Genomic DNA, 48,854 nt, shown 5'->3' on the forward strand with positions numbered 1-48,854 from the left:
GGCGCGGGGATTTTTCGAAGGAACATCCTGTTCCTCGAAAAACGGCGCGCGTCCTGCGCGCCGCCCTTCGGGTCTGAGTGGGGTTGGGCGAGTGCGGGGCATTGGATTTCAATGCCGCGGCAACGGCAACGGCAGCGGCAGCGCAACTGCAACTGCAACTGCAACTGCAACTGCAACTGCAACTGCAACTGCAACTGCAACTGCAACTGCAACTGCAACTGCAACAAAGCGCCGGCCTCAGAAACTCATGAACAATCCGCCGTTCACCGGGATGTTCGCGCCGGTGATGAAGCCGGCGTCGTCGGCGGTGAGGAATTCGACGGTGCGTGCGATCTCGCTGGGCTTGCCGAGGCGGCCGACCGGGACGCTGTCGACGATGCGGGCGCGGATGTCGTCGGGCACCGCCAGCACCATCGCGGTTTCGCAGTAGCCAGGCGAGACCGAATTCACGGTCACGCCCTTGCGGGCGACTTCGCGCGCCAGCGCCATGGTGAAACCGTGCATGCCGGCCTTGGCCGCGGAGTAGTTGGTCTGGCCGAACTGGCCGGTCTGGCCGTTGACCGAGCTGATGTTGACGATGCGGCCGAAGCCGCGTTCGGCCATGCCGTCGACCGCGTGCCGGCACAGGTTGAACACGCCGTCGAGGTTGACGCCCATGACGTCGTCCCACTGGCGCTTGTCCATCTTGCGCAGGCTGGTGTCGCGGGTGATGCCGGCGGCGTTGACCAGGATGTCGATGGCGCCTTCGTCGCGGCGGATGCGCTCGATGGCGTCGGCGCAGTCGTCGTAGTCGGCGACGTTGGCCGCTTCGAAGCGCACGTCCATGCCCTGGACTTCGTGCCGGAACGCGGCGATGCGCTCCTCGCGCGAGGCCAGGTCGATCGCGATCACGCGCCGGCCGGCGCGCGCCAGCGATTTGCAGATCTCGCTGCCGAGACCGCCGATGCCGCCGCTGACCACGGCGATACGCTTGTTCATGTGGCTTCCCCCGTGCGCCGGCGCGGGCCGGCTACGCGCACGCGCCGGCGCCGCGCGCGGGTGCGCGCGAGCCGTCGCGGTGCTGATCGATGCGCGGCTCAACGCTCGCGCTTGGTGTCGCCCTTGGGCTTGCCGGTGCCGGTGCCGGACGCCGGGCTCTGGCCGACGCTGCCCGACAGGTTCTGCTGGAATTCCTTCCACAGGGTCAGGTTGCGCTCGGTGAGCTGGTTCATCATCGCCCACGGCGTCTGGCCGAGCATGCCGCCGACCTGGTTGCGGAACTGAGCCTGCTGATCCAGGAACGTCTGCATCGAGCGTTCCAGATAGTTGCCCATGAAGCCCTGGAGCGAATCGCCGTAGAAACGGATGATCTGGCTCAGCAGCTGGGTCGAGAGCACCGGTTCGCCGTCCTGTTCGTGCTCGGCGATGATCTGCAGCAGCACCTGGCGGGTCAGGTCGTCGCCCGAGCGGGCATCGCGTACCTCGAACTCCTCGCCGTCGACGATCAGCTGGCGCACGTCTTCGATGGTGATGTAGCTGGAGATCTCGGTGTCGTACAGCCGACGGTTCGGGTACTTCTTGATGACTCGGGTCGAGGCCATGGAGCTTTGGCTCTAAAATCGTGGTGCCTTGCAGCATGGCTCAGGCCGAGGGGGCTTGCAACAGGTAGGGCCGGGCGGCCGCCCGGCTCGCGGCGCAGGGCGTGCGCACTGTGCAGGCCGTGCACCACCGGCGGGGCGGCGGTCGGCGCTGGGCGAGATGGGCGTCGCGACCCGGCCGGGCGCGCAGCGCGCCCGTACCGGTCGGCGCCGCGCCCGCAGGCGCGACGCGCGGGCTTTACCAGCCCATGTACTGGCCGCCGTTGGCGGACAGGTTGGCGCCGGTGATCCAGCCGGCCTCGTCGGGGATGAAGAAGCCGACCGCGTAGGCGATCTCCTCGGGATTGCCCAGGCGCCCGGTCGGGATCTGCGCGACGATCTTGTTGCGCACCTCCTCGGGCACCGCCATGACCATGTCGGTGGCGATGTAGCCCGGCGAGACCGTGTTGACGGTGATGCCGAACTTCGCGTTCTCCTGCGCCAGCGAGATCGTGAAGCCGTGCATGCCGGCCTTGGCCGCGGCGTAGTTGGCCTGGCCGTACTGGCCCTTCTGGCCGTTGATCGAGCTGATCTGCACGATCCGGCCCCACTTGCGCTCGCGCATGCCCTCGATCACCGGGCGGGTGACGTTGAAGCAGGAATTGAGGTTGGTGCCGATCACGTCGGTCCACTGCTGCGGGCTCATCCGATGGAAGGTCGAGTCGCGGGTGATGCCGGCGTTGTTGACCAGGATGTCGACCGGGCCGAGCTGGCGCTCGACGTCGCGGATCAGCGCTTCGGCCTGTTCGGGGGAAGAGACGTCGCCCTGCGCGATCGCCACGTCGATGCCGAGTCCTTTCATTTGCGCCTGCCAGGCGCGTCCTTTGGCCTCGTCGCGGTAATTGGTCGCGACTTTATGGCCCATCTGGGCCAGGCGTTGGACGATCGAGGTGCCGATGCCACCGGTACCGCCGGTGACCAGTGCGACGCGTGACTGCATGTCTTCCTCTCCACGGCCGCGACGTGCGGCCCTAAGCCGATTCTAGTCAGCAAATATGAAATCGCCGTTGTGCATCGCGGCGAGCGAAACCGTCGGTGTGGAGGCGATGCGCCCGGGCTCGAATTCGGCCTGCGCACGCGCGAGCAGGGCCGGCACCGAGCCCGCGCCCGCCAGCGCGGCCGGCGCCTGCCCGAGCGCGCGCCAGGCCGCGCGCAGCGCCGGCAGCGGTTGCCGCGGATCGACCGCCAGGGCGGCGTCGGACTTGGAGAGCTTGCGGCCGTCGCTGCCCAGCACCAGCGGCAGGTGGGCGTAGCTCGGCGTGGTCAGGCCCAGGGCGCGTTGCAGCAGGATCTGGCGCGGCGTCGAGTCGAGCAGGTCGGCGCCGCGGACCACGTCGCTGATGCCCTGGGCCGCGTCGTCGACCACCACCGCGAGCTGGTAGGCCCAGTAGCCGTCGGCGCGGCGCAGGACCACGTCGCCGACCTCGCGGGCGACGTCCTGCGACTGCGCGCCGCGGATGCGGTCCTGGAACGCGACCACGCTGCCGTCGGCCACGCGCAGGCGGATCGCCGGCGCGCGGCCGGGGCGGTCCGGCGCGGCCACGCAGCGGCGGTGGATGCCGCCGACCGCGGCCAGATCGCTGCGGCTGCAATGGCAGGGGAAGGCCAGGCCCTGCGCCAGCAAGCGTTCGATCGCGGTGCGGTAGACCTCGCCGCGCTCGCTCTGGCGCAGCACCGGTTCGTCGGACTCCAGGCCGAACGCGTTCAAGGCCTGCAACTGGCGCTCGGCGGCGCCGGCGACTTCGCGCGGCGGGTCCAGGTCCTCGACGCGTATCAGCCACGCGCCCTGCGCATGCCGGGCCAGCAGCCAGCTGCCGAACGCGGCCAGCAGCGATCCGAAGTGCAGGTCGCCGGTGGGCGAGGGCGCGAAGCGGCCGCGGTAGCTCGGGGCGTGGGATGCGGACAAGGGCGTGTGGCCGGGCATGGTTTTGGGGTGCGCGAGGCGGGCCGAATGCGCATCCGGCCAACCCGAATGCGTCGATTCGGCTTGCGTATCGTCAACCGACTCGTCGAGCAAAGCCGCGACGGTGCCGGTTTCACTTGAATTCACGCCGAGCCTGCCACATTTTCTACCTGACCGCGCACGGTGCGCGGGTACGGTTCATCCCTAGACCATGTTCAAACGCATCGCTCTTTTCCTTGCCACCAACCTGGCCGTCCTCGCCTTGCTCAGCATCGTCATGGCGGTACTGCGGCAGTTCGGCATCGATACCGGCCGCAACGGTTCGCTGCTGATCATGGCCACGCTGTTCGGCTTCGGCGGCGCCTTCGTTTCGCTGTTGCTGTCCAAATGGATGGCCAAGCGCAGCACCGGCGCGCACGTGATCGAACAGCCGCGCAACGAAGCCGAACAGTGGCTGGTGAACACGGTGCGCCGTCAGGCCGAGGCGGCGGGCATCGGCATGCCCGAGGTCGCGATCTACGACGCGCCCGAGATCAACGCCTTCGCCACCGGCGCCAACCGCAACAACGCGCTGGTCGCGGTGTCCACCGGCCTGCTGCGCTCGATGAGCCGCGACGAGGCCGAAGCGGTGCTCGGTCACGAGGTCAGCCACGTCGCCAACGGCGACATGGTGACCATGGCCCTGGTCCAGGGCGTGCTCAACACCTTCGTGATCGTGCTGGCGCGCCTGGTCGGCCGCGTGATCGACGGTTACCTGGGCGGCAGTCGCGACGGCAGCCCGGGTCTGGGCTACTACGCGATCGTGTTCGTGCTCGACATGGTGTTCGGCCTGTTCGCGAGCATGATCGCGATGTGGTTCTCGCGTTACCGCGAGTTCCGCGCCGATGCCGGCGGTGCGCGCCTGGCCGGCCGCGACAAGATGATCGGCGCCCTGGAGCGCCTGGGCCAGACCTACGGCGAAAGCACGCTGCCCAAGCAGGTGCAGGCCTTCGGCATCAGCGGCGCGGTCGGCCACGGCCTGTCCAAGCTGATGCGCAGCCATCCGCCGCTGGAAGAGCGCATCACCGCGCTGCGCAACGCTCCGGCCGAGACGGTGCGCGCTCCGGTGGTCGCGCGCTGATCGCGCACCGCAAGCGCCAGAAAAAAGCCCGCCATCCGGCGGGCTTTTTCTTTTCGGGGATGAGGCGACTGCCCGAATCCCGCGCTTACTGGAAGTCGTAATCCATTTCCGGCCCGGCCGCGGCCAGGAAGTGGCCCTGGGCGTAGTCGATGCCGGCTGCGAACAGGAACGACATGCTGGCCGCGTCCTGGACGAATTCGGAGATGGTCTGCTTGCCCAGCTCGCGGGCCTTGGCGGCGATCTCGCGGATGCGCTGCTGGTGGTCGGCGTTGCTGGTCAGGTCTTCCATGAAGGCGCGGTCGATCTTGAGGAAGGCCGCGTCGAAATGGCTGAGCATCTGGAACGAGTTCAGGCCCGAGCCGAACTGCTCCAGGCCGACGCGTACGCCGAAGCGGGCGACGCGGGCCTGGAATTCCTGCGCCGCGCGCAGGTGGGTGAAGACCTTGGATTCGGGCAGCTGCAGCACCAGCAGGCGGCCTTCGGCGTTCTGCCGGGCCAGCTGCTCTTCGATGTGCTGGAGCAGGCTTTCGTCCTGCAGCGAGGCCTGGGTGATCTTGACCAGCAGGGTGGTGCGCTTGCCGGCGCGCAGGCGCTCGCCGATGACCTGGATCGCCTTGCCGACGACCCAGCGGTCGATTTCCCACAGCAGGCCGTGTTCCTCGGCGATCTGCAGGAAGGTCAGCGGCTGCACCAGTTCGCCCGGCTCGCCCTGCATGCGCAGGTAGGCCTCGTACATCTCCATCGGCTCGCCGTGCAGATTGATCAGCGGCTGGTAGTTCATCAGGAAGCGGTCGGCGTCGAGCGCGTCGCGGATGCGGGTGACCCAGGCCTCGACGCGTTCGGACTCGGCGCGGTCGGCCGCGCCCGGGTCGAACAGTTCGGAGCGGTTGCCGCCGACGCCGATGCTGGACTGCACGCACTGGCTGGCCTTGCCCAGCACCGCGGTGACGCTGGCGATCTTTTCGCCGATCTGTACGCCGCCGATGCTGACGGTGGTGTTGAGCGAACGGCTGGCGGTTTCCAGCACGTGGTCGGCGAAGGCGGCGCGCAGGCGCTCGGCCAGGGCCGAGGTCGCGTGGTAGTCGCAGTTCGGCGTGAGCACCGCGAACTGGTGCTCGGAGAAGCGCGCGGCGACGTCGTCGGGACCGATCACGGTGCGCAGGCGCTCGCCGAACGCGGCGATCAGTTCGTCCGATGCGTCCAGGCCGATTTCCTGCAGCAGCCGCGCGTAATGGTCGGGCTCGATCAGCAGCAGGCCGTGGTGGGCGTTGTTCTGGGCGGTGTCGGAGACCGCGTCTTCGAGCGCGCGCAGGAAGGTGGCGCGGTTGAGCAGGCCGGTGACCTGGTCGCGCTGGCGCAGGGCCTCGACCTCGCGCGCGAGTTCGGGATCGAACTCCTGGCGGCGCAGGACCACCTGCAGGCATTGCTCGCCTTCGTAGGTGGCGGGGGTGAATTCCATGACCGCGGCGAAGTGGCTGCCGTCCAGCGTGCGCGCTTCGGTTTCGTAGCGCGGCGGCGGGGCTTCGCCCTTGGACAACTGCTTGAGCAGCTGCTTGAAGCCGTCGACCTGGCCCGGTGCGACCATGTCCAGCAGCGACATGCCCTCGATTTCCTCGAACGACTCGAAGCCGAAGATCTCCAGGTAGGCCGTGTTGGCGCGGATATGCATGCCTTCGTGGATGTAGGCGATGGGCTCGCGCGAGGAGTCGATCAGGCTGTCGCAGCGGCGCTCGGTCTCGCGCACCTGGGATTCCAGGCGGCGCAGCGAGCGGCGCGCCTCCAGGTCGGCCCATTCGGCGCGGACCACGTTCTGCACGTGGTCGGTGTGGCCGCGCAGGATCACGCTGCGCGCGCCCATAGACAGCACTTCCAGCAGGCGGGCGTCGTCGACCGTGTCCAGCAGCACGACCACCGGCAGGTCCTTGCCGGTGCTGTCGACCTGCTGCATGACCTTGGGCAGGGGCACGTTGCGCGCTTCGCGCGCGGCCAGCACCAGGTCCGGCTGCTGCTGGCCGATCAGCGCGGCCAGCTCGGTTTCGTTCTCAGGACGCGACGGGCGCACGGCGATGCCGCTGTTGCGCAGGCCGCTGACGATGGCTTCCGCCGCCTCGACGCTGTCGTCGACGATCAGCAGGCGCAGCACCATGTCTTTGCCGAATTGCATTCACCACCTCCGTGGCCCGGGTTTATGACACGAAGGCCGGGCCAGAGTCCATGCGAACTGCGTTACAGCGGTCGCTTTCCGGGATCTCCGGCGATCTCGCGCACCAGTTTTGGAACCAGATAACCAGAAAGCCGCGCGGCCAGTGCGCGATGCAGCGCACGGGCGCGTTCGTCGTCGATTTCGAAGTGCGCAGCCCCCTGCACACGATCGAGTTGATGCAGATAGTACGGCAGGACGCCGGCGCGGAAACCACGTTCGCTCAAATCTGCGAGCGCCTCCACGCTGTCGTTGACACCGCGCAGCAGCACGGCCTGGTTGAGCAGGGTCGCGCCGGCGCTGCGCAGGCGGGCCAGGGCGGCATCGACGGTCTCGTCGAACTCCTGGGCATGGTTGGCGTGCAGGACCACGGTGACCGGCCAGGGCAGGGCGCGCAGCCAGGCCAGCAGCGGCGCGTCGACGCGCTCGGGCAGGACCACCGGCAGGCGGGTGTGGATGCGCAGGCGCTTGAGGTGCGGGACCCGGGCCAGGGCGTCGCTGAGCTCGGCCAGCTTGGGCGTGGCCAGCGACCAGGGGTCGCCGCCGGACAGGATGACCTCGTCGATCCCCGGGTCGGCCGCGATCAGTTCGACCGCGCCGCGCCAGCCGGAGGCGGCCGCGGTTTCCTCGGCGTAGGGGAAATGGCGGCGGAAGCAGTAGCGGCAATGAATCGCGCAGCTGCCGGTGGCGACCAGCAGGGCGCGGCCGCGGTATTTGCGGATCACCCCGTCGGCGGCCTTGGCGGCGCCGTCGCCGACCGCGTCCAGGGCATAGCCGGGCATCGGCCGCAGTTCCTCGTCCAGCGGCAGGACCTGGCGCAGCAGCGGGTCGTGCGGGTCGCCGGCGCGCATGCGGGCGACGAAGCCGCGCGGCACCCGCAGCGGGAATTGGGCCGCGGCCGCGTCCGAGACCCCGGCGGCGAGCCCGTCCAGCCCCAGCAGGGCCAGCAGTTCGCGCGGATCGCGCACGGCGTCGCGCCACAGCGCCTGCCAGCGCGCGGGCGCGGCCGGGCGCGGGAGGGGGTGCGGCTGCAAGGAGGCCGGGGCTGCGGGTATCATGCGGGGCTAGCTTGTATGGATCCGGTTTCGTGGGTCCGGGGCCCAGGGGATGTCTCCCGGTTCCGGTCCCGTTCGCGTCCCGCCCGGCCTTTCGGCGGCGGTGGGCGGCGCAGCCCGACATTCTAGCCTTCCGCCGCCGGCGCGGCGCTCCCTCGGGGCCTTGCGGTCCGGTGGGCGCTACCGCCCCATCATTTCATAGTTAGGAGTTCCAGCATGGCCAGCTTGGGCATGAACGACGTCAAGACCGGACAGAAGATCCTGGTCAATAACGACCCGTGCATCATCACCGAGACCGAATACGTCAAGCCGGGCAAGGGCCAGGCCTTCACCCGCATCAAGTACCGCAGCATCAAGTCCGGCCGCGTGGTCGAAATGACCATGAAGGCCACCGACAGCGTCGAACAGGCCGACGTGGTCGACACCGACATGCAGTACCTGTACTCCGACGGCGAGTACTGGCACTTCATGAACCAGGAGTCGTTCGAGCAGGTCCAGTCCGACAAGGCCGGCATGGGCGGTTCGGAGAAGTGGCTCAAGGGCGAGGAAGAGTGCGTGGTGACGCTGTGGAACGGCGTGCCGATCGCGGTCCAGCCGCCGAACTTCGTCGAGCTCAAGATCACCGAGACCGACCCGGGCGTGCGCGGCGATACCTCGGGCGGCGGCGGCAAGCCGGCGACCCTGGAAACCGGCGCGGTGGTGCGCGTGCCGCTGTTCGTGGGCCAGGACGAAATCATCAAGGTCGACACGCGTTCGGGCGAGTACGTCAGCCGCGTGAAGTGACGCATCGGCCCGTAGCCGCTTGCGGCTGCGGGCTTGCCGATGGGTCGTCCCCGCGCAGGCGGGGCAGGGCGTGCCGGCGCTAGCGCCGGGATGCCTGCAGGGCCCTCGCATCGTCTCCACGAAGCGGGGAGCCAGCGGGGAACCATGGAGTCCGGCGATGGCCGGATGCTTCGGTTCCCCACCCGCCAACGCTCTGGCGCCCACGCCCGAGCCGGGCGGTCCGGACGCGACGCCGCGCCAGCGGGCCGTCCGCGCGTAACCGCAAGCGGCGTCCGACCCGCTACGCTGTCGATATGCGCCGCCGTTGCGCGGTAACGAAGAGCCGAAAACGCGAATGACGACCGATACCCCAGCCCAGCCCTGCGACCTGTTGATCGAAGCGGGCTGGGTGGTCCCGGTCGAGCCGCACGCGGTCGTGCTGGAAGACCACGCGGTCGCGGTGCGCGACGGCGCGATCGTCGACATCCTGCCGATCGCCGACGCGCGCATCCGCTACCGCGCCGCCGAAACCGTGGCGCGGCCCGAGGCGGCGCTGATCCCGGGCATGGTCAACGCCCATACCCATAACCCGATGACCCTGCTGCGCGGGATCGCCGACGATCTGCCGCTGATGGAATGGCTGCAGGGCCATATCTGGCCGGTCGAGGCGGCGGTGATCGGGCCGCAATTCGTCGAGGACGGCATCACCCTGGCGATCGCCGAGATGCTGCGCGGCGGCACCACCTGCGCCAACGAGAACTACTTCTTCCCCGACGTCCAGGCTGCGGTCTACAAGCGCCACGGCTTCCGCGCCCGGGTCGGCCTGCCGGTGATCGATTTCCCGACCGCCTGGGCCCAGAGCTCGGACGAATACTTCGACCGCGCCGGCGAGGTCCACGACCTGTGGCGCGACGATCCGCTGGTCGCGACCGCGTTCGCGCCGCACGCGCCGTACACGGTCAGCGATGCCAATTTCGAACGCATCCGCATGCTCGCCGACCAGCTCGACCTGCCGGTGCACCTGCACACCCACGAGACCGCGCAGGAAGTCGCCGACTCGATCAAGCTGCACGGCCAGCGCCCGCTGGCGCGGCTGGACCGGCTGGGCCTGGTCACCGACCGCCTGATCGCCGTCCACATGACCCAGCTCACCGACGCCGAGATCGCGCTGTGCGCCGAGCGCGGCGTGAGCGTGGTGCATTGCCCCGAATCCAATCTCAAGCTGGCCTCGGGCTTCTGCCCGGCCTGCAAGCTGCACCAGGCCGGCGTCAATCTGGCGATCGGCACCGACGGCTGCGCCAGCAACAACGATCTCGACATGTTCGGCGAAACCCGCACCGCGGCCCTGCTGGCCAAGGCCGTGGCCGACGACGCCTCGGCGCTGGACGCGTTCAGCGCGCTGCGCGCGGCGACCCTGGGCGGCGCGCGCGCGCTGGGTTACGAAACCAGGATCGGCTCGATCGAAGTCGGCAAGCAGGCCGACCTGGTCTGCGTCGACCTGGGCCAGCTCGAAACCCAGCCGCTGCACCACGTGGTCTCGCAGCTGATCTACGCCAGCGGCCGCCATCAGGTCAGCGACGTCTGGATCGCCGGCGCGGCCAAGCTGCGCGAGCGCGTGCTGGTCGACCTCGATGTGCAGGCCCTGATCGCCAACGCGCGCCAGTGGCGCGGCCGGATCGCCGCGCTCGGACGCTGAGTCCGGCCTCCCCCTTTCACGCAACGTTGCACAGGCAGAGTCCATGAGCGCACACGGCAACGCGTCCGAACCGGCCCAGGCCGGCGCCGACGACAACTTCAGCCAGGCCGAACTCGACAAGTTCGGCGCCCTGGCCAACCGCTGGTGGGACCCGCAGGGCCCGCAGAAGGCGCTGCACGCGCTGAACCCGGCGCGGCTGGGCTATGTCGCGCAACGCGCGACCCTGACCGGCGCGCGCGTGCTCGACGTCGGCTGCGGCGGCGGTCTGCTCAGCGAGGCCCTGGCCGGCGCGGGCGCCGAGGTGGTCGCGATCGATCTGGCCCCGGAACTGATCAAGGTCGCGCGCCTGCACAAGCTGGAAACCGGCGTGCGCGTGGACTACCGCCAGCAGTCGGTGGAATCGCTGGCGGCGGAGCAGCCGGCCAGCTTCGACGCGATCACCTGCATGGAGATGCTCGAGCACGTGCCCGATCCGGCGGCGATCGTGAGCGCTTGCGCGAAGTTGCTGAAGCCGGGCGGGCGGCTGTTCCTGTCCACGCTCAACCGCACCCCGGCCGCGTTCGCGCTGGCGATCGTCGGCGCCGAGTACGTCGCCCGCGTGCTGCCCAGGGGCACCCACCAGTACCGCGACTTCATCAAGCCCTCGGAACTGGCGGCGTGGCTGCGCGCGGTCGAGCTGCAGCTGGAAGACGTCAGCGGCCTGATGTACGAACCCTGGCGCAACGCCGCGCGGGTGATCGCGCGCACCGACATCAATTATCTGGCCTGCGCCCGCAAGCCGGAGGCGGCATGAACCGCGAAGCCGCTGCGATGGGCTTTCCGAAAGCCGCGTTGTTCGATCTGGACGGTACCCTGCTCGACAGCGCGCCGGACATGCTGGCGGCGCTGAACCTCATGCGCGCGCAGCGCGGCGAGGCGCCGATGCCGCTGTCGCAATTGCGCCCGCACGTGTCGCGCGGCGGCCAAGCCATGCTCGCGGCGGCGTTTCCGGACGTGGCCGCGGAGCTGCGCAGCACCTGGCTGCAGGAATTTCTCGATCACTACCAGAACGAACTCGGCCGCCACGGCGGGCCGTTCGACGGCATCGAGGCGATGCTGGCCGAACTGGAAGCCGCCGGCTGCGTCTGGGGCATCGTCACCAACAAGCCCGAGTACCTGGCGCAGTTGCTGCTGCCGCTGCTGGGCTGGGAATCGCGCTGCGCGGTGCTGATCGGCGGCGACACCCTGCCCAGGCGCAAGCCCGATCCGCTGCAGCTGACGGTCGCCGCCGAACGCATCGGCGTGGACCCGGCCGACTGCGTCTACGTCGGCGACGACGAGCGCGACATCATCGCCGCGCGTGCGGCCGGCATGGCCTCGGTGGTCGCGCTGTGGGGCTACCGCCTGGCCGAGGACGATCCGCAGGCCTGGCAGGGCGATCGCCTGGTCGAACTGCCGCACACCCTGTGCGCGGCCGCGGCCTGGCCGGTCCGGCGATGAGCGAGCCGCACGCCGGCGACGCGCACACGCCGACCGGCAGCGCAGCGCCGGACGATGCGCTGGCGAGCTTCATCGGCAAATGGCGCGCGCGCTGGCCCGAGTGGGCGCTGGCCGAAACCTTCGTGCCGCCCGCGCAGCGCGAAACCGCGCTGGCCTGGGCCGCGTTGCAGCAGGAGCTCGGCGACGCCGCCTGGGGCGGACGCGACGCGCGTCCCGGCGAACTCAAGCTGGGCTGGTGGCTGGAAGAGCTGCAGGGCTGGTCGCAGGGCCGGCGCCGGCACCCGCTGGGCCAGGCGCTGCAACGCCGGCCGGCGCCCTGGGCCGCGCTCGCGGCCGCGCTGCCGGGCCTGGCCGAGACCCGCGAACGCCCGCTCGACCGCGCCGAGGCCGGCGCGCAACTGAACGGATTCGCCGCCGCGATCGCCGCCATCGACGCCGCACTGTTCGGCGCCGAGCCGGGATCCGGCGATGCGGCCGTCGTCGCCGCCTACCTGTTGCATGCGCGTTTGGCGCTGGAGGGCGAGCGCGCGGCGCCGCTGGGCGTGCTCGCGCGCAGCGGCGAGGCCGGCGCGGCCGCCGCCTGGGCCGAGGAACTGCGCGCGCACTGGCCGGCAGAGGCCGCCGCGACCGTGCCGCGGCGGCTGTGGGCCGGGCTCGCGCTGGCCCGCCTGCGCGCCGACGATGCCGCGCGCCCGCTGTCGCCGTGGCGTGCCCTGTGGAGCGCCTGGCGTGCCGCACGCCGGCGCAGCGGCACGTAAGGTGTGACTTCAGGCAGCCCAACCGCGGCCGTGCAGACACAGCGTTTCAGCCCCGGACAGGGGCGGGCAGGGCGCGACCGCTAGAATGACGGCCATTGCGGCCCCCCACGCCGCCCCAACGAAGCCGTCGTGACCACCAGCTCCCGCCCCCCTCGTCGCCTACCCGATGTCGCCTTCGACGCCGCCGCCGCGGCGCGTCCGCTGGACTGGGTCGGCATGTCGAACATCGCCTTGCCGCTGCGCGTGGCCACGGGCCACGGCGACGCCATCCAGGTCGCCGCCTCGGTCGACGTTTCGGTCGACCTGCGCGACGCCGACGCGCGCGGCATCCACATGTCGCGCATGTATCTGCAACTGCAGGATGCGTTCGCCAGCGAGACCCTGACTCCGGCCGGCCTGCGTCGCGTGCTGCAGGCGCTGATCGAGGGCCAGGGCGGCATTTCCAGCGCCGCGCGCCTGGTCCTGCGCTACGAACAGCTGTTGCTGCGTCCGGCCCTGGCCAGCGCCAACGCCGGTTGGAAGCGCTACCCGGTCGAGATCGACGCCACCCTGCGCGACGGCCATCTGCACCTGGGCCTGGGTTTTTCGGTCGAGTATTCCAGCACCTGCCCGGCTTCGGCCGCGCTGTCGCGCCAGCTCAACGCCGAGCGCTTCGTCGCCGATTTCGCCGCCGCGCATCCGCTCTCGACCGCGGTGGTCGGCGAGTGGCTGGCGTCGGAGCGCGGCCTGGCCGCGACCCCGCACGCGCAGCGCAGCCGCGCCGGCATTCGGGTCGAACTGCGCCCGGCCTTCGACGAGCTGCCGCTGACCGCGCTGATCGACGCCGTCGAACAGGCCCTGGGCACGCCGGTGCAGACCGCGGTCAAGCGCGAGGACGAGCAGGCGTTCGCCCGCCTCAACGCCGAGAACCTGATGTTCTGCGAGGACGCCGCGCGCCGCGTCGCCGCCGCGCTCTCGGCCGATCCGCGCATCGACCGCTTCGACGCCCAGGTCGCGCATTTCGAAAGCCTGCACGCCCATGACGCGGTCGCGCGAGTGACCGGGCAGGGCGGCCGCGACTGAGGCCGCGCGCCGGCCGCGACTAATCCGCGCGCCGGCCGCCTCGGCGGGGCCGGGCCGGGCGCATCGGGCGTGCCGATGGCGCGCCGGAACTGCAAACGCTTCCATCGCCTTCGTGCGCTCCCGCCGGCCGTTCCGGCCGACCGAGCGGCACCTGAAGTGTGCGCGCCATCACGTCCGGTGGGCTATGCTCAAGTAGTACAGAGTGCCGGGACGGGTAATGGGGAAACCCTCGCGTCGTAGGTGGCAGGCCGTAGCGGTCTGGTTGGGCATGCTAGTGGCGGCCGCCGCGCCGGCGCAGTCGCTGCAACTGTCGCGCCTGGATGCCGACCCCTTGCCGGTGCAGGTGCTCGCCGGCGATTTCGACGGACGCTTCGTTGCCGTTTCCGATTTGTCCATGCGCGAACTCAGCCGCGCCCCGCGCTGGTGGCGCCTGACCGCGAAACGCGACTATCCCGCCGGCGCACAACCGCAGCTGGTGCTGCGCTCGCCGCATCTGAACAAGGTCGAAGTCTGGCTGCCGGGCTCGCCGCTGCCGCTGCGGCGCGAACTGCTCGACGCCGACCGCAGCAACTCGACCCGGGCCCTGGTGGTGCCGCTGGACCACGGCCTGGCCGCCGGCGAATCGCTGTACCTGCGCGTGCAATCGCTGACGCCGCTGCCGATGACCGCGGCGATCGAGCCGCTGGCGATGGTCCATCGCAAGGACATGGCCCACGTCGCCTGGCGCACCGCGGTGCTGACCACGATGAGCGTGCTGGCGATTCTCGCGTTCGGCTTCTGGGCCGGGATCGGCGAGCGCAGTTATCTGATGTTGAGCCTGACCCTGCTGGCGCAGCTGCTGTACCTGGTCAGCTACGGCGGCGAGGCCCGGTCGATCCCCTGGCTGTCGATCCTGGTCAGCGACGATCCGCGCGTCGGGCGCATGTTCGGACTGATCGCGGTGCTCGCCAGCAACGCCTTCCTGGCCTATTACCTCAGCCTGCGCCAGACCCAGCCGGCGCTGATGCGGGTGTTGACCGCATGCAATGTCGCGATCGGCCTGCTGATGCTGGTGACCCTGACCACGGTCGCGCCGCTGGTCGCGGTGGCGGCCAACCTGGTGCTGCTGACCGGGTTCGGGATCGTGCTGACGGCCGGCGCGATCGGCGCCTGGCGGCGCCAGCGCGAAGCCTATTTCCTGCTGCTGTCGTGGTCGCCGGTGTTCGTCCTGACCGCGCTGCGCTTCGCCGCCGTGCTGGGCTGGTGGGGCAATCCGGAATGGATGGACTACGCGTTCCCGGTCGGCTTCGCCCTGGGCGGCCTGGTGCTGATGATCGGCCTGTCCGACAAGCTCCAGCAGCTGCGCCGCGACCGCGACCAGGCCAGCCGCCAGGCCACCTACGACGCGCTGACCGGCGCGATGACGCGGCCGGCGATCGAGGCCCGGCTCAAGACCGCGGTCGAGTCCGCACACAAGAGCCGGCGGCCGCTGTCGGTGGTGTTCTTCGACGTCGATCATTTCAAGCGCATCAACGACGAGCACGGCCACCGCGTCGGCGACCAGACCCTGCGCATCATCTCGCTGCGCACCCGCAACCGTTTGCGCACCTACGACCTGTTCGGCCGCTACGGCGGCGACGAGATCCTGGTGGTGCTGCCCGACACCCAGTTGCGCGAAGCGCTGGGCGTGGCCGAAAACCTGCGCTCGTCGGTGAATTGCCGGCCGCTGTCGATCGACGGCAAGCTGCTCGCTGCCAGCCTCAGCGTGGGCGTGGCCGAGCTGTTGCACGAGGAAACCGCCGAGCACCTGCTCGAGCGCGCCGACGCGGCCTTGTATGCCAGCAAGTCGGCCGGACGCGATCGCGTGACCGGCCACAACGCCACGCGGGTGCAGGAACTGGTGAGCTGAGCCGACGCCGGGCGGCGCCGTGCTTCAGGGGCGAATGGGCGGCTGCGTCGCGGCGCGCGCGGCGTCGCCGCGTTCCAGCACCAGTAACGGATCGATCCGCACGTCGAACCAGTTCATGCCCCAGTGCAGGTGCGGCCCGGTCGCGCGGCCGGTCGCGCCGACCGCGCCCAGGACCTGGCCCTGGGCGATGCGGTCGCCGACCTTCACGTCGATGCGCGACAGGTGCAGGAAGTTCGAGCTGACGCCGTGGCCGTGGTCGAGCAGCAGGGTGCCGCCGGTGAGGTACAGGTCCGGCGCGGCGAAGCTGACCACGCCCGCGGCCGGCGCCAGCACCGGCGTGCCCGAGGCGGCGGCGATGTCCATGCCCGAGTGCGCCGAGCCGGGCTGGCCGTTGTACACGCGCTGGTTGCCGAAGCGGCCGCTGATGCGGCCCTGCACCGGCCAGACGAAGGCCTGGGCGAAATCGGCGCGTTCGTCGTCGCGATCGCGCGCGGCGGTGACCAGGGCCTGCTCGCGGCGGATGCGCTCGGCGATTTCGGGCGGCGGGTTCACGGTCTTGGGCGGCACGCCGTTGATCTGTTCGATCGGCCAGTCGCGCGGCGTCACCGCGATGCTCACGCGCTGGCTGCGGCCGTCGGCGCTCAGCACTTCGACCTCGACCGGCGCGCTCTGCTCGCGGCCGACGCCGAAGGCCACCGAACCGTAGGGCGTGACCCGCAGCGTGCGTTCGCCGTAGCGCACCGTGCTGCCGGCCGGCACCTTGCCGATCACCAGCGCGCCTTGCTGTACCGAAGCGGGGAACACCACCCGCGAGTCGGCGGCGGGCGCCGCGGGCGCCGGGACCTGCACGGCTTGCTGCGCGCCGGCGACCGGCAACGCGGCGCAGGCCGCCAGCGCCAGCGTCGCCAGCGCGGCCGCGGCCTGTCTCATCGTGCGAACGCCAGACGCTGCCCGTTGGGCGCGCCGACCAGGCGCGTTCCGTCCCAGGCCAGCACGCCGTTGACCCAGGTCGAGGCGATCCGCGAATGGAACGTGCGGCCTTCGAACGGCGACCAGCCGCACTTGGACAGCACGTCCTCGCGCCGCACCGTGAACGGCGTGTCGTCGATCAGGACCAGGTCGGCGGCGTAGCCCTCGCGCAGGAAGCCGCGGTTCTCGACGTCGAACAGCTTGGCCGGCGCGTGGGCGAACTTGTCGACCACCTGGGCGGTGCTCAGGCGGCCTTCGTGAACCAGCTCCAACGCGGCGTTGAGCGCGTACTGCACCAGCGGCAGGCCGCTGGGCGCGGACGTGTAGGGGCGCGCTTTTTCCTCCAGCGTGTGCGGCGCGTGGTCGGTAGCGAGCACATCTATTACATCTTCGGCGACCGCGCGGATCAGGGCTTCACGATCGCTGGCGTCCTTGATCGCCGGATTGCACTTGATCAGGTGGCCGAGCGCGGCGTAATCGGCGCGGTCGAAACGCAGGAAGTGGATGCAGGTCTCGGCGGTGATGCGCTTGCCTTCGATCGGGCCGGCCTCGAACAGCGCCAACTCGTCGGCGGTGCTGATGTGCAGCACGTGCAGGCGGGTGTTGTGCCTGCGCGCCAGCGCGATCGCCAGTTCGGTGGATTTCTTGCAGGCCTGGCGCGAGCGGATGTCGGGATGGCACTCGGCCGGGATGTCGTCGCCGTACTTGGCCTTGTAGCGCGCCAGTTCGGCGTCGATCATCGGCGTGTCTTCGCAATGGGTGATGATCGGCGTCGGCACGTCGCGGAAGATCGCGTCGAGGGTGACCGGATCGTCGACCAGCATGTTGCCGGTGGACGCGCCCATGAACACTTTCACGCCCGGCGCGGTGCGCGGGTCCAGGCGCTGGATCGCGGCCAGGTTGTCGTTGCTGGCGCCCAGGTAGAAGCCGTAGTTGCCCCAGGCGCGGCCGGCGGCGCGGCGGTACTTGTCCTCCAGCGCGTCGGCGTCCAGGGTCGGCGGGTTGGTGTTGGGCATGTCCATGAACGTGGTCAGCCCGCCGGCCACCGCCGCGGCCGACTCGGTGGCCATGTCGGCCTTGTACTCCAGGCCGGGTTCGCGGAAGTGGACCTGGTCGTCGATCATGCCCGGCAGCAGGCGGCGGCCGCCGGCATCGACCACGGTTTCGCCGTCGCGCGCGGACAGGCCGGCGCCGATCCGGGCGATGCGGCCGTCCTCGATGCGCAGGTCGCCGTCGTATTCGCGGCCTTCGTTGACCAGGCGGGCGTTGACGATCAGTGTCGATGACATGAGTGCTTTCCGGGGTTCGGGGGCGGCACCGGGTCGTGGCCGCCGGGGTGCAGGGGATGGCAGCGCAGGATCCGCCGCAGGGCGAGCCAACTGCCTTTGAAGGCGCCGAAACGGGCGATCGCCTGCATCGCGTATTCCGAGCAGGTCGGATAGAAGCGGCAGCGCGGTCCCAGCAATGGACTGATCCAGCGCTTGTAACCGCGAAGCAGGACGATGAGGAGGCGGTCGATCACGTTTCCTTAATGCGGGCGACCGTCGTCGGATTGCGGTTGCCGCAGTAGTCGGGGCAGGGTATAACAGCGCGCTTTCCTCTCACAAGGCAAGCGCGAGGCAAGGCCGGGCGAACCGCAGTGACGGATTGCCTGACGAGGCGGAAAATGCCGGATATGGCGGATTTCGCTTGCGGCGGTCGCGCATTTGTGTATTTGATCGCCGAGCGGACCCCGCGGTCCGCGAAGCTTCCGGAACGGTCCGGGAGTTCCCTCAGGGAATAGAAGGACAAGCCGCTCGTGGCAGTGAAAAAACCTGCGAAGAAGGCCGCCAAAGCGGCCAAGAAGACCGTCAAGCCGGCCGTAAAGAAGGCCGCTTCGTCCAAGACTGCGGCCAGCAAAGCCGCGACCAAGAAGCCGGCGGCGAAGAAGCCCGCGGCCAAGGTCGCCGTCAAGAAGCCCGTCGCCAAGCCGTCCGCGGCCAAGAAACCCGCAGCCAAGAAGGCCGCGCCGGTCAAAAAACCGGCGCCGAAGCCCGCTGCCAAGAAATCGCCGGTCGTCGCCAAGAAGGCGGCGCCCGTGAAGAAGCCCGCGGCCAAGCCCGCCGCGCCGGCGAAGAAGGCCGTCGCAGCCAGCAAGACCCCGGCCAAGAAACCCGTGGTGGCTCAGGCACCCGCGGCAAGGAAGCCAGAGCCCAAGCCCACCGTCGTCAAGAAACCCGCCGCGCGCCCGCCGACCAAGACCGCACCGGTGGCGGAGCCCGCGAGCAAGAACGAACCCGCAAAGAGCACAGTGACCCAACCAGTCCCCAGCAAATCCCCCGCCGCTGCGACCCCGTCCGCCGCCAAGCCTGCCGCCCGTCCGTTGGGCAAGGTCGCCGTCGCCGTCGCAGCCAAGCCGCAGGCGCCCGCGCCCAAGGCCAAAGTCAAGGTCGTCCCGTACAAGAACGACGAGACCACCGGTCGTCCGATCGTGCCGCAGGGCTACCGCCCGGCCGTGGACGAGGAATACATGAGCCCGCTGCAGCTGGAGTACTTCCGCCAGCGTCTGTTGAGCTGGCGCGGCGATCTGGTCGAGGAATCCAAGCAGACCATCGAGAACCTCAAGGACGAAGTCCGCGACGTCGGCGACGAAGCCGAGCGCGCGACCCGCGAAACCGAGAACTCGCTGGAACTGCGCACCCGCGACCGTTACCGCAAGCTGATCAGCAAGATCGACAGCACGCTCAAGCGCGTCGATTCGGGCGACTACGGTTTCTGCGTCGATACCGGCGAAGAGATCGGCCTGGAGCGTCTGGAAGCCCGTCTCACCGCCGAGCGCACGATCGACGCGCAGGAGCGCTGGGAGCACCTGCAGAAGCAGATGGGCGACTAGTCCGGCCGGTTCGCACGGTTCTTCGCGCAGGTCATCGCGCAGTTCAAGAAAAAGCCCCGCGCGAGCGGGGCTTTTTGCCGGCGCCCTTGGCTGTTACTGCAGGTCGCGCAGGTTCAGGCGACGCAGTTTCGGCGCCAGCCGGGCCGTGGCCGCCACCACCGCCAGGGTCATGCAGCCGCCGAACACCACCGACGGCACCAGCCCCAGCAGCCGCGCCGCCACGCCCGACTCGAACGCGCCCAGCTCGTTCGACGAGCCGATGAAGATGCCGTTGATCGACGACACCCGTCCGCGCATTTCGTCCGGCGTCGACAGCTGCAGGATGGTCGAGCGCAGCACCACCGATACCCCATCGCACATGCCCGACAGCAGCAGCATCGCCGCCGACAGCCAGAACAGGCGCGACAGCGCGAAGCCGATGATGCACAGCCCGAAGCCGGCGACCGCGTACAGCAGCAGGCGCCCCGCGTTCTTCTGCGGCGGATGCCTGGCCAGCCACAGCCCGACCAGCACCGCGCCGGCCGCCGGCGCCGCGCGCAGCACGCCCAGCGCCTCCGGACCGTAGTGCAGCACGTCGTGGATGAAGGCCGGCAGCAGCGCGATCGCGCCGCCGAACAGCACCGAGAACATGTCCAGCGCCTGCGCACCGAGCACGACCTGGTTGTTGAACACGAAGCGCAGGCCTTCGCCGATGCTCTTGAACACCGGCGCGCGTTCGGCCGCCGGCGCCGGCTCGGTTACCTGCAGCGACACGATCGCGATCGCCGCGGCCAGGGCGAAACCGGCCGCGACCAGGTAGGCGGAGGTCACGCCGCCCCAGGCGATCAGCCCGCCGCCCAGGGCCGGGCCGACCACCAGCCCGGTCTGCATCACCACGCTGCCGACGCCGGCGCCGCGCGCGAACTGCTCGCGCTTGAGCACGCGCGCGAACAGCGACATGTAGACCGGCGACAGGAACGCGCGCACCACGCCGTTGATCGCGATCGCCGCGTAGATGGTCAGGGTGCCGATGCCGAACGCGCCCGCGGGCAGGCGGCCGCTGGCCACGCCGGCCAGCATCAGCGTGGTCAGCAGCAGGCCCAGGCAGGCGAACATGCCCAGCTTGCGCCGCGGCAGATGATCGACCGCGTAGCCGGCGAACAGGGCGAAGCAGAAGTAGGGCACGACCTCGGTCAGGCCGATCAGGCCCAGCGCCAGGGTGTCGTTGGTGAGCTTGTAGATGTGCCAGCCGACCGTGACCGCGACGATCTGGTAGGACAGCATCGCCAGCAGGCGATACACCAGCAGGCCGACGAAACCGCGGTTATGCAGCAGCGACGGCTCGGGCGCGGTCGCCGCTTCGCTCACAGCCGGCGACGGGCCTGGTCGCGGATGAAGGCCAGCAGGGCGGCCAGGCCGTTGCTGCGGGTCGGCGAGAGATGCTTGGCCAGGCCGATGTCGGCGATGTAGTCGGCCGGCGTGGCCTCGATCTCGACCGCGCTGCGCCCGGAATACACCCGCAGCGCCAGAAAGATCAGGCCCGACACGATCGCCGAGTCGCTGATCGCGTGGAAATCCAGGCGCTCGGCGTCGCCCTCGACCACGATCCAGACCAGCGACTGGCAGCCGTGCAGGCGGTGTTCCTCGGTCTTCCATTCCTCCGGCAGCGCCGGCAGCTTGCGGCCGAGGTCGATCAGGTACTGGTAGCGCTCGGACCAGTCGCCGAAGAACGCGAACTCCTCGCGGATCGCGGCCTGGGCCTGCGCGGCGGTGGGTTCGAGCGGGAAGGGACTGGTCGGGGCGGCGATGGCATTCATTACGGGAAGATTTTACGCCTGGCGGTCCGCCTTGGGCAGAATCGGGCTGCGGCCGGGAGCCGGACGGACCGAACGGCCTCAGGCGGCACACCGGCAGCGGGCGCTGCTTCACACCGTCATCCCTGGCGCGGCCCGCTCGCTGCGGACCGCCCGGCCCGGCCATGCCCGGCCGGGCGCTCGTAGGCGCAGCCGCTGCCCGAAGCAGCGGCTAAACGCGCTTCCTCGTCCAGCGCACGCCCTGCGGCGTGTCCTCCAGCAGCACGCCTTCGCCGGCGAGCTGATCGCGGATCGCATCGGAACGGGCGAAGTCGCGGTTCTGCTTGGCCACGCTGCGTTCGTCGATCAGGGCCTGGATACGGGCGTCGTCGCTGCCGTCGGCGCCGCGCGCGAACCAGGCCGCCGGATCCTGCTGCAGCAGGCCCAGGGCCAGGCCGGCGCCGAGCAGTTCGCGCTTGCGCGCCGCACGCTCGGCGCCTTCGCTCTTGCGCGCCTCGGTCGCGATGCGTGCGATTTCGGCCAGCGCGTTGGGCGTGTTGAGGTCGTCGTCCAGCGCGGCCTCGATCGCCGCCGGAATCGCGATGCCGTCGACCGTGTCGACGTCGGCCAGATCGCGCAAGGTCCCGTACAGACGGTCCAGCGTGCGCACGCTCTGCTCGATCAGCGCATCCGACCAGTCCAGCGGCTGGCGGTAATGCGCCGAGAGCAGGGCATAGCGCAGCGCTTCGGGCGGATGCGCGCGCACCAGGTCGTGGATCTTCTCGATATTGCCCAGCGACTTCGACATCTTGGCGCCGCCGAAGTTGAGCATGCCGTTGTGCAGCCAGTAACGCGCGAAGGTCTTGCCGCCGTGCGCGCATTCGCTCTGCGCGATCTCGTTCTCGTGGTGCGGGAACTGCAGATCGACGCCGCCGGCATGGATGTCGATGGTCTCGCCCAGGTGGGCGGCGGCCATCGCTGAGCATTCGATGTGCCAACCCGGGCGGCCGCGGCCCCAGGGCGAGTCCCAGCCGGGCAGATCGTCGCTGGACGGCTTCCACAGCACGAAATCGCCCGGGTCGCGCTTGTAGGGCGCCACCTCGACGCGCGCGCCGGCCAGCATTTCCTCCGGATCGCGGCGCGAGAGCTTGCCGTAGCGGTCGAAGCTGCCGATCGCGAACAGGGCGTGGCCTTCGGCCGCATAGGCGTGGCCGTTGGCGATCAGGCGCTCGATCATGGTCACGATTTCGCCGATATGCGCGGTCGCGGCCGGCTCCAGGTCCGGCGCACGCACGCCCAGGGCGGCCATGTCTTCGCGGTAGGCGGCGGCGTAGCGGTCGGTGATGGCCGAGATCGGCACCCGCTGTTCGGCCGCGGCGGTATTGATCTTGTCGTCCACGTCGGTGATGTTGCGGGCGTAGAGCAGGCCGCCGTGGCGGCGCCGCAGCAGGTCGGCGAGCACGCCGAACACCACCGGGCCGCGCGCATTGCCGATATGGACGTAGTTGTAGACGGTCGGCCCGCACACATACATGGTCGGGCGGGCGGGATCGATCGGTACGAACGGCTCGACCCGTCGCGTCAGGCTGTTGAAAAGATGCAGGCTCATGAGGACACGCTATGGTTCGGGCCATTCTAGCGGCAGGCCGCGCGCGCGCGCAGCCGCCGGCCCGCGGCGCGCGCGAGGCCGCGCCTGGAAGCCGGCCGGCCGCGCCGGCGGAATGAGAATCGATGCGGCCGGGCAGGGCTGAAGGGTTCAGGGGCTGGAGGGTTGATTCAGGTCGTGGCTACACTCGGGTCCTTACAATTTGTTCACGGAACCGATGCGAGCGCGATGAACCGTTCTTACCTGGCAGTCTCACTGTTGCTGACTGGCGCCCTGGCGGCCTCTTGGGCCGGCGCCGCGTCCGCGCAGAGCACGACGGTGATCCAGGCCGAGAACGTGCGCTACGAATACGCCCAGGTGCTGCGCGTGACCCCGGTCTACCAGACCCTCAACGCGACCCGTTACGAACAGCGCTGCGACCAGACCCCGAAGCCGGCCGCCGAGGATTCGCGCCTGTCGCGCATGGTCGGCGCGGTCAAGGACGTGCTGACCCGCGACCGCCGCGAGCGCGAACGCCAGGCCGCTACGGCCACGAATTGCCGCTCGGTGCCGGTCGAACTGGAGTTCCGCCAGCCGATCGCCTACGACGTGGATTACGTCTACAAGGGTTCCAAGTACCGCTCGCGGCTGCCCGAGGACCCCGGCAACCGGCTGCGGATCCGGATTGCCGTGACCCCGGTGGTGGCCCCCGTCAGCTCCCGCTGATGCCGATCCGGCATAAGCCGCGGCCCCTTTCGACTTGCGCCGGCCAGGGCCGCATGCGAGCATTCGCCCCCTAATGAGCCACCTGCGCGCCGACGCCGACGTCCTCACCTCCGCCTACATGGCGGCGGGTATGACCTCGCGCGCGCGCCGACCGTTGCCCTGCCAATCCGCTGGGTGACGGTGCTCGCCGTCGTTCGTGTAACAAGCTACACACACGATAAAGCCCAGCCTTAGCGCTGGGCTTTTTTGCTTTCTGCGTCCGCAAACCCCGCACCGGCTTCCGGCCTCCCTCCACGCACTCCACCGATCCCGACCGACACCCGCCCATGATCAAGCACTTCCTCAACACCCAGGACTGGTCGCGCGCCGACCTCGACGCGCTGTTGGCGCAGGCCGCCGCGTTCAAGCGCAGCAAGCTCGGCGACCAGCTCCGCGGCAAGTCGATCGCGCTGGTGTTCTTCAACCCGTCGATGCGCACCCGCACCAGCTTCGAGCTGGGCGCGTTCCAGCTCGGCGGCCACGCCGTGGTCCTGCAGCCGGGCAAGGACGCCTGGCCGATCGAGTTCGAACTGGGCACCGTCATGGACGGCGACACCGAGGAGCACATCGCCGAAGTGGCCAGGGTCCTGGGCCGCTACGTCGACCTGATCGGCGTGCGCGCGTTCCCGAAGTTCGTCGACTGGGCCAACGACCGCCAGGACAAGGTGCTGGCCAGCTTCGCCAAATATTCGCCGGTGCCGGTCATCAACATGGAGACCATCACCCATCCCTGCCAGGAGCTCGCCCACGCGCTGGCCCTGCAGGAGCACTTCGGCACCTCCGACCTGCGCGGCAAGAAGTACGTGCTGACCTGGACCTATCACCCCAAGCCGCTCAACACCGCGGTCGCCAACTCGGCCCTGACCATCGCCACGCGCATGGGCATGGACGTGACCCTGCTGTGCCCGACCCCGGAATACGTGCTCGACGAGCGCTACATGGGCTGGGCCGAGCAGAACGTCGCCGAGAGCGGCGGCTCGCTCAAGGTCAGCCACGATATCGAAAGCGCCTACCGCGGCGCCGACGTGGTCTACGCCAAGAGCTGGGGCGCGCTGCCGTACTTCGGCAACTGGGGCCCGGAAAAGCCCATCCGCGACGAGTATCAGCACTTCATCGTCGACGAAGCCAAGATGGCGCTGACCAACAACGGCGTCTTCAGCCACTGCCTGCCGCTGCGCCGCAACGTCAAGGCCACCGATGCGGTGATGGACTCGCCGCAGTGCATCGCCATCGACGAGGCCGAGAACCGTCTGCATGTGCAGAAGGCGATCATGGCCGCCCTGATTTGAGGAACGAGTGCGGAGGAAAGAGGAACGAGCACTTGTCCTCTGCAATCCCGCACGATTTCCGCGCCTTCACTCGTTCCTCTTTCCTTTCCACTCGTTTCCAGCGCTAAGGCTTCCCCCATGACTGATCGAAATATAGTCCTCGCCTTCTCCGGCGGCCTCGACACCAGCTTCTGCGTGCCCTACCTGCAGGAGCGCGGCTGGGCCGTGCACACCGTGTTCGCCGACACCGGCGGCGTCGATGCCGAAGAGCGCGCCTTCATCGAGCAGCGCGCGGCCGAACTGGGCGTGGCCAGCCACGTCACCGTCGACGGCGGCCCGGCGATCTGGTCGGGCTTCGTCAAGCCGTTCGTGTGGGCCGGCGAGGGCTACCAGGGTCAGTACCCGCTGCTGGTCTCCGACCGCTACCTGATCGTCGAAGCCGCGCTCGCGCGCGCCGCCGAGCTGGGCACCAAGGCGATCGCGCACGGCTGCACCGGCATGGGCAACGACCAGGTGCGTTTCGATCTGGCGGTGAAGGCGCTGGGCGACTACGAGATCGTCGCGCCGATCCGCGAAATCCAGAAGGAACACACCGAAGTCCGCGCTTACGAACAAAAGTACCTGGAAGAGCGCGGCTTCGGCGTGCGCGCCAAGCAGAAGGCCTACACCATCAACGAGAACCTGCTCGGCCTGACCATGTCCGGCGGCGAAATCGATCGCTGGCAGGCGCCGGGCGAGGGCGCACGCGGCTGGTGCAAGCCGCGTGCGGAATGGCCGGCCGAGGCGCTGAAGGTCACGATCCGGTTCGAGAACGGCGAAGCGGTGGCGCTGGACGGCGAGAAGATCGCCGGTCACCAACTGCTGGCCAAGCTCAACGGTCTGTTCGCCGAGTACGGCGTGGGTCGCGGCCTGTACACCGGCGACACCACGATCGGCCTCAAGGGCCGCATCATCTTCGAAGCCCCGGGCCTGATCGCGCTGCTGACCGCGCATCGCGCGCTCGAGGAAGCGGTGCTGACCAAGCAGCAGAACCGCTTCAAGCCGGACGTGGCGCGCAAGTGGGTCGAGCTGGTCTACGAAGGCTTCTTCCACGACCCGCTCAAGACCGACCTGGAGGCCTTCCTGGCCAGCTCGCAGTCCACCGTCAACGGCGAAGTGGTGCTGGAGACTTCCGGCGGCGTGGTCAACGCGGTCGCGATCGATTCGCCGCACATTCTCAACGCCAAGGGCGCGACCTACGCCCAGGCGGCGGACTGGGGCGTGGCCGAGGCCGAGGGCTTCATCAAGCTATTCGGCATGAGCAGCACGCTGTGGGCCGAGATCAACCGCAAGCCGTGACATAAGCCCCTCTCCCGCAACGCGGGAGAGGGGTTGGGGTGAGGGCAGCGAGCGCCGAAGGCGCAAGCCGCTTTTGCTGTTGCTACTCCGGTAGAGCAATAGCAAAAGCCCCTCACCCTAACCCTCTCCCGCAACGCGGGAGAGGGGATCCAAACCGCAATCGAAGCCGCTGCCAGATTCGCCACCGAACCATCGCCCAGACACGACGAGCCACGAACTCCATGCTCCCCGAAGTACTGAAGCACCTCGAAGCCCTGGTGTCCCACGACACCCGCAATCCGCCGCGCCTGATCGGCACTGGCGGCATCTTCGACTACCTGCGCAGCCAGCTGGCCGGCTTCCGCATCGAGATCGTCGACCACGGCGAAGGCGCGGTGTCGATGCTGGCCGTACGCGGAAACCCGTGCCGGCTGTTCAACGTCCACCTCGATACCGTGCCGTCCTCGGATGCGTGGAGCGCCGACCCGCACACCCTGCGCGTCGACGGCGATCGCGCGATCGGCCTGGGCGCCTGCGACATCAAGGGCGCGGCCGCCGGCCTGCTGGCCGCGGCCGCGGTCACCTCAGGCGACGCCGCGTTCCTGTTCAGCACCGACGAGGAAGCCAACGACCCGCGCTGCATCGCCGGCTTCCTCGGCGGCCAGCACGGTTTCAACGAAGCCATCGTCGCCGAGCCGACGATGTGCGAAGCGGTGCTCGCGCATCGCGGCATCAGCTCGGTGCTGCTGAAGTTCCGCGGCGTCGCCGGCCATGCCTCGGGCGCGAATGCCATGCAGACCAGCGCGCTGCACCAGACCATGCGCTGGGGCGGCAAGGCCCTGGACTACGTCGAGTCGCAAGCGCACCAGCGCTTCGGCGGCCTCACCGGCCTGCGCTTCAACATCGGCCGGGTCGAGGGCGGCATCAAGGCCAACATGATCGCGCCCAGCGCCGAGCTGCGTTTCGGCTTCCGTCCCTTGCCCTCGCAGTCGATCGACGGCCTGCACGAGACCTTCGGCACCCTGATCGATGCCGGCGCGATCGAGCGCTACCAGGAAACCTTCCGCGGCCCCTCGCTGCCCGCCGGCGACGTCGCCAGCGCCGAACAGCGGCGCCTGGAAGCGCGCGACCTGGCCGATGCGCTGGACCTGCCGATCGGCAACGCGGTCGATTTCTGGACCGAGGCTTCGCTGTTCTCGGCCGCCGGCCTGACCGCGATCGTGTACGGCCCCGGCGACATCGCCCAGGCCCACACCGCCGACGAATGGGTGGCCTTGGAACAACTGGAGCGCTACGCCCAAAGCGTCGCCCGCATCATGGGAGGCAACGCCTGATGGCCGTGTCGATGGATAACCACCTGCAGACCCGCCAGACCATCGTGCGCCTGCTGTCCAGCATGGCCAGCGCGAAGGAGATCTCGCAGTATCTCAAGCGTTTTTCCCAGCTCGACTCCAAGCGCTTCGCCGTGGTCAAGGTCGGCGGCGCGGTGCTGCGCGACGATCTGGAAGCGCTGACCTCGTCGCTGGCGTTCCTGCAGGACGTGGGCCTGACCCCGATCGTGATCCACGGCGCCGGTCCGCAGTTGGACGAAGAGCTGTCCGCCGCCGGCATCGTCAAGCAGACCGTCAACGGCCTGCGCGTGACCTCGCCCGAAGCGCTGGCGATCGTGCGCCGCGTGTTCCAGTCGCAGAACCTGAAGCTGGTCGAAGCGCTGCAGTCCGGCGACGGCCGCGCGACCTCGATCATCTCCGGCGTGTTCGAGGCCGACTATCTCGACCGCGATACCTACGGCCTGGTCGGCGAAGTGAAGAAGGTCAACCTGGCGCCGATCGAGGCCAGCCTGCAGGCCGGTTCGATCCCGGTGATCGCCAGCCTCGGCGAAACCGCGGGCGGGCAGATCCTCAACGTCAACGCCGATTTCGCCGCCAACGAACTGGTGCAGGTGCTGCAGCCGTACAAGATCGTGTTCCTGACCGGCACCGGCGGCCTGCTCGACGACAACGGCCGCGTGATCGATTCGATCAACCTGTCCACCGAGTACGAACACCTGATCGAGCAGCCGTGGATCAACGGCGGCATGCGGGTCAAGATCGAACAGATCAAGGACCTGCTCGACAAGCTGCCGCTGACCTCGTCGGTGTCGATCACCAAGCCGGCCGAGCTGGCCAAGGAACTGTTCACCCACAAGGGCTCCGGCACCCTGGTGCGGCGCGGCGAGCGCGTGCTGCAGACGCAGCGTTGGGACGAGCTCGATCTGTCGCGGCTGCGTTCGCTGATCGAATCCGCGTTCGGCCGCAAGCTGGTCGACGATTATTTCGAGCGCACCACGCTCAAGCGCGCCTACGTCAGCGAGAACTACCGCGCCGCGGTGATCCTGATCGAAGCCGAAGGCCGCACCTACCTGGACAAGTTCGCGGTGCTGGACGACGCCCAGGGCGAAGGCCTGGGGCGGGCGGTGTGGCAGGTGATGCGCGAACAGAATCCCAGCGTGTTCTGGCGCTCGCGCCACGGCAATCCGGTCAATCCGTTCTATTACTCCGAGTCCGACGGCTGCCTGAAGCAGGAGAAGTGGAAGGTGTTCTGGTACGGCATGCAGGGCTTCGACGAGATCGCCGCCTGCGTCGACTATTCCGGCCGGCGCGCGCCGACCCTGGAAGACGCCGCATGAACGCCGCCGCTTTCCTCGCGCCGCCGACCCTGGAAGGCCGGCACGTGCGGCTGCAGCCGATGCAGGCCGAGCACGCGCCCGCGCTGGCGCGTGCTGCGGCCGACGGCGAACTGTGGTCGCTTTGGTACACCGGCGTGCCGCATCCGGAGGCGATGGACGCGCACGTCGCGAACCTGATCGCACGCCGTGCCCAGGGCACGTTCCTGCCGTTCGTGGTGAGTCGGGTCGACGGCGGTGAAGTGGTGGGGCAAACCAGTTACTGCAACGCCGACGCCGACAACCGCCGGCTCGAGATCGGCTACACCTGGTACGCGCACAGCGCCCAGCGCAGCGCGATCAACACCGAGGCCAAGCTGTTGCTGCTCAGCCACGCCTTCGAGACCTTGGGCTGCATCGCGGTCGAGTTCCGCACCCACTGGTTCAACCAGCGTTCGCGCGCGGCGATCGCGCGCCTGGGCGCCAAGCAGGACGGCGTGCTGCGCAATCACCAACGCCTGCCCGACGGCAGTTTCCGCGATACCGTGGTGTTCTCGATCATCGAATCGGAATGGCCGGCGGTAAAGCGTCATCTGGTCTACAGCCTGGAGCAGCACGCGGCGGAGCAGGGAGGACGGCAGCATGGCTAAGTCGGTAGGCATCGTCGGCGCGCGCGGCCACGTCGGCGCGGAACTGATCCGGCTGATCGCCGGACACCCCGAATTCGAACTGGGCTTCGTGTCCTCGCGCGAGCGCGAAGGCCAGCGCGTGGCCGAGCACTTCCCGGAAGTCGGCGGCGAATTGCGCTACAGCGCGCCCAGCCACGAACAGCTGCCCGGCTACGGCGCCGACGCGGTGATCCTGGCCCTGCCCAACGGCAAGGCCGCCGATTGCGTGGCCGCGTTCGACCAAGCCGGCTCCGACCCGGTGATCGTCGATCTGTCGGCCGACTATCGCTTCGACGACGGCTGGTACTACGGCCTGCCGGAGCTGACCCGCGCGCGCTACGCCGGCCAGCGCCGGATCAGCAACCCCGGCTGCTACGCGACCGCGATGCAGCTGGCGGTGGCGCCGCTGCTGGATCTGCTGGACGGCCCGGTGCAGTGCTTCGGCGTGTCCGGTTACTCCGGCGCCGGCACCACGCCGTCGGACAAGAACGACCCCGACAAACTGCGCGACAACCTGATGCCGTACGCGCTGACCGGCCACGTCCACGAGCGCGAGGTCACCCGTCAGCTCGGCCACGCGGTCGAATTCCTGCCGCACGTGGCGCCGCATTTCCGTGGCCTGACCATCACCGCCAATCTGCATCTGAGCCAGGCGCTCAGCCGCGACGCACTGCTCGCGCGCTACCGCGAGCGCTACGCCGGCGAAGCGCTGGTACGGGTGTCGGACGAGGCGCCGTGGGTCAGCGCGATCGCCAATCGCCACCACGTCGAGCTCGGCGGTTTCGCGCTCGCCGACGACGGCCGCCGCGCGGTCGTGGTCGCGACCGAGGACAACCTGCTCAAGGGCGCCGCGACCCAGGCGCTGCAGAATCTCAACCTGGCGTTCGGTTTCGACGAGACCGCCGGCATCCCCCTTTGAAGGAACGTTCCATGTCCGATCTGCTCTGGCAAAAACCCGGCGTCAAGGTCGACGCGCGCATCCAGCGCTTCCTCGCCGGCGAGGACGTGATCCTGGACCGCGAGTTCTTCCTGTTCGACATCCAGGCCAGCCGCGCCCACGCGCAGGGCCTGCAGCAGATCGGCATCCTGTCGGCCGACGAACTGGCCGGACTGTCGCGCGAACTCGACGCGCTGGCCGCGGATTTCTCCGCCGGCGACTTCGTGCTCGACGAGCGCTTCGAGGACGGCCACTCGGCGATCGAGTCGCGCCTGATCGAACGCCTCGGCGATGCCGGCCGCAAGATCCACACCGGCCGCAGCCGCAACGACCAGATCCTGGTCGCGACCCGCCTGTGGCTGAAGGACCGCCTGGCGCGCCTGCTCGCGCTGTGCCGCGAGAGCGCGCAGGTCGCGCTGGACCGCGCTCAGGCCGAGGCCTCGTTGCCGCTACCGGGCTACACCCATCTGCAACGCGCGATGGTGTCCTCGGCCGGCATGTGGTGGGCGGCCTGGGCCGAGGGCTACATCGACGACGCGCTGCGCGCGCGCCAGACCCTGGACTGGGTCGACGCCAATCCGCTCGGCAGCGCCGCCGGCTACGGCATCAACCTGCCGCTGGCGCGCGACCACACCACCCAGGCGCTGGGCTTCGGCCGCCTGCAGGTGTCGGCCGCGTACGCGCAGCTGTCGCGCGGCAAGTTCGAGATGGGCGCGATCGAAGCGTTGTCCTCGGCCTTGCTGGACCTGCGCCGGCTGGCCTGGGACCTGAGCCTGTTCACCAGCGCCGAATTCGGTTTCGTCGCCCTGCCGGCCGAATACACCACCGGCAGCTCGATCATGCCGAACAAGCGCAATCCCGACGTGATCGAGCTGATGCGCGCCAGCTACTCCGCCGCCGCCGCCGCGCGCACCGAGATCGAACAGCTGCTGTCGCTGCCCTCGGGCTACCACCGCGACCTGCAGTTCTCCAAGGGCGCGATCTTCCACGCCTTCGGCCGCGGCCTGGCCGCGCTGGAATTGCTGCCCGACCTGCTGCGCAACCTGGAATGGAAACCCGAGCGCCTGCGCGCCGCGCTGGACCCGTCGATGTACGCGACCGATCTGGCCGTCGATCTGGCGCGCGCAGGCCTGCCGTTCCGCGAGGCCTACAAGCAGGCCGCCGACCCGGCGCGATGGGCCGAAGGCGATCCCGAGGCCAGCCTGGCCGCGCGCGTTTCGCCCGGCGCCGCCGCCGACCTGCGCCTGGACACGCTGCGGCAACGATTGCAGGCACTGACATGAGCGCGACGGCCTTCACCGCGCAGCCTTTGCCGTCCTGGCGGCGCGCCGTGTTGAAAGTCGGCAGCAGCCTGCTGGCCGGCGCGCCGGACCGCCCGTCCGACAACGGGCTGGACCCGCGCTACGCCGCCGAACTGGCGCAGTTCATCGCCCGCGCCCGCGCCGAAGGCCGCGAAGTGGTGCTGGTGTCCTCCGGCGCGGTCGCCGCCGGACGCGGCCGCATCCAGGCCGGCGGCGACGGCCTGGTGCTGCGCCAGGCCCTGGCCGCGCTCGGCCAGGCCTCGCTGGTGTCGTTCTGGCAGTCGCTGTCGCCGGCGCCGGTGGCGCAGGTGCTGCTGACCCACGACGATCTGCGCCACCGCCGCCGTTACCTCAATGCGCGCGCCGCCCTGCGCGAACTGCTGCGCCTGGGCGCGCTGCCGGTAATCAACGAGAACGACACCGTCGCCGTCGACGAACTCAAGCTCGGAGACAACGACAACCTCGCCGCCGCGGTCGCCTCGCTGGTCGACGCCGACCTGCTGCTGATCGCGACCGACATCGGCGGCCTCTACAGCGGCCATCCGCAGCGCGATCCGGCCGCGCGGCCGATCGCACGGGTGAGTGCGGTGACGCCGGAGCTGCTCGCCGCCGCCAGCGGCGGTGCCGGCGAGCTCGGTACCGGCGGCATGCGCACCAAGCTCGAAGCCGGCGCCAAGGCTGCGATGGCCGGCATCGCCACCGCGCTGTTCTGCGGCCGCGACGCCGAGGTCGTGCGCGCGCTCGGCGAAGGCAAACTGCACGGCACACTGATCGCCGCGCGTCGCGACCGTGCGCGGGCGCGCAAGCAATGGCTGCGGCATGCGCCGGCCAGCGGATCGCTGCGCATCGACGCCGGCGCCGTGGCCGCGCTTCATGCGCGCGGTGCGTCGCTGCTGCCGGGCGGTGTGGTCGCGGTCGAAGGCGAGTTCCGTCGCGGCGACGTGATCGAGCTGCGTCCGCACGACGATCCCGCCGCGCCGCCGCTGGCGCGCGGGCTGGCCCAGTACAACGCCGCCGAGACCCGCCGCATCGCCGGCCGCCACAGCCGCGAGATCGAGACCTTGCTCGGCTTCCGCTACGGCGAGGAAGTCGTGCACCGCGACGACCTGGTGCTGTTGGACACCCAGTCCACGGACACGCACTCCACCGACACGGAGAACGCGGCATGAGCGGCTACGTGCGCACACTGGCGCAGCGCGCGCGCGAGGCCGCGACGGTGCTCGCGGCCAGCGACGGCGCGACCCGGCGCCGCCTGATCGAAAGCATGGCCGCGCAGATCGACGCGCAGGCCGCGCAAGTGCTTGCGGCCAACGCCGCCGACCTCGCGCGCGGCCGCGATGCCGGCCTGTCGCCGGCGATGCTGGACCGCCTGCGCCTGGACCCGGCGCGCCTGGGCGCGATCGCCGAGGCCCTGCGCGAAGTCGCCGCGCAGGCCGACCCGCTGGGCGAGGTCACGCGTCGCGAGCAACGCCCGAACGGACTGACGATAGAACGCCAGCGCGTGCCGCTGGGTTTGATCGCGATGATCTACGAAGCGCGCCCGAACGTGACCGCCGACGCCGCTGCGCTGTGCCTGAAGGCCGGCAATGCGGTGCTGCTGCGCGGCGGCTCGGAAGCGCGCGACAGCAACCGCGCCATCGCCGCATGCCTGCACGCGGCCTTGCGCGAGCAGGGCCTGCCCGAAGCCGCGGCGACCCTGATCGAGGACACCGCGCGCGAGCACGTGCTGGAACTGCTGCAACTGTCGGACCTGATCGACCTGGCGATCCCGCGCGGCGGCGAAGGCCTGATCCGTTTCGTCGCCGAACACGCGCGCGTGCCGGTGATCAAGCACTACAAGGGCGTGTGCCACCTCTATGTGGACCGCGCCGCCGACCCGCAACGCGCACTGGCCCTGCTGATCGACGGCAAGACCTCGCGGCCGGGCGTGTGCAATGCGCTGGAAACCCTGCTGGTGCATGCGCAGATCGCGCCGGACTTCCTACCGCGTGCGCTCGCCGCCCTGGCCGCGCGCGGGGTCGAAGTGCGCGGCTGCGAGCGCACCCAGGCGCTGTCGGCGGCCGTGCTGCCGGCAAGCGAAGCCGATTACGACGCCGAATACCTGGACCTGATCCTGAGCGTGCGCGTGGTCGACGACATCGACGCCGCGCTCGCCCATATCGCCCGCCACGGCTCCGACCACACCGAAGTGATCGTGACCGATGACGCGGCCGCGGCCGACGCCTTCGTGCGCCGCACGCGCAGCTCGGCGGTGATGGTCAACGCGTCCTCGCGCTTCAACGACGGCGGCCAGCTCGGCCTGGGCGCCGAGATCGGCATCTCGACCACGCGTCTGCACGCCTACGGTCCGATGGGCGTGGAGTCGCTGACCATCGAGCGCTACGTGGTGCGCGGCGACGGCCAGGTGCGGCACCCGGAATCGTTGGGCGGCTGAACGATTCGGCAATTGCGTCGTCAGAGTGTGCGACGATTCGTCGCCCTGAGCGCATCCAGCACAGGAGTTCGATACGCCCTGGAGGGCAAATGCTCCGATCGATAGTCTGGCTGTGCCTCTGGCTCGCCGCCGCGCCCGCGTTCGCCGCGGCCCCTTACGATTTCCCGGCCGCCGCCATCGACGACCGCGCCGCGCTGGACGCGGCGATGCCCGCGCTGGCGCAGCGCGTGCTCGCCGACTACCGCGACGACGACCGCGCCCGCTACTTCAACAGCCGCTTCCGCCTGCAACTGGTCGCCGGCCAATACGCGCAGGCTGAAGCCACGCTGGCCGAGATCCGTACCGCATCGCCCGCGACCGGGCCGGTCCCGGTGCGTCCCAACTTCGCCCAATACGAGCTCTACGCGCGCGCCAAGGCGCTGCAGGCGAGCGAAGGCCTGAGCTTCCAGGCCGCGGTCGAGCGCGCCTTCGCGCAGATCGTCGCGCCCATGGACGACCGCGCCTCGGGCGTGGCGATGCGGGTGCTGAACCTGGACACCGCCGATCCTGCGCGCCAGCGTCGCGCTTTGACCGATGCGCTGGTCGCGCACAAGGGCAAAGCCACGCTCGACAGCGACGCCGCCCTGGCGCTGGTGCGCGCGTATCAGATCGAACAGGTCTACACCGGCTTCGAGACCTTGCTGCCGACTTTGGTCGCCGCCGACGACCGCCGTCGCTACACCATCGATCGCGACATCGCCGTGCGCACGCCCGACGGCGCGACCGTGTGCGCGCTGGTCGTGCGCCAGCGCAGCGCGCCGGCGAAGCTGCCGACCTTGCTCAACTTCACCATCTACGCCGACCCGGTGTCCCTGCTCAACGAGGCCCGGCGCTCGGCCTCCAACGGTTACGTCGGCGTCGGCGGCACCAGCCGCGGCAAGGCCTGCAGCCCCGATAAGCCGGTGCCGTACGAACACGACGGCCGCGATTCGGCGGCGCTGATCGACTGGATCGCGGCCCAGCCCTGGAGCGACGGCCGCGTCGGCATGTACGGCGGCAGCTACGAAGGCTTCACCCAATGGGCCACGGCCAAGCACCGGCCCAAGGCGCTCAAGGCGTTGATGCCCTCCGTCACCGGCGCGCCCGGCATCGACGTGCCGATGGAAGGCGGCATCACCTACGGCTTCCAGTACTACTGGCCGTTCTACGTGTCCAACAACCGCAGCGTCGACAACGCGCCCATGGATGACGACGCGCGCTGGCAGCGCATGTATCGCCAGTGGTATGTCAGCGGGCGCGCCTACCGCGATCTGGAAAAGATCGACGGCGTGCCCAACCCGTTCTACATGCGCTGGTTGGACCACCCCGACTACGACCGTTACTGGCAGGACATGATCCCGTACCGCGAGGAGTTCGCCGACCTCGACCTGAAGGTGCTCACCACCACCGGCTACTACGACGGCGCCCAGATCGGCGCCCTGTATTACCTGCGCGAGCACTACCGCTACCGCCCGCAGGCCGAGCACTACCTGGTCGTCGGCCCCTACAACCACCTCAGCGGCCAGCGCGGCACCGTCGCCACCGGCGACTGGCTGCGCGGCTACAAGCTGGATCCGGTCGCGCAACTGGACGTCGGCGAACTGCGCTACCAGTGGTTCAATTACGTGTTCAAGGGCGCACCCAAGCCCGCGCTGCTGCAGGACCGGATCAACTACCAGGTGATGGGCAGCAATACCTGGAAGCACGCCCCGTCGCTCGCCGCGATGGGCGAACGCCGCCAGCGTTTCCACTTCGGCCCGGCAGGCGAGGGCGGCCGCTACCGATTCCTGGCGCAATCGCCCGGCCACGACGCCTACGTCACCCAGACCCTGGACATGCGCGTCCGCAGCGACGCCGACCGCATCGTGCCCGGCGGCGGTATCGTCGATAAAGTCATCGACACCGCCGACAGCCTGGTGTTCGTCAGCGAACCCTTCGCCCAGGCCGGCGAGTTCAGCGGCCTGTTCTCCGGCCGCCTCGACCTGGCCGTCAACAAGCGCGACTTCGACCTCAACATCGGCCTGTACGAACTCTCGGCCCAGGGCGAGTATTTCGAACTGTCGCGCTACCAGTCGCGCGCCAGCTACATCGCCGACCTCTCGCAGCGCGCCTTGCTCACGCCGGACCGGCGCACGCAGCTGGATTTCAGCAGCGGCCGCCTGACCAGCCGCCGCTTCCAGGCCGGCAGCCGCCTGGTCGCCGTGGTCAGCGTGCTGCGCAACCCGCAGCAGCAGATCAACTACGGCAGCGGCAAAGCCGTGTCCGACGAGACCGTGGCCGATGCCGGCGAACCGGTGCGGGTGAAGTGGTACGGAGATGGCTACCTGGAGATACCGCTCAGTCGTTGAGCGGACTGTTTGTGTTGTGGCGCCGGCCCTGCAGGCGGGGCCGTGCGCCGCGGCATCTCAGCCCTTCAATCCGACGACCGAAGCAATCACGCAGTCCCTGCGTTCGCCCTCAAGGACGCGACCAGCGCTTCGAGCAGAGGGCGTCCATCGCGCCGGCGAATCCGTCCAGATCGGCCTTGCGGCCGGACGCTGCCTTGCCCTTCAGCAGCAAGGCGTGCAGCGCGGGCAATCCCCGCGCCTGCGCGGCCTCGTTCAAGGCGAACGCGCCCTGGGGCGTGGCGATCGTGTTCGCATACCCTTTCGGGCGGCAGGTCAGCGTCGCCCGGTCGAAGGGCAGGGGCCACGTGCCTTTGAACGTGGACTTGCTGACGACCACGTTCGTTTCCGGCACGCTCTCGGTCGCGAACGCCGCATTCGGCGGGAGCATGCTCGCCAGGGCGAGTGCTGCGGCAAGGGCAGGGCGACGGTCCATCGTTATCCCTCAAGCGGGTCCGGCTCGATCCTAGGAGCCCATGAGGCGCCCAACAAGACGAGCGTCGGCGGCGCCGTATTCCGACGATAGGGCCGCGTGCCGTCTGCATTCCGCCTCGGCGAATACGTCCGACAGCCGTCGCTCGGCCTGGTCGCGGCCCACAGCCGCAAAGTCCGGCCAGTCGACCGGCCCAGCGCCATGGTGCGAAGCGTCGTGGCCTCGCACGGGTTGCGATGCTAGGGTTTCACCGCGGCCAACCCAGGGCCGATAGCGAGCGGAGGAGCCATGAAGTTTCCCGAAACCTCGTCGCCGGACGGGCGCCCGAAGACGGGCGCCGTCGACTTCGACGCCGAGCTCCACCTGCACAACCGCGCGTTCCACCGCGCCTGCGCCATCGCCAGCCACGAGCGCGTGCTGGACATCGGCTGCGGCGCCGGCCAGACCACCCGCGACGCGGCGCGCACCGCCGCGGCTGGCAGCGCGCTGGGCATCGACCCGCTGGCGCCGGCGATCGCCAGCGCGCGCGAACTCGCCGCAGCGCAAGGCCTGGGCAACGTGCGCTTCGAGCAGGGCGACGCGCAAACGTATCCGTTCCCCGCCCGGGGCTTCGACGTCGCGATCAGCCGCTTCGGCACCATGTTCTTCGCCAGCCCCATCGCCGCGTTCCGCAACATCCGCAGCGCGCTGACCGATGACGGCCGTCTGGTCATGATGGTCTGGCAAGCGCGCGAGGCCAACGAGTGGTCCACCGCGGTCCATGGCGCCCAGGCGCAATCCACCGCCGCGTTTTCGCTCGCAGATCCGGCCACCGCGGAGCGCATTCTCGATGCGGCCGGGTTCGCCGATGCGAGCTTCCAGGACGTGCACGAGCCCGTCTACTACGGCGACAGCGTCGGGGCCGCGTTGGAATGGATCGGGCAATTCCAGGCCACGAAGCAGGTCTTGCAGTCGCTGGACGCTGAGGCTGCCGAACGCGAGCGTGCGCGGCTGCGCGAGATCGTCGCCGGGCACTACCGGGATGGAGGCGTGTGGTTCGACTCGCGGGCGTGGATCGTCAGTGCCCGATGCCGGTGATGCCGTAGATTTGCGTGGCAGCTACAAATCATAGCGCTCCAAACACTTCGCTCCTTGAGGGGCCTCGGGTCTTTCCGCCCAGCCCTCCGGCCGCCGTGTCCCATCCGCGAGTCTCTAAGTCCCAGGCGCCACTTCGCGCATCCCGGCCTTCGAGCACGTTCTTTCGTTCGTACAGTGCCGACTTTCGATTGCTGCAATTCGCACCCAGAATTCGCTGAGCTCAGAGCCCAACATTCGGGCCTTCGCGTGGTCGCGTCGGGCAAAAAGTTTTGCGCTTGATTCAAAAGGGTTTGCGAGCCGGCCTGCGTGCCTGGCGAGTGCAAGGCACTGCGCGTTGCGGTCGGGCAAAAAAGTGTCGCGACTGAGTTCTTTTGGGCGTAGCTTTGGTGCGGTGAGTCACGCGCGGGGTGCAAACTTTCGCGATTGCACCAAAACGCTTCGCGATCCGCACAGCAAGGCACGCGAGCGCCGTCCTAATCTGCGCTGGCCGGTCGTTGAGCCGGCGTGATTCCACAGACAGCTAAGGACGGGACATGAGCCAGAACCTGATCGATCTGCAATTGCCGGCCGAGTCGCTCGCCGCCATTGACGAGGCATTGAATCAGTTGGAACTCCACTTGAAGGGATTGGTCGCGCTGACGCCGGACCAGCGCCGGCAGCTGACCAAGATGGGCGACAAGTCCGAAGCGTTCTGCCGCCAGGCGGTGCACGTGCTGAGCGAGAACCCGGGCATCATGCCGCGTAACTTCGAGGTCGCCAACCTGCACCGGGACCTGACCGCGTTGGACGCCCTGCGGCCGCGAGCGCAGCGCCTGATGCGCCTGAGCGAACGCATGCAGGATTCCGAGATGGCCCTGGGGAGCGACCTGATGACCAACGCGCTGGAGGGTTATGCCTTCCTGAAGATCGCCGGCAAGGGCGAGGGCTTGGACGGCCCGCGCCAGATGCTGTCGGCACGTTTCAACCGCAGCCCCAGCAAGGCAGCGTCGCCGGTGGACATACCGCTGTAAGGCCGGCACCCGCCGCGAACGAGAACAGCCCCGCTCAGGCGGGGCTGTTTGCTTGTGGGGTAGGGCGATGGAGCGCTTCCGACCTCACGCGGACATCGCGCGCGGTGCGGTAGTGATGCCGAAGAGACCATGTCGGCTGCTTGGACGCAGTGAAGGGATCGGTACGGCTTTCCTCGCAGATGAATAGGGAGAGTCGAAGGCCTCTGTGACAATCGGTCGGCGCAAAAACGGTTCGCTTCTTGCGATCTACTGTTCACCTTGGGTGTGACCAAGCTGCGCATCAAGTTGTGATGGCCGATCAAATGCTGCGAATTTTCCCGGTGATTGCTGTGTCAAGCTCATTGGTTGTCGCATCTTCACAGTCCCTCCATGTACCAAAACGTTAGCTGAAGGCGGCTGGTGACGCCGGCGAAAAGGCCGCTATATTCCGGTAACCCAGACGAAGGAGGATTGGCATGTTTATGAACAAACAACATCTGATGACGGCGCGTACGCTCGGCTTGGCGCTCGTTGCAACCCTCGGCCTTGCCAGCTGCGCCACCTACAAAGAAGAGTTCGCCGGCATCAACTCACGCCTCGATTCACTCGACTCGAAGGTGCAGGGCGCAGCCCAGAGCGCCGAATCCGCCAATCAGTCCGCGCAGCAGGCCAACCAGCGGCTGGATCAGATGGAAGGCCGCATCCAGCGGCTCGAAAGCGCGCCGCGCCGCTCGCCGCGCGGTTAATTGCGCTCGCGCAATTGTGACGAACGTTTTGAACCCAGGACCCGGTGGCCTTTGCTGGCCGCCGGTTTCCTTTCTTCACACAGTCTTTCGTTCTAAGGAATCGTCCCATCCGTACGTGTAAACACTCTGCGATCCGGGCCGCTTGTGGCGCGCTGGTACTGGCGATGGCGTTCGCGAACGTCGGCGTGGCCAGTGCCGAGGAGGCCGCCGCGCAACGGGTGGCCGCCGTCGACCAACTTCCGCCAGGACAAGAAGTGTCCGACACGGTGATTGCGCTAGCGGGCTGGGCTGTCGCAACCAAGGACAGCCATGGCTATCCGTTCGCGATCTTGGACAAGGCCGCTGCGCAGATCCTGGTGTTCGGCGGTGATGGCCGGCTTCGCGGCGCGGCGCCTGCGCTGATTGGCTCGGCGGTCGGCGATCATACGGCCCCGGGCATCGCCGGTCTGGCGCTTCGCGAAATTCCGGGCCGGGATCGCACGACGCCTGCAGGTCGCTTTGTGGGCGGTTTCGGCCCGTCGATCGACGCTGGGCGCGTGCTGTGGGTGGACTACGATTCCGCGATCTCCCTTCACCCTACCGCTACCGGCGTCCCGGCCGAGCGGCGCCCCGAACGCCTTGCATCGCCTGAGCCGGACGACAACCGCGTCACGCACGGCTGCATCAACGTCTCGCCCGAGTTTTACGAGCAGATCATCCAGCCGACGTTCGAGCGCGGCGGGGTGTTCTACGTCTTGCCGGACACGGCGCCGCTAGCGGAGACCTTCCCGGAGTTCGTGCAAAGTCGCGCGACCGCGAATCGCAGCGAGGGAAGACGCTCGCGGCGCACCCGTCGGTAAAACGACGCGCCGGCGTGCTGCTTTGGTGTGCGAGGCAGTGCGGCGGCTGTCCTAAAGGCTGCAGCGGAAAACAAGGGCGGAATGCCCTTCCACAGCTCAAGCAGTTAGATGCTTCTTGAGGAGCGGAACAAGGGTCAGCGAAACTCGGATCAGAGTGTCTTCTGACAAGCGACCTGACGGCCCTGGACGCTCTGCGTCCCGCCTGTTGCGCCTAAGCCGCCTGCATGAGTGCATGCGAGATTGCGAAATGCCCCTGGGCAGCGATCCGATGAGCAACGCCTTGAAGGAGGGCTATGCCTTCCTGAAGATCGCTGGCAAAGGCGCGGGCCTGGACGCACTGCGGCAGATGCTGTCGGCGTAGTTCAACCGTGGGTCGACCCAGTCAACGGCGCCGCCGGAGCCAAGGTTGAACTGAATGCTAGCTGGCACCGAAAAGCCCCGCCATTGCCGGGGCTTTTTTGTTTGTCGCAACCGGCGTCGGTCGGGCCGTGGGGACTGAAGTGAACGTCCGATGGCACATCCTATCCCTACGAAGGATTGACCATGGATTCAGTAATTGCACTCGAACTGTGTCTTTAAGAGGAATGTAAAAAGAACGGCATTGCACCGGCCATTTTCCATGCAGTACCGTCGGCGAAAGCGCCGCATCGCGCGTCGAACGATAGGCGCTTGAATGTCCCGGCAGGTGCCGAACGTTCAGAGTGGCGAAAAGGCTTTCAAGGCCGCGTGACCAGGGAACAGGGATGAAGCATCGCAGCAGAGTGGGTCGTCGCTCCATCAGGAAGGCTGCCGTCGTCGCGACCTTGCTGACGGTGCTTTGGGCAGGCCAGGCCAGCGCCCAAATGATCGTCAGCGACCCCGTCAACTATGCCGCCAAGCTCCAGCAGATCGCCAAGGATGCGGCCGAGTTCGGAAAGAATGCCCAGCGCTGGCAGGAAACGGCCAGCCACTATCAGCAGCAACTGATCAAGCTGCAGCGCATGAACTTCGGCCAGGCGCGAATGGAGGACAGCTTTCCGCCCCGTCCGCAGGACTACGGTATGGAAGACATGTGCCCAGGGCCTGGCCGAGGCATCCGGGACCAACTGACCAGCGCGTTCCGTCAGGCCATGCCGAGACTCGACGGTAACGTGGTCGACGAGCAGCAGGCCATTTGCCAACGGCTCGTGTACGCCGAGAACGCCAAATACAACGAGTCGGTAAGCATGCTGCGCACGCTCATGCAACGCAGCCGCGAGTTCGCCCAGATCGAGAGTCAGCGCGACAGCGTCCGCAACAGTCCGGGGGCCCTCGCAGCCAACGATAACGAGGCCTACCGCTTCGTGGCGCGGAACCAACTGGAGCTTGATTACTGGCAGGCGCGGATGAAGGCCTACGACGACTATATCGAAGCGCTCAAGTGGGATCACACCCGTTTAGCCAAGCGCGCCATTCGCGGTAAGAGGGGGGCGTTGGACGGCATCGTTCCCACTGACGTGGTCAAGTCAGCTCTGGGCCAGTGAGCCCTCCATCTATCTTCTAGGCGGCTCATCGCAATGGATTTGTTGAACGCTCCCTTCGATCTGCTGAATTGGCTGTCGCCTTCGTCGCAGAGCGGCCTTTCCGACTACGCGCTCTTCCGCCTCATCAGCGGATGGATTACGACCAGGGTCGAAGACTTCGGTCTCGCGCTCATGGGGCGGTCGATGTCGCTAGTTGGCGGTATCGGCCTAAGCCTGGTCACGCTCTGGCTGCTCTTCCAAGGTTATCGAATCCTCTGCGGCGCCCGAGAATCGATGATGGATACGATCCTGCAGGGGACGAGGATTGCCCTGATCTTCGGCATCGCGACCACGATGGCAGTGAATAACATCCCTCTGAATTCCTTCCTCACTCAGGATATGGACAGGGCGATTCATCAGTTGGTCACGGGAAAGGATGGCCAGTCCACCGCTAACAGCATCGACAAATCCCTCGCCGTCGTCCAACTCGCCATGACAGCCATCGATGGTGTTCAGCTTCTGGAGGCGGATCCGGAGTTGCTGGAGGAGAAGCGATCGGCGAAGACGTGGGCGACTATCGGTTCCGCAGGTCCTGCCATAGCGGCCGGGTGCATGCTGTTGCTTTGGACGTTTGCGATCAATCTGTGGATCGGGCTGGGGCCAATATTCATTTTTTCATTGGCGTTTCCCGCTACGAAATCCATGTTTACAAGCTGGCTGAAGTACGGCTTGGGCACGCTGTTTTCTTTGGCAGTTCTCAGCTTTGTGGCCAACCTCCTTCTCGATATGACGGTTCGCATCGCAACGTTCATGTGGCTGGGCAAGCTGATCAATATCCCCGGGGCCAGCGCCGAAGGCATCGCCAGTCAGGCCATGCAGCAAGGCAGTGTGGGGATGATCATGACTGTGCTGATCATCGCGGTTCCGCCGATGGCTGCGCATTTCTTCCAAGGACAGATCGGTAACGTCATGAGCAACTCGGCATTCGGCCGTTTCGGCCAAGCAGGAGCGCCCACTGAAACAGCAAGTGTCCATGGCCGAACTGCTCCGCGATTGACGGAGTCAGATAGCCTTCCGGCAAAGACCTCGCGCCTCAGCCATATGGACAGGTCCAGCCCGACTGGAACTCCCATTCACGAGAATCGAATCAAGACCTCTGAAGAGGTTCGTAAGGAGTGATTGTGCGCGGTCTAATTCCATGTGCCTATGCAATTGCTTTGATGGCTTCAACCGCCGTCCACGCTGAGGCGGGGTGCCCGCCCGGTCAAATGCCAGGCAATGCGTCCGCCCCTGAGGGTTCCGCGCAATCAATGGCGAGTTGCGCACCCATTCCGACCGAACGGCAGGCCCCAAGCTGGCGAACTCGATGGGGGGCTATTGCTTCGGACGAAGCAGGCTCGTTCGGCATCGTCACCGGAATCGACAGTGAGCGTAAAGCAAAGAAGGCTGCGCTGGCGAAATGCGCGCGAACCGGTAGCAAGTCATGCGCGCTTGACATGACCTTTCGGAATCAATGCGCCGCGGTCGTGGCGAACGGAACTCAGGTATTCATGGAGAGGGCGCCATACGAAGAGCAGGCTATTGCCACGGGAAAAGCACGCTGTGAAGAATCACAAGCAGTTAAGTGCTGGGTCCACTACAGCGGTTGCAGCCTTCCTGTCCGCGCTCGCTGATGATAAAGAAGATAGCCTTCGTTATGAGAGCCAAACCGCCCCTGGCGGATTCAGTCGTCCCCGAACTTCTCGGTGCTAAGCGCAGCAAGCCGCCAGCGAGGGCGCGCGTCGCTGTGGCGGGCAGCGCCTCGTGCATGAAGGCCTGGAGCGCGCGCTCTGCCGACGTCCGGGCGTCGCGCGCTTTGGGGCGCATCGCGATAGCGCGGGGCGGCATCGTTGAAGGCCACGCGTATCTTGGCGACATCGCACTCCGAACATCGGCCATCCAGCACCCGGTTCAACTTTCCGGAATGGTCGCAGCGGCCAATGGCGCAAGCACCGTCCAGCCCAGGTTCGCGTAGAGGCTGCGGCCGTCTGCTGTCGCAACCAGAAGCTGCGGGCTTGCAAGGGATCTTCGCGCGGCTGCAAGAGCGATCATCACCGCGGCACCCAAGCCTTTACGCCTGTGGTCCTGCGCGGTTTCGATTCGATCGTAGATGCAGATATTCGCGGTTTCCGCCATGCATCCGCTCGCGGCCGGGTCGCCATTCGGCGCGATGATGCTGGCTCGGGCGACGGGGCCGGTTCGATGAAGCTCCATCCTATAGCCGTCCGGCAGTGGCTTTGCGTCGGGGGTCGCCGCTGTCGCGGTCATGAAGTAGTTAGTCGGCTGAACCTCCCAGCGCGCCGGCAATGCGCTGCGCAGTTCCTCGTCGGAGCCGCACAGCTTCAAGTAATTCCGTGGCGCCGTAATGTCTTGTGCGATGGCGCGCAGCCCATCGCATAGCTGCGGGAATACCCAGCGCTTGATTTCCTTTTCCGAGTGGGTGTCCACGCGGAAGCCGCCGCGGTCGTGGACGGGGGGCGGGGAATTGCGGGCGATGGAATGCGCGGCCTGCCAGGCGAAAACGAGTTTGGGGTCGAGGCGGGATAGGGTCATGGCGGATCGTAGGTGGTGCTCGGAAGTTGCGCATTCTTTTGCGGTTGCGCCTGCGGTGCCATGTCGCCTCTCGGCCGCGACGGCTCCGTGGCTTTCGACTAGAGCATGGTCCTATCTCAGGCGCTAAGACGATTGCTATCGGGTAAGACCGAAGAGGGACTTAGGCGGACCACGGAAGGACGAGCGTTTTGCATTTCTTTCCCGTTCCATGACGACCTGGGCCTCCTGGCCTTCGCTGCTCTCAGCCCTGCTCGATCCCCTCAAGGTAGGCGCAGAACATATCGGCCATGGCATCGGCATAGGCCTCGATCTGCGCGGGTGTGCGCGGGTTTTCCGAAAAACGCTTCCCCACCGCGCTGAGCGTGGTCGTGATCAGGTCGCCAGCCAGGGTGCGCGTCGCTGCCGACGCGTCGGGCAGCGCCTCGCGCATGAAGGCCTGGAACGCGCGCTCCGCCGACGTCCGGGCGTCGCGCGCTTCGGGCGCATCGCGATAGAGCGGGGCGGCGTCGCTGAGGGCCACGCGTATCTTGGCTTCATCGCACTCCGAACGAATGAAGGCGTGGACCAGGGCGCGCAGTCGTTCGAGCGCGGGCCTTTCGGTATCCGCGAGGATGCGGGCCCATAGCTCGGCCGTCTGCAGCCATTCGTCGCTCTGGAGCCGGAACAGGATCGCCGCCTTGTTCGGGAAGTATTGGTACAGCGAGCCCACGCTGACGCCGGCCTTCTCCGCCACCCGCGCGGTGGTGAAACGCGAGGCGCCTTCCTTCTCCAAAACCTGAACCGCCGCTTCCAGGACGGCGGCGATCAGCTCGTTCGAGCGCGCCTGTTTGGGCTGTTTTCGCAGGGAAATCTTGTGTTTTCGACGGTCGGCCATGGCGGTGTGCGCAATGCGAATAGCGAATATGACGAATCAGTCGCATTCTAGTCCGGCGCGAAGATTCGCGCTTTCTTATCGGAAACCCCACATGACCACCCTGACTTCAAGCCCCATTGCTCCCCTGCTGGACCGTCTGTTCGCAGCCGCCGACGCGGCATCGCCGGCGACCAGCCCCGTGGTGGCCGCGCTCTCCCGCCAGGAGCGCGAGCGCCTGATGCAAAGCAAGACCGAATACCTCGATTACTACGGGCGCATGAAGGATCTCGCGCTCCCGGTCTCCCGGGAAACGGGGACCTTGCTCTACATGCTGGCGCGCGGCTGCGGCGCGCGCACGATCGTCGAATTCGGCACCTCGTTCGGCATCTCCACCCTGCATCTGGCGGCGGCCCTGCGCGACAACGGCGGCGGTCGCCTGATCACCACCGAGTTCGAGCCGTCCAAGGTGGCGCGCGCGCGGGACAACCTGACGGCCGGCGGCCTGATCGACCTGGTGGAGATCCGCGAAGGCGATGCGCTGCGGACGCTGAGCGTCGATCTGCCCGAAACGATCGACCTGTTGCTGCTCGACGGCGCCAAGGCGCTCTATCCCGAGGTACTGAGCCTGGTAGAGAGCCGCCTCAGGCCGGGTGCGCTGATCGTCGCCGACAACGCCGACTACAGCCCCGACTATCTCGCGCACGTGCGCTCGCCCGCGAACGGTTACCTGTCCACGCCGTTCGGCGAGGATGTCGAGTTGTCCATGCGTTTGGGGTGAAACAGCGGCATCGACATGGTCGGTGCCCGACTGCTTAAACTTAAGCCGAGTCGTTAAGCGACTTCGGCTCGAATGAGCCGAAGTCACGGTCCAATGGAGCGCGAAGCAGATGCCATCCTCCCAGCAGCCGTTCGACCTCAGCCTGGCCTACCCGCAGTGGCAGGGATCGGGCCGGCACGAGCACCTGCCGCGCGGCGCTGCCGCGGCCGCCGAGGTATGCGGGCGATACGCGCCGCTGGTCCGGGTGCCCTTGAGCGACGACACGGCGGATATCGCTCACGGTGTCCTGCGCTGGGAGGCGATCTTCGCGCAGTTCCGCAGCGCTCAGGAGATACTCGCGCGCTCCGGTGCCAGGCGCGTGCTGACCGCCGGCGGCGATTGCGCCGTGGACGTCGCGGTGATCGATTATCTGAGCGGGCTGCATCCCGGCCTGCAGGTGATCTGGATCGATGCCCATCTCGACGCGAACACGCCCGAGACCTCGCCCAGCGGCAATTTCCATGGCATGCCGGTGAGCGCGATCCTGGGGCGCGCGCCCGAGCCGATGCGGCCCTTTCTGGGCGCCCCGATCGATCCGGCCCGCTTCCGCTATTTCGGTATCCGGGTCGGCGACGACGGCGACTGGGCCTTGCAGCGCGAACTGGGTCTGAAGCGGCTGGATCCGCAGGAGTCCATCCGCGGGCCCGTGCATATCCATTTCGACCTGGATGTGCTCGATCCGCGCGAGTTTCCTTATCTCGCCTACACCGACGGCGGTCTCGGGGTCGAAGACGCGATTGCCTTGGTCGGCCGTATCGCGCGCGAAGCCGACGTGGTCGGCCTCACCGTGACCGAGTTCGCCCCTTCCGATGAAGAGGCGGCTGCTGCAGGTAGCGAAGTGATCGCGAGACTCTACGAAGCCGCCACCCGTGCGTGACACCGGCTGACATCCGTGCGCTACACGCGTCCGAGCGCCGACCCGCATCGCCATCGATGAAGCAACGGCGGAGGCACCAGCAGACCGACCCCGACCTCATCCTGGGCGGGCGCCTGGCCGCCGCCTTCGGCACCCAATGGATGTCCATGTCCCGGTCTGCCTGGCATTGCCAGGTGTCGGCGCGCGGCGATCCGAGCCTGCCCGCACTGCCTTCGCTGCCTAGAACTGGCTTCCGAACGTGAACTGCAGCCGTTCGATCTCGTCGTCCTCTTCGCTACGCAGCGGCAGGCCGTAGCTGATTGCGATCGGACCCATCGGCGAGCGCCACAACAGCGAGAGGCCGGCCGAAACGCGGAATTCGTTAGCATCCACGCTGGAGGTGTCGGCGAAGACGTTGCCGGCATCGACGAACAGGGCCAGCTGGGTGCCGCTGTTACCGGCCTTGCCGAGCAGGCCGGGTATGGAGAACTCGAGCCCGCCCAAGGTCTTGACCGTGCCGCCGGAGGGACGGCATTCGTCGTAGGCGGTCACGTATTCGCAAGGCCCCAGCGAGTTGTCGGTGAACACGCGGATCGAACGCACGCCGCCTGCGTAGTAGCGTTTGAAGAACGGATAGCCGATTTCGTCGCCATCGCCGTAGGTGTCGCCGTAGCCGAGTTCGGCACGGGTCAGCATCAGCAGCGGCCCCATGCGCCAATAGCGGCTGAAGTCGTAGTCCAGGCGGTAATAGGTGACGTCCGATCCCGGTAGGGCGATCTCGGCGCCGATGCGCTGGTAGGTGCCGCGGGTGGGGGTCAGGTAGCTGTCGCGCGAATCGCTGGACCAGCTTGTGCGCAGACTCCAGGTATCCACTTGATTGCTGCCGAGCTTGTTCTGAAAGTCGAGGTACGACGGTGGGTAGTAACCCTCGGTGAGGTACAGGGTGCGGGTCTCCAGGCTGACGCCGAGCGAGAAAGTGTTGTCCTCCGACAGCGGCAGGATGGTCGTAAGGTTCAGTGTGCCTTGCTCGGAGTCGTAGCTGCTGTCGTCGTCGCTGTCCTGGTAGGTGCGAGCCCAGCTGGCGCCGTAGTTCAGGCCGATGCCGGTATCGGAGAAGTACGGCTCGGCGACAGAGAACGCGTACTGCTCGTCGCTGCTGTTGCGTACGGCCTTCATCGACAGGCTGCGTCCGGTGCCGAGGAAGTTGCGTTGGGATATCTGGAAGGTGAGGGTGGCGCCGTCGTCCTGGGAATAGCCCAGCCCGACCTGAAACTCGCCGGAAGACGCTTCCTTGACCATGTAGGTGACATCGACCTGGTCGTTGCTGCCCGCTACCGGCGTCTTGTCCACTTCGACGGTTTCGAAGATGCCCAGCCGCTGCAGACGGATCTTGGAACGGTCGATCGCGGCCTGCGAGTACCAGCTGCCTTCGAACTGGCGCATCTCGCGGCGCATGACCTCGTCGCCGGTGCGGGTGTTGCCCTTGAACACCACGCGGCGCACGTTGACGCGCGGGCCCGGCACGACCTGCATGTTGATGGCCACGGTCTTGCCTTCGCGGTCCACGTCCGGGATCGGATTGACCTGCGCGAACGCATAGCCGACGTTGCCCAGGGTCGCGACGATCGCGTCGGAACTGATCTCGAGCAGGCGGCGCGAGAAGATCTGGTCGGGCTTGACGATCACCAGGCGCTCGAT

At 68.1% G+C, this 48,854-nt stretch carries 45 protein-coding genes; 29 read left to right on the forward strand and 16 right to left on the reverse strand.

The annotated features are described in order from the left end of the window. The first annotated feature begins 101 nt into the window (after positions 1-101). Positions 102-251, forward strand: a complete 150-nt coding sequence (locus tag ASD78_RS21270; protein ID WP_200944249.1) for a hypothetical protein — start codon at positions 102-104, stop codon at positions 249-251. Here the strand turns inward: ASD78_RS21270 and phbB (ASD78_RS17470) are convergent. The 4 genes from phbB (ASD78_RS17470) to gluQRS form a co-directional block, all read right to left on the reverse strand. Beyond that, entirely contained in the window at positions 238-978 is a 741-nt protein-coding gene (gene phbB, locus ASD78_RS17470) for an acetoacetyl-CoA reductase (RefSeq protein WP_055909910.1), read from the reverse strand. The two genes, ASD78_RS21270 and phbB (ASD78_RS17470), sit on opposite strands and share 14 nt — an antisense overlap. 98 nt (positions 979-1,076) lie before the next feature. Then, positions 1,077-1,580 (reverse strand): polyhydroxyalkanoate synthesis repressor PhaR, encoded by a 504-nt coding sequence (gene phaR / locus ASD78_RS17475; RefSeq protein ID WP_055909913.1) that lies wholly within the window; start codon positions 1,578-1,580, stop codon positions 1,077-1,079. Positions 1,581-1,815: 235 nt separating this feature from the next. Continuing rightward, positions 1,816-2,556, reverse strand: a complete 741-nt coding sequence (phbB, locus tag ASD78_RS17480; protein ID WP_055909916.1) for an acetoacetyl-CoA reductase — start codon at positions 2,554-2,556, stop codon at positions 1,816-1,818. A gap of 42 nt (positions 2,557-2,598) precedes the next feature. Further along, complete coding sequence (gluQRS, locus tag ASD78_RS17485; RefSeq protein WP_235566526.1) at positions 2,599-3,522, reverse strand: tRNA glutamyl-Q(34) synthetase GluQRS; 924 nt, start codon at positions 3,520-3,522, stop codon at positions 2,599-2,601. A gap of 208 nt (positions 3,523-3,730) precedes the next feature. On the opposite strand from gluQRS, the gene htpX reads away from it, so the two are divergent. After that, positions 3,731-4,639, forward strand: a complete 909-nt coding sequence (gene htpX, locus ASD78_RS17490; RefSeq protein ID WP_055909919.1) for a protease HtpX — start codon at positions 3,731-3,733, stop codon at positions 4,637-4,639. A gap of 85 nt (positions 4,640-4,724) precedes the next feature. Here htpX and ASD78_RS17495 read toward each other — a convergent pair whose 3' ends face one another. Both ASD78_RS17495 and epmB read right to left on the reverse strand, forming a co-directional pair. After that, a complete protein-coding gene (locus ASD78_RS17495) occupies positions 4,725-6,803 on the reverse strand; it encodes an EAL domain-containing protein (RefSeq protein WP_056103744.1) in 2,079 nt (692 codons plus the stop codon). Positions 6,804-6,865: 62 nt separating this feature from the next. Beyond that, entirely contained in the window at positions 6,866-7,897 is a 1,032-nt protein-coding gene (gene epmB / locus ASD78_RS17500; protein ID WP_056103748.1) for an EF-P beta-lysylation protein EpmB, read from the reverse strand. 213 nt (positions 7,898-8,110) lie between these two features. Here epmB and efp point away from each other — a divergent pair, with 213 nt between their 5' ends. The 7 genes from efp to ASD78_RS17535 all read left to right on the forward strand — a co-directional run bounded on the left by efp (position 8,111) and on the right by ASD78_RS17535 (position 15,539). After that, on the forward strand, positions 8,111-8,677 hold the full coding sequence (gene efp / locus ASD78_RS17505) for an elongation factor P (protein WP_055909928.1): 567 nt from the start codon (positions 8,111-8,113) through the stop codon (positions 8,675-8,677). 334 nt (positions 8,678-9,011) lie between these two features. Then, positions 9,012-10,352 carry a TRZ/ATZ family hydrolase gene (locus ASD78_RS17510; protein WP_056103751.1) on the forward strand — a complete coding sequence of 447 codons (1,341 nt, stop codon included), beginning with the start codon at positions 9,012-9,014 and terminating at the stop codon, positions 10,350-10,352. A gap of 43 nt (positions 10,353-10,395) precedes the next feature. Next, positions 10,396-11,145 carry a bifunctional 2-polyprenyl-6-hydroxyphenol methylase/3-demethylubiquinol 3-O-methyltransferase UbiG gene (ubiG, locus tag ASD78_RS17515; protein ID WP_056103753.1) on the forward strand — a complete coding sequence of 250 codons (750 nt, stop codon included), beginning with the start codon at positions 10,396-10,398 and terminating at the stop codon, positions 11,143-11,145. Further along, complete coding sequence (locus tag ASD78_RS17520) at positions 11,142-11,831, forward strand: phosphoglycolate phosphatase (RefSeq protein ID WP_235566527.1); 690 nt, start codon at positions 11,142-11,144, stop codon at positions 11,829-11,831. The genes ubiG and ASD78_RS17520 overlap by 4 nt, the downstream gene beginning before the upstream one ends. Then, positions 11,828-12,589: a phytoene/squalene synthase family protein gene (locus ASD78_RS17525; protein WP_156087850.1), complete on the forward strand. Its 762-nt coding sequence runs from the start codon at positions 11,828-11,830 to the stop codon at positions 12,587-12,589. The genes ASD78_RS17520 and ASD78_RS17525 overlap by 4 nt, the downstream gene beginning before the upstream one ends. A gap of 129 nt (positions 12,590-12,718) precedes the next feature. Continuing rightward, complete coding sequence (folE2, locus tag ASD78_RS17530; protein WP_056103759.1) at positions 12,719-13,651, forward strand: GTP cyclohydrolase FolE2; 933 nt, start codon at positions 12,719-12,721, stop codon at positions 13,649-13,651. Between the two features lie 268 nt (positions 13,652-13,919). Next, complete coding sequence (locus ASD78_RS17535) at positions 13,920-15,539, forward strand: GGDEF domain-containing protein (RefSeq protein ID WP_056103761.1); 1,620 nt, start codon at positions 13,920-13,922, stop codon at positions 15,537-15,539. Positions 15,540-15,563: 24 nt separating this feature from the next. Here the strand turns inward: ASD78_RS17535 and ASD78_RS17540 are convergent, their stop codons facing one another. From ASD78_RS17540 to yidD, 3 genes are read right to left on the reverse strand one after another with little or no spacing between them, the layout of a single operon-like run. Beyond that, on the reverse strand, positions 15,564-16,469 hold the full coding sequence (locus tag ASD78_RS17540) for a M23 family metallopeptidase (RefSeq protein ID WP_056103764.1): 906 nt from the start codon (positions 16,467-16,469) through the stop codon (positions 15,564-15,566). Then, complete coding sequence (locus ASD78_RS17545) at positions 16,466-17,797, reverse strand: dihydroorotase (RefSeq protein WP_055909947.1); 1,332 nt, start codon at positions 17,795-17,797, stop codon at positions 16,466-16,468. The genes ASD78_RS17540 and ASD78_RS17545 overlap by 4 nt, the downstream gene beginning before the upstream one ends. Beyond that, complete coding sequence (gene yidD, locus ASD78_RS17550; RefSeq protein WP_162250180.1) at positions 17,782-18,030, reverse strand: membrane protein insertion efficiency factor YidD; 249 nt, start codon at positions 18,028-18,030, stop codon at positions 17,782-17,784. The genes ASD78_RS17545 and yidD overlap by 16 nt, the downstream gene beginning before the upstream one ends. A gap of 276 nt (positions 18,031-18,306) precedes the next feature. Between yidD and dksA the strand changes: the two genes are divergently transcribed. After that, the gene (gene dksA / locus ASD78_RS17555) at positions 18,307-19,380 is read left to right on the forward strand and encodes an RNA polymerase-binding protein DksA (protein ID WP_055909950.1); all 1,074 of its coding nucleotides are present in this window, start codon (positions 18,307-18,309) and stop codon (positions 19,378-19,380) included. Between the two features lie 93 nt (positions 19,381-19,473). Here dksA and ASD78_RS17560 read toward each other — a convergent pair whose 3' ends face one another. The 3 genes from ASD78_RS17560 to cysS form a co-directional block, all read right to left on the reverse strand. Beyond that, positions 19,474-20,727 (reverse strand): MFS transporter, encoded by a 1,254-nt coding sequence (locus ASD78_RS17560; protein ID WP_055909951.1) that lies wholly within the window; start codon positions 20,725-20,727, stop codon positions 19,474-19,476. Then, a complete protein-coding gene (locus tag ASD78_RS17565) occupies positions 20,724-21,176 on the reverse strand; it encodes a SufE family protein (RefSeq protein ID WP_056103767.1) in 453 nt (150 codons plus the stop codon). The genes ASD78_RS17560 and ASD78_RS17565 overlap by 4 nt, the downstream gene beginning before the upstream one ends. Before the next feature lie 208 nt (positions 21,177-21,384). After that, a complete protein-coding gene (gene cysS, locus ASD78_RS17570) occupies positions 21,385-22,761 on the reverse strand; it encodes a cysteine--tRNA ligase (protein ID WP_056103770.1) in 1,377 nt (458 codons plus the stop codon). A gap of 225 nt (positions 22,762-22,986) precedes the next feature. Between cysS and ASD78_RS17575 the strand changes: the two genes are divergently transcribed. From ASD78_RS17575 to ASD78_RS17625, 11 genes are all read left to right on the forward strand, one after another. Further along, positions 22,987-23,463, forward strand: a complete 477-nt coding sequence (locus ASD78_RS17575) for a hypothetical protein (RefSeq protein ID WP_055909960.1) — start codon at positions 22,987-22,989, stop codon at positions 23,461-23,463. A gap of 326 nt (positions 23,464-23,789) precedes the next feature. After that, positions 23,790-24,791, forward strand: coding sequence for an N-acetylornithine carbamoyltransferase (locus tag ASD78_RS17580; RefSeq protein WP_055909962.1), 1,002 nt, complete (start codon positions 23,790-23,792; stop codon positions 24,789-24,791). A gap of 117 nt (positions 24,792-24,908) precedes the next feature. After that, on the forward strand, positions 24,909-26,108 hold the full coding sequence (locus tag ASD78_RS17585) for an argininosuccinate synthase (RefSeq protein WP_055909965.1): 1,200 nt from the start codon (positions 24,909-24,911) through the stop codon (positions 26,106-26,108). A 221-nt stretch (positions 26,109-26,329) separates the two neighbouring features. Next, complete coding sequence (locus ASD78_RS17590) at positions 26,330-27,421, forward strand: acetylornithine deacetylase (protein ID WP_056103774.1); 1,092 nt, start codon at positions 26,330-26,332, stop codon at positions 27,419-27,421. After that, positions 27,421-28,755, forward strand: a complete 1,335-nt coding sequence (locus ASD78_RS17595) for an acetylglutamate kinase (protein WP_056103777.1) — start codon at positions 27,421-27,423, stop codon at positions 28,753-28,755. The genes ASD78_RS17590 and ASD78_RS17595 overlap by 1 nt, the downstream gene beginning before the upstream one ends. After that, positions 28,752-29,381: a GNAT family protein gene (locus tag ASD78_RS17600; protein WP_056103780.1), complete on the forward strand. Its 630-nt coding sequence runs from the start codon at positions 28,752-28,754 to the stop codon at positions 29,379-29,381. The genes ASD78_RS17595 and ASD78_RS17600 overlap by 4 nt, the downstream gene beginning before the upstream one ends. Then, positions 29,374-30,318: an N-acetyl-gamma-glutamyl-phosphate reductase gene (argC, locus tag ASD78_RS17605; protein ID WP_056103781.1), complete on the forward strand. Its 945-nt coding sequence runs from the start codon at positions 29,374-29,376 to the stop codon at positions 30,316-30,318. The genes ASD78_RS17600 and argC overlap by 8 nt, the downstream gene beginning before the upstream one ends. Before the next feature lie 11 nt (positions 30,319-30,329). After that, on the forward strand, positions 30,330-31,619 hold the full coding sequence (gene argH / locus ASD78_RS17610; RefSeq protein ID WP_055910123.1) for an argininosuccinate lyase: 1,290 nt from the start codon (positions 30,330-30,332) through the stop codon (positions 31,617-31,619). Beyond that, positions 31,616-32,806 carry a glutamate 5-kinase gene (gene proB / locus ASD78_RS17615; protein WP_056103784.1) on the forward strand — a complete coding sequence of 397 codons (1,191 nt, stop codon included), beginning with the start codon at positions 31,616-31,618 and terminating at the stop codon, positions 32,804-32,806. The genes argH and proB overlap by 4 nt, the downstream gene beginning before the upstream one ends. Next, a complete protein-coding gene (locus ASD78_RS17620; RefSeq protein ID WP_056103785.1) occupies positions 32,803-34,071 on the forward strand; it encodes a glutamate-5-semialdehyde dehydrogenase in 1,269 nt (422 codons plus the stop codon). Before proB ends, ASD78_RS17620 begins: the two co-directional genes overlap by 4 nt. An 89-nt stretch (positions 34,072-34,160) precedes the next feature. Continuing rightward, positions 34,161-36,437: a CocE/NonD family hydrolase gene (locus ASD78_RS17625; protein ID WP_056103789.1), complete on the forward strand. Its 2,277-nt coding sequence runs from the start codon at positions 34,161-34,163 to the stop codon at positions 36,435-36,437. A gap of 109 nt (positions 36,438-36,546) precedes the next feature. Here the strand turns inward: ASD78_RS17625 and ASD78_RS17630 are convergent, their stop codons facing one another. Next, complete coding sequence (locus ASD78_RS17630) at positions 36,547-36,909, reverse strand: hypothetical protein (RefSeq protein ID WP_156087851.1); 363 nt, start codon at positions 36,907-36,909, stop codon at positions 36,547-36,549. A 285-nt stretch (positions 36,910-37,194) separates the two neighbouring features. Between ASD78_RS17630 and ASD78_RS17635 the strand changes: the two genes are divergently transcribed. The 6 genes from ASD78_RS17635 to ASD78_RS17660 all read left to right on the forward strand — a co-directional run bounded on the left by ASD78_RS17635 (position 37,195) and on the right by ASD78_RS17660 (position 43,217). Further along, positions 37,195-37,983: a class I SAM-dependent methyltransferase gene (locus tag ASD78_RS17635; protein WP_056103795.1), complete on the forward strand. Its 789-nt coding sequence runs from the start codon at positions 37,195-37,197 to the stop codon at positions 37,981-37,983. Positions 37,984-38,516: 533 nt separating this feature from the next. After that, on the forward strand, positions 38,517-38,993 hold the full coding sequence (locus ASD78_RS17640) for a hypothetical protein (RefSeq protein ID WP_055909993.1): 477 nt from the start codon (positions 38,517-38,519) through the stop codon (positions 38,991-38,993). Positions 38,994-39,448: 455 nt separating this feature from the next. Then, positions 39,449-39,718 (forward strand): hypothetical protein, encoded by a 270-nt coding sequence (locus ASD78_RS17645; RefSeq protein ID WP_055910009.1) that lies wholly within the window; start codon positions 39,449-39,451, stop codon positions 39,716-39,718. A gap of 158 nt (positions 39,719-39,876) precedes the next feature. After that, entirely contained in the window at positions 39,877-40,557 is a 681-nt protein-coding gene (locus ASD78_RS17650) for a L,D-transpeptidase (RefSeq protein WP_056103900.1), read from the forward strand. Positions 40,558-41,300: 743 nt separating this feature from the next. Further along, positions 41,301-42,059, forward strand: coding sequence for a hypothetical protein (locus tag ASD78_RS17655; protein WP_235566528.1), 759 nt, complete (start codon positions 41,301-41,303; stop codon positions 42,057-42,059). Between the two features lie 33 nt (positions 42,060-42,092). Then, positions 42,093-43,217, forward strand: coding sequence for a type IV secretion system protein (locus ASD78_RS17660; RefSeq protein WP_056103798.1), 1,125 nt, complete (start codon positions 42,093-42,095; stop codon positions 43,215-43,217). Positions 43,218-43,988: 771 nt separating this feature from the next. Here the strand turns inward: ASD78_RS17660 and ASD78_RS17670 are convergent. Together ASD78_RS17670 and ASD78_RS17675 are read right to left on the reverse strand one after the other, a co-directional pair. Next, on the reverse strand, positions 43,989-44,630 hold the full coding sequence (locus ASD78_RS17670; RefSeq protein WP_056103804.1) for a hypothetical protein: 642 nt from the start codon (positions 44,628-44,630) through the stop codon (positions 43,989-43,991). Positions 44,631-44,871: 241 nt separating this feature from the next. Then, the gene (locus ASD78_RS17675; RefSeq protein WP_055910019.1) at positions 44,872-45,504 is read right to left on the reverse strand and encodes a TetR family transcriptional regulator; all 633 of its coding nucleotides are present in this window, start codon (positions 45,502-45,504) and stop codon (positions 44,872-44,874) included. Positions 45,505-45,595: 91 nt separating this feature from the next. On the opposite strand from ASD78_RS17675, the gene ASD78_RS17680 reads away from it, so the two are divergent. Continuing rightward, complete coding sequence (locus ASD78_RS17680; protein ID WP_055910022.1) at positions 45,596-46,261, forward strand: O-methyltransferase; 666 nt, start codon at positions 45,596-45,598, stop codon at positions 46,259-46,261. Positions 46,262-46,505: 244 nt separating this feature from the next. Further along, complete coding sequence (locus tag ASD78_RS17685) at positions 46,506-47,177, forward strand: arginase family protein (RefSeq protein WP_235566529.1); 672 nt, start codon at positions 46,506-46,508, stop codon at positions 47,175-47,177. Between the two features lie 219 nt (positions 47,178-47,396). Here ASD78_RS17685 and bamA read toward each other — a convergent pair. Further along, a partial coding sequence (gene bamA, locus ASD78_RS17690; RefSeq protein WP_235566530.1) for an outer membrane protein assembly factor BamA occupies positions 47,397-48,854 on the reverse strand: 1,458 nt, incomplete at its 5' end.

The sequence above is a fragment of the Lysobacter sp. Root667 genome (genome assembly GCF_001427715.1).
In the GTDB taxonomy this organism is placed as follows: Bacteria; Pseudomonadota; Gammaproteobacteria; order Xanthomonadales; family Xanthomonadaceae; genus Lysobacter.

What these genes read in the sequence shown, in the direction of transcription:
- phbB (WP_055909910.1), bottom strand. Translation starts at nt 978, where the DNA reads ATGAACAAGCGTATCGCCGTGGTCAGCGGCGGCATCGGCGGTCTCGGC.
- phaR (WP_055909913.1), bottom strand. Translation starts at nt 1,580, where the DNA reads ATGGCCTCGACCCGAGTCATCAAGAAGTACCCGAACCGTCGGCTGTAC.
- phbB (WP_055909916.1), bottom strand. Translation starts at nt 2,556, where the DNA reads ATGCAGTCACGCGTCGCACTGGTCACCGGCGGTACCGGTGGCATCGGC.
- htpX (WP_055909919.1), top strand. Translation starts at nt 3,731, where the DNA reads ATGTTCAAACGCATCGCTCTTTTCCTTGCCACCAACCTGGCCGTCCTC.
- ASD78_RS17495 (WP_056103744.1), bottom strand. Translation starts at nt 6,803, where the DNA reads ATGCAATTCGGCAAAGACATGGTGCTGCGCCTGCTGATCGTCGACGAC.
- epmB (WP_056103748.1), bottom strand. Translation starts at nt 7,897, where the DNA reads ATGATACCCGCAGCCCCGGCCTCCTTGCAGCCGCACCCCCTCCCGCGC.
- efp (WP_055909928.1), top strand. Translation starts at nt 8,111, where the DNA reads ATGGCCAGCTTGGGCATGAACGACGTCAAGACCGGACAGAAGATCCTG.
- ASD78_RS17510 (WP_056103751.1), top strand. Translation starts at nt 9,012, where the DNA reads ATGACGACCGATACCCCAGCCCAGCCCTGCGACCTGTTGATCGAAGCG.
- ubiG (WP_056103753.1), top strand. Translation starts at nt 10,396, where the DNA reads ATGAGCGCACACGGCAACGCGTCCGAACCGGCCCAGGCCGGCGCCGAC.
- ASD78_RS17520 (WP_235566527.1), top strand. Translation starts at nt 11,142, where the DNA reads ATGAACCGCGAAGCCGCTGCGATGGGCTTTCCGAAAGCCGCGTTGTTC.
- ASD78_RS17525 (WP_156087850.1), top strand. Translation starts at nt 11,828, where the DNA reads ATGAGCGAGCCGCACGCCGGCGACGCGCACACGCCGACCGGCAGCGCA.
- ASD78_RS17535 (WP_056103761.1), top strand. Translation starts at nt 13,920, where the DNA reads ATGCTAGTGGCGGCCGCCGCGCCGGCGCAGTCGCTGCAACTGTCGCGC.
- ASD78_RS17540 (WP_056103764.1), bottom strand. Translation starts at nt 16,469, where the DNA reads ATGAGACAGGCCGCGGCCGCGCTGGCGACGCTGGCGCTGGCGGCCTGC.
- ASD78_RS17545 (WP_055909947.1), bottom strand. Translation starts at nt 17,797, where the DNA reads ATGTCATCGACACTGATCGTCAACGCCCGCCTGGTCAACGAAGGCCGC.
- ASD78_RS17565 (WP_056103767.1), bottom strand. Translation starts at nt 21,176, where the DNA reads ATGAATGCCATCGCCGCCCCGACCAGTCCCTTCCCGCTCGAACCCACC.
- cysS (WP_056103770.1), bottom strand. Translation starts at nt 22,761, where the DNA reads ATGAGCCTGCATCTTTTCAACAGCCTGACGCGACGGGTCGAGCCGTTC.
- ASD78_RS17575 (WP_055909960.1), top strand. Translation starts at nt 22,987, where the DNA reads ATGAACCGTTCTTACCTGGCAGTCTCACTGTTGCTGACTGGCGCCCTG.
- ASD78_RS17580 (WP_055909962.1), top strand. Translation starts at nt 23,790, where the DNA reads ATGATCAAGCACTTCCTCAACACCCAGGACTGGTCGCGCGCCGACCTC.
- ASD78_RS17585 (WP_055909965.1), top strand. Translation starts at nt 24,909, where the DNA reads ATGACTGATCGAAATATAGTCCTCGCCTTCTCCGGCGGCCTCGACACC.
- ASD78_RS17590 (WP_056103774.1), top strand. Translation starts at nt 26,330, where the DNA reads ATGCTCCCCGAAGTACTGAAGCACCTCGAAGCCCTGGTGTCCCACGAC.
- ASD78_RS17595 (WP_056103777.1), top strand. Translation starts at nt 27,421, where the DNA reads ATGGCCGTGTCGATGGATAACCACCTGCAGACCCGCCAGACCATCGTG.
- ASD78_RS17600 (WP_056103780.1), top strand. Translation starts at nt 28,752, where the DNA reads ATGAACGCCGCCGCTTTCCTCGCGCCGCCGACCCTGGAAGGCCGGCAC.
- argC (WP_056103781.1), top strand. Translation starts at nt 29,374, where the DNA reads ATGGCTAAGTCGGTAGGCATCGTCGGCGCGCGCGGCCACGTCGGCGCG.
- argH (WP_055910123.1), top strand. Translation starts at nt 30,330, where the DNA reads ATGTCCGATCTGCTCTGGCAAAAACCCGGCGTCAAGGTCGACGCGCGC.
- proB (WP_056103784.1), top strand. Translation starts at nt 31,616, where the DNA reads ATGAGCGCGACGGCCTTCACCGCGCAGCCTTTGCCGTCCTGGCGGCGC.
- ASD78_RS17620 (WP_056103785.1), top strand. Translation starts at nt 32,803, where the DNA reads ATGAGCGGCTACGTGCGCACACTGGCGCAGCGCGCGCGCGAGGCCGCG.
- ASD78_RS17625 (WP_056103789.1), top strand. Translation starts at nt 34,161, where the DNA reads ATGCTCCGATCGATAGTCTGGCTGTGCCTCTGGCTCGCCGCCGCGCCC.
- ASD78_RS17630 (WP_156087851.1), bottom strand. Translation starts at nt 36,909, where the DNA reads ATGGACCGTCGCCCTGCCCTTGCCGCAGCACTCGCCCTGGCGAGCATG.
- ASD78_RS17635 (WP_056103795.1), top strand. Translation starts at nt 37,195, where the DNA reads ATGAAGTTTCCCGAAACCTCGTCGCCGGACGGGCGCCCGAAGACGGGC.
- ASD78_RS17640 (WP_055909993.1), top strand. Translation starts at nt 38,517, where the DNA reads ATGAGCCAGAACCTGATCGATCTGCAATTGCCGGCCGAGTCGCTCGCC.
- ASD78_RS17645 (WP_055910009.1), top strand. Translation starts at nt 39,449, where the DNA reads ATGTTTATGAACAAACAACATCTGATGACGGCGCGTACGCTCGGCTTG.
- ASD78_RS17655 (WP_235566528.1), top strand. Translation starts at nt 41,301, where the DNA reads ATGAAGCATCGCAGCAGAGTGGGTCGTCGCTCCATCAGGAAGGCTGCC.
- ASD78_RS17660 (WP_056103798.1), top strand. Translation starts at nt 42,093, where the DNA reads ATGGATTTGTTGAACGCTCCCTTCGATCTGCTGAATTGGCTGTCGCCT.
- ASD78_RS17670 (WP_056103804.1), bottom strand. Translation starts at nt 44,630, where the DNA reads ATGACCCTATCCCGCCTCGACCCCAAACTCGTTTTCGCCTGGCAGGCC.
- ASD78_RS17675 (WP_055910019.1), bottom strand. Translation starts at nt 45,504, where the DNA reads ATGGCCGACCGTCGAAAACACAAGATTTCCCTGCGAAAACAGCCCAAA.
- ASD78_RS17680 (WP_055910022.1), top strand. Translation starts at nt 45,596, where the DNA reads ATGACCACCCTGACTTCAAGCCCCATTGCTCCCCTGCTGGACCGTCTG.